This is a genomic window from Candidatus Woesearchaeota archaeon (assembly GCA_016214075.1).
Lineage (GTDB): Archaea > Nanobdellota > Nanobdellia > Woesearchaeales > DSVV01 > JACRPI01.
The window spans coordinates 1-49,067 of the sequence record JACRPI010000030.1 but is presented as its reverse complement, the minus strand read 5'-3'; the positions used below and the strand labels follow the sequence as shown (position 1 = coordinate 49,067).

Here is a 49,067-nt window from a genome sequence, read left to right as displayed (position 1 = left end):
GAACGTACACATAGTTGGTTCAACCGATTTAGAGGGTTATTGATTCGTTGGTCTAAAAGACCAGATGCTTACATAGGATTATTGCATCTCGCATGTGGAATAATTACATGGAGGTCAATCTAATGGGATAGGCTCTAAGACTTCATGAACCAATTTTCCCATGAATGTTTCTACTGTGTCAGGGACATCTACTTTGACTTTGTCAATGTATTGAAGCTTATACTTGTATTTGCATTGTTGGAATGTACCAAGTTTTGAGTGTGAGTAGGTTGTCATCTTCAATTAACTAACCTCTGCCAATTGTTAATAAGATAATTTTGAATGCAAATTCCTGGTTGGTAGTTTGGGTAAAGTTTGCGAAATGCAATAACCGCTTCTGGATAGGATGATTTAGTGAACAATTCTTTTTTTGCTAGAAAAACTAAAGCAATTGCAGGAGACCTTGATTGTCCTTGATTGCAATGGATTATTATTTTCTTATTAGCAATATTCTGCTCTATAAACGCTATTGCTTTCCCAAAGACAGGATCTGTATATTTGGGGAGAATTTTATCCATGTCGACAATGTTCAAGTATAGATTATTTTCTTCCTCAAAAATTAAGTAGTTTGGATGAGAAGGAGATAAGCTTCCAGTATAATTCAACCTTTTCTGGTGACAAGGTGATTTACAAGCATGAATGACAGCCCAACCTTCTTTTGGACTATGGAAACATGACGCTTCTGTTCCAACATACAAATTATTACAAACTTCTTTCATGTTACAACACCACTATTTTTCCATAGTCTGTTAATTGATATTCTCCTTTATTCTCTTCAATAATTTCCATATCTTTTAAATCTGAAATGTAACGATAAAGCATTGCTCGAGAAATCTTCATTCGCTTAAGCAAATCTACAATATTTGGTTTTGGATTATATGACAAGTATGCAACAACCCTTCTCTGTTTGTCTGGAAGATTGTAAGAAACTTTTGGAAGCTGTACTATCTTATTATCTTCTTTACGAACATAAAGGATTTTCTTAACTCTGGACGCTCGAGCATAGCATCCAAAAAGAACACCAAATGCTCGTGTTTTTCTTCCAGAAGTCACATCGACAAAGATATTATCACGTTCATTTATCATATCAATAATCTTGACAATTTCAGATGCAACAGAGACAACGTCATAGGTTTTCGTTTGCAGCACTTTAACATTCATAACTGAACCTAGACTCTTTTGAATGATGTTTAACGCTTCTCGTTGTGTATCATCAGAAGAATCACTTGGGAGCAATATTAACCTATCAGCACTTACTTTTGTTGCTGTTACAATAACTGGTTCGTGTCCGTACAATGTTGCAATCAAAACATTTGCCATAGTGGAAAGAAACACGTTGTTCCTTATAAAGATTATGCTTTTATGAGACTCGTCTCATTAAGACGAGAATATTCTCACAAAATTATGGTTTAACCCCAGTGCAATTTATCCTTTCCCACCAATACTCTTCCATTCCCTATATTCCTCTGTATCTTCTTTTGGTGTTGGCTTTCTTGTTTCTTTTTCTTCTCTCCGCTTGAGGATAGCCATATAGAGTCTTGGATTCAATTCCAACCAAATTGCTTTCCATTCGGCAGGATATGTTTCTTCAAGATGTTGACGAATATATCCTGTAGACCAACCTAAAGTACCTTCCATTACCAAGTATTCTATACGCATAAGGTTATCAATATAGTCTCTATTTTTCCATGATGTCTTCCTAACTTTCTCTTTAACATAATTTGATTCTATCTTTGTGTATAGCATCTGATTTTATAGTGGATGGAGATATATTAAATCATCTTTTCAGAAAATTCAGATAAGAATAAAATCAGTTTTATATACGCAAATACTTTCATTATGATTATATGGATAGGACACTTATTAACCTTGTCACAAAATTAGCCGATGAAGAACGAAAGATCAAGGAGTACAAAAGCAGAATCAGACTCAAAGGAACAATTAGTGCTAAAGGCGTCACGAAAAATGGTAATATACGATTAACTGTCAAGAAAGAAGATTATGAAATACGATTCATTGCTCTCAAAGCGCATAAAGAGATTTTTCATTTAGCAGAAAGACTTTCTATAGGACGAAGTGTTTCTGTTGTTGGCATCAGAAAACGATTGCGCATGATTATTTGCATGCAATTGAAAGTATTGGATAAAGGAATAGATCAAAGTAAGCAAATGACATTACTATGAACCAAACAACAATCGTCTTCCCCAACTCACCTCTTCTCAACTATCTTTAAATAACCATGAACTATTCTTTCTTATTGATGATGACACTCACAGATAAATTTCGACTATGGACACAAGAAGCAACGCACATTGACAGCTCTCAATTTGATCTAATCCGCCGTATTCAACATTGGGATGATTCACTTTGGCAAGCATATTCCAGAGGCGGTCACTATCAACCAACAGGATTAACAGCAGAAGTAAGTCATGGTTCATGCTCTGCATATTGGCTCAAATTAGAGCCAAACGAAGGGATTGAAGATGCGCAAGCGCCTGATGCAACTTCACCAATCTTTCTTTATGAAGGAAAAGCAGTCTTGTGTTGGAAAGATTCGAGAGATAATAAGCGATATTCTACGGTTATGAGACAAGGCGATAAACCATATGTTTTAACGCCTTCTGAAGAATATGCAATAATCAACCAAAGTGATGCTCGTGCGATTCTCCTCATCTTTGATACTCATTCTAAATAGGTATATAATCTTTATAGGAAGCCTTAAATTGCGTATTTCATTAGTCTTCTATTTGAGAGGGGTGGTGGACTGGCATCACAGATGTTCATTCGTATTTTTAGCCCAGAAAATGGAAAGCTTGTTCTTAAAGACGCAGTCATTAATGCCATAAACCAGTATCCTCAAAGTAGCGCGAAAAAGATATTTTATTGTATCAAACAGCAAGGTATATCCATTACATATCATGGCGTTTACAAAGCAATCAGAGAGTTAGTAAATGATCGTTTTCTTTTAGAAGCGAATAAAGAATATGCACTCAATACAGTGATGATTGAGCAGAGAATTGCACAGCAAAAACCATTGGTTCTTCAATCGCTCTCCAAAGAACGACCAATTTTAGAGACAAAAGATTATGTTTTGTTGGACATTATTCCTACGTATCTTTCAGAATTTCAGTATAGGCAATACGTTGAAGGAACAAAAAATCCATATGACATCCTAAAGCAATTTCCAATCTTTCTTTTGATAGGAGATTCAGGAAGTGGAAAAACAACACTTCTCAAACTTCTGGCAGCACAAGAAAAAGAACGCATTCCTCTTTTCCTACCTCTGCAACACTATCACAAAGATGATTTCTTCGTTTTCATAAAACAATGTCTTCGTACTCCGGTTTCCAAAGAAACTATAGAATACCATTTTGAACAAGGCTCATTTTTATTGCTCTTTGATGGCTTAGATGAAAATCCAGAATATGAAAAGACGCTTTCTGAACTGTATGCATTCACAAAACACTATCCAAAAAATAAGATGGTTATTACCACACGAACGTCGCACGATCCAAAAGAGATGTTGCCATTACCAACGTTTGCTCTTGCGCCAATGAATCAAAAACAAGTGCAAACATTTCTTCAAAGCAAAAATAAAGAAGAAGCGTGGAGTTCACTTCCACATGCTATTAAAGAGCTTTGTAAAACGCCATTGCATATTATGATGGCTCTTCATATCAAAAAAAAATTTCCAGAGAATGCAAAGAAGGTAGATGTATATGATGCGTTTATCACAGAATCTCTTGTATTGCACGAAAAGAAGAACAAGAACTATTATAGCGCAGATCTAAAAAAAGTATTGGCACAAATCGCTTTCAAAACAGAAATGACTTTCTCACATAGCTCTCTTTTGGAGCAAGTGAGCGCAATCGCAAAAGAAGAACAGTGGGAAAAGAAGTATGAACAAGAACTTATTGTCGCATTGTTGAAAATTGAAATTCTCCAAGAACTGGAAAATGGAGCATACACATTTTCTCATCAACGCATAAGAGATTACTTTATTGCTCTCTATATGAGCATACATCCGTTTGATACAACAATGCTTTTCAAAAGAAAATCTGTTCTTCCTTTTTATGCAGGATTAGTTGATAATCCAAAAGAACTTATCTACGCTATTTTTACAGAATATGTGCGAACAGTGAACCATGAATATTTATTTCTTGCAACAAAATGTTTGAAAGAAGTAAAGACACCCGAGTGGAATGATTATCAAGGCATCCTTCATGCACTCTTAAACATCTATAATTATACTGATGCACTTTTTTATCCGCATTGGTATTCATTACGAGAAATTTTCTATGAATGGAATGATCCATACGTAATTCAAACACTTCTCGACTTTTTTGGACAATGTGAAGAAGATATTACTCCGCGATTAGTGAACATTCTTTATCACACCACAATTGCATTAGATGATAAGAGAATGCAAACACTACGAAGCGCACTAATTGCAACATCAAATAAGCATTTGCAATATAGCATTATTGAAATTGTAGGATTGCAAAATGATATTTCAATGGTTTTAGAACTCAAAAAATTTCTTACCAATGACGATCCTATTCTTGTTTGTCAAACTGCACGAACACTAGAGCGATTACAGAGCATAAATCAAGAACAAGTAAAGCGCATACAACAAAAACAGCAGCAGAAACTACTTACGCTCATTGAACATGCACAACAAGATTTCATGAAAGGGCATGCGCTGATAGAACTTGCGCACATTGATACGAAACAAGCGTTTCCATATATTGAAATTGCATTGCAGGATAAGAAACCAATTATTCGCTATCATGCAAGTTATATTATTCCTCGTTTAACAGAAGAACAGGGAACAAAGCTCCTTCACAATTTGGTAGGAGCAGAAACGATATTGATGGAGGTAAAAGAAAATGACAACAGCATATCAGATGGATCACGTGGCTATCACTGTGAGTGATCTCGATAGATCAGTAGAATGGTATAGAGCAATGTTTGGATTTAGAGAAGAGGTTCGGTTTGACAGACCAGATTTACGAAAAAAAGGCGCAATGCTTCGGCTTGGAGAGCAAGGATTAGAATTATTTCAACCGTATGAAGCTCGTGTATTACCAGACTATGCACAAGATTTCCATGAAAATTTGGGTGTTATTGGAGTAAAACATTTTGCACTCCTTGTTCCTAATCTTGAAGAGGCACAGGAAGATTTACGAATAAAGGGTGGAGAACTGAGTGATATTGTTCGTGGAAAAACAGTTCGTTATTTTACAGTAAAAGACCCAGATGGAATCCCTGTTGAAGTAAAACAACCGTACAGGTAATTGCAATGACACTCCAAGAACAAATTGCAAAGCTTATGCCTAAAGGCAAAATAGTCACCATTCCAATGGACGATGGATTGTTAGATGGTCCAGTTGGCGGCTTAAAAGATATGCGAGCAAAAATCAAGGAAATTGTTGCTGCACAACCAGACGCAATGCTTGGCTTTCTTGGTCCATGGAAACAATGTAGAGAAAATATTGGAGAAACCGCATATGTCTTGAATCTTACTGCAAGTACAAAGTATAGCAGTAATCCGCAAGAGAAAATACAAATTTATTCTGTTGAGCAAGCTGTTGCACTTGGTGTCGCAGGAGTTGCAGTGCATTTGAACGTTGGTTCGTTGCACATTCATGAACAACTGGAGATTCTTGCGCGTGTTGCTGCGCAAGCGTACATTGCTGAATTGCCTGTGATGGCAATTGCATATCCACGTGGCGAACAAATGCGTGAAGATGGGTTAGTTGATGCAACGTGTTATGCTGTTCGTTTAGCAGCAGAAGCTGGCGCTGATATTGTCAAAACAAAATATGTCGGTGGCAAAGATGCGTTTGCTGAAGTGGTGCGTTCAACACCAATTCCTGTGATTATGGCAGGTGGCGCGAAAGTGGATACAAGAACAATATTGCAGAATGTGTATGATTGTATCGCTGTTGGTGGAAAAGGGGTAGCGATTGGAAGAAATGCTTTCCATCATGAGAACACCACTGCGTTTGTTAATGCGGTGAAGGGGATTGTGCATGAGGGTTTGACTGTTGAGAGAGTTGTGGTAGATTATAAATTGTCATAAAAAAGTCAAATATTTTTTACCAGACCTATATAAATTGTCTAAAACTGACCTCTTCTTTTTTCTTTTTTGAATAATTTTTCGTTATTTTCCTCATTTTTCTCAGAAAATGTCAAATCTGGTAAAAATATTTTTACCAAACATATTTACGATCTCAAAGCTACTATTTCTTAATCAATTTTGGAGGCGATACTATGGACGGAGCACTTGCATACAGGATAGACAACATTGTTGAAGCAATAGAATGGGAAAAAAGATATGTGAGCACATTAGTTCGTATTGCTGGACAATATATTGAAAGACAAGAGCTTGATCTTGCAAAACATCTCTTGGAAGAAGCAAAGCAATACGATACTGGAGCGTACAAAGAGAAAATAGAAGCTTTAGAATTGCATCTTGGAATTGAAGAGACTTTTATGACAGGAATACTTTCAAAATATTTGGAATAGGTGTTCACATTGTCAAAGCAAAAATTCATTCCCATTCTTTTTCTTTTTACTGCTGAACAGAAACAGATATTGAGAGCGAAAGCGAGTGCTGCAGGATTTAAGAGATTGAGCGACTATGTCCGCTTTGTTCTATTTATGCAATATGGGACTATAGAAAAGATAGACAAAATCTACAAAAAAATATGTGAAGAAGATGGATGAGATACAGCCAAACAGCAAAAGAAGAAACAGACAGCGAAGCATAGCTATTTCTGACAACTTATGGAATGAAATAAAGAGTGTCACAAACAGCTATATGTCTGTCTCTCAATTTATTCGCATGGCTATTCAAAAAGAACTGCAGAGGACAAGAAAAACAAGCATATTTTCTAAAGAGTAAATTTTTTCTAAAAAACGCATTTTGTCGCAAAAGAAGGGAAGATCTTAAATAGCAGTTTCGCCATATATAAATAAAATAGCGCATTCTAGTCGTAAAACACCTGAATGCGTCAGCGAAAGTGCATAATTGAACCAAAGAATCAGTGTTTTCCGTCAATAAGACAGAAACGCATTTGTTCGCCGTTACCAAATTATGCGATCTCGGCAATATTTCTGTCTTTTTTTAGAATGAACATATTAAATAATTCTTCGACGACTTTTCCGAAAATTTTCTAAGAAAAGGAAGTATTTTTTCGAATCATCCGAAAGATTTTCGCCAAAAAGAAGTTTTTCCGAAAACCTTACGAATATGGCGAAAGAAAAATTATATAGCAAAAGTGGTTAATTTTCGAACATTTGAAACCACTTTTGCTGAATATAGTGAACGCACCAAATTATTGTAATAAAGATAGTGCGTTCACTATTCCGCAGACGCAAACAAGTTACAATAATTTATTGCGTCTGCTATAGTTGAGGTGCCAATATTTCGAACATGTATGCACCTCAACTATAATTTCGCTTGCTTCCAAAGTTCTTCAAAATATTTTTTGTAGACTGCTACAGTTTCTTTGTTCTTATTGAGAATCACATGAAACCTTTTTTCTGTATACACAAAAGTTGCGATCATTGTATCTGAAAGCGAAATACATGCTGGTCCTTGGAGCTCTCTTGGCAAAAAATGGACAAAGAATTGTTTTTTCTCTTTTGTTCGTGGTCCAAAATATACTTTTGTTGCCTTCTCATCAAAACCAATAATTCGAGTAGTGATTTTTTTTCTCACTCTTTCTTCATGCCATTTGTTGCTGAATTCAACAGTATAGACATCCGAAAGCTGTTTGCTGTACCCAAATCCAACAAACTCTTTTGTGTCATAAAGCAATTCATTAAACGCGCGTTGAATTCCTTTAATCCCTGAATAAATCTTAACATCTCTGTTCCAGATAGTATTAAAGAACGCAATGGTATTGTCAGCAATTTCTTTGCTTTTGATAAGAATTGCGACAGGATATTCGCTCCACATCACGAGCAATGTTGCGTCACCAAAGGTAAAAGTAGCTGTTTCTGTTTTTTCTTCTTCTGAAAGAAGATCTGCCTCTGCGTATTCTAACACAACTTCCTCACTTGAAAGAATTTTCATGAAACTTTTTTGTTTCATACGACGTGCGTTCCAAATCGTGAAAAAAGTAGGCATGCATTCTTGAAATTTCTTTAAAGTTCCATGAAGATAAATCGCATATTTCTGTTTGAGCATAAGATTGAGCGCAGTTTGTACTCCCTTGCTACTTGAATAAAGCTCAACAATTGGTCCAGATTCTTTTTCTTGCTTGAGTTGTTCTAGTTGTGGTAAAATATTTTTGATTTGTTCTTCTCGTTCTTTGAGAATAGAAAGTAATTGAGAAGGCTGCGCAGGGAGGAAATACTTTTTATTGTCTTTGATGAAAGAACTGACAAGTCCAGTATCGCCAAGCTTCTTCAACCTATCATAGGTGAATGTTCTGTTTGCGCCTGTTTTTTTTGCGAGTTCGCTTGCGGTCATTTCTCCAAATTTCAGAAGAGTAATATACACTTGTACTTCTGCCACAGTAAGCCCAAAATTTTGCAGTACTTCTTCTTGGTTCATATTTTGTAGAAGAATACTCTTTCTTTATAAATATTGTCGTCTTATTTTAAGACAACATAGTTTAATATAATTGAGGAGTGTAACTATGTGTAAGGAGTAATAGTGATAACAAATGAACAAATTCAAAAAGATAGTTGCGTTGGATACAGTCATCTTTTATCCAGAGCATGAGGAAGTGCTGAAAGGGATGGTGGAAAAGCCAAAAGTAGAGCGTGTTCCTCTGCAGTATAATGATGAAACAAGACAGTGGGATGTTCCAGAAGGGTATACTCTTCCAGAAGACGCATCTATTATTATTTGGCCATCCAGTTTACCGGAAAGCTTTGCTGGAATCTCAACAGAAATTCATGAACGTCTTCGGACAGCACAGTGCTGGACAGAAGCAGGATTGCGGCAAGATCTCAATGCACAAAATCTCTATAACAGGGTGAAGGATGCAGATTGTATTCTCACTTGTTGGACAGAGATTCCGGATGCAACACTAGACAAACTCATTGAAGAAGGAAAAACAAAAGCAATTATCACATGGACGCATGAGTTTGAACATCGTTTGAATGTCCAGAAAGCAAGAGATGCAGGAATATATACGAATTGCGTTCCGGATTATGGGACTGATTCTGTCGGAGAACTTGTCTTTGATGGGCTTGTCAAACTTATTGAGAGAAATAAAAAAACAGATGAGCGTGCAACAAAAGATGATGATTATATTATAGATGTTTTAGGAAAATTATTTGCGTATTATAGGGAATCAGCGATGAATGAGAAAAATACCAGAAGAGGAAAATTCTCGCATCAGTTTCACAAATTAGGAAGAGCGCAGCAGCATTATGGAAGTTTTGGTAAAAAAACATTAGATGAAATTATTCCCGAACGAATGCTGCAAGGAAAAAATGTTGGTCTTGTTGTTGATAGTTTTTTTAGAAGAGATGCACCGATGGGTCTCTTATCTTATGTATTAGAAAATGGTTTTGGTATGAGAACAGAGTGTATTCAGGAAGATTCTAATGGGGAGTATATTGACTTTGATATAGTTCTCTCAAATCATGACTTTATGATCTACAATTCAAGAACTCTTTTGGATGAGCAATATGCACATCGAGCATCCTTAGAAGAAAGAAAAAAGATTGTTGCTGCTCTCAGAGCAAAAGGAGAAAAAGCAATAGACCTTGCAGAAACACCACATTATGAAGAAACACTTCGAGGAAAAACAATAGGAATTATTGGTCTTGGAAGAATTGGAAGAAAAGTTGCTTCTCTTGCTGCTAGTTTGGGAATGGATGTGCAATATGCAGGACAAAGGGAGTATGATTTTTCTGATATCAAACAAACAAGATTAGGATCCCCTCGCTACGTTCCACTTGACCAACTTCTTACAACAAGTGACGTAGTGACAGTTCACGTTCCTGCACATAAAGCAGAAGGATTACTTACTCCAGAAAGAATTGCAATGATGTGGGATGGAACATATTTCATAAACACAAGTGATGCGAATGCAGTAGATCAAATTGCATTAACAGAAAGAATGCTGAGAAATGAAATTTATGCAGCGTTAGATGTCTATCAAGGTTTGCCAACAGCGCAAACAATTGGTCTTGATCCTGCTCAAGGAACAAAGATTGGAAATCGTCTTGCAAATCATGTACTCACTTATAGAGCAGGATGGAAAACACAAGAATCTATTCGTTTGAAAACATATAAACTGTTAGGACACATGAAAGAAGCGTTAAGATTTCAAAAGATTGAACAATAAAACAACAGAAAACTCACCCATAGACAATCCTTTTAATTTCATACACCACACCAAATTGTTCAAAAACATGAAGCATATCTTTTTGTCGTTCTTTTGCAACCAGTAATGCCCCTCGTCCCAACTCAAAAATAGTGTTGTTATCAATAATTCCCGCATATTCTTTGACTATTTTTTCTCTTTTGCCATTTTTCCTTTTCTCATAATACCATGACTTTCTTCCATGAAGCACTTTTGAAAAATAACTTTTTTGTGTGCTTTTTTTGAGAGAATAAGAATACACAATGAACTGCCGCAAACCAAGCTGCAGATGATCAAAAACAACAGTTCCTTTTGCGTATAACACTTTGCCCTCTTCAATAACTTTGCGTAACAGAGAATGATCTTCTTCTGTGATGTTCTTTCCAATAAATTCTATCTGAATTTTAACGCCATTTTTGAGTCCGAGAGAGATAAGCGCATTTTTTATTTTTTCTTCAATCTTTTTGTTGCTAGTGCAAGAAAGAATCAGAAGCAAATCAAGATCAGAATGCCGCAAACTATAATCCCCACGAGAAACACTGCCATACAAATAAACTACTTCTATTTCTTTATGCGCAGCAAATTTTTCTTGCAACAAAGAAAGAGTATATTCAAACTTATTTTGCTTGGAAATCATAATTCCTCCACAACTAATTTTGCTAATTTCTTCACTGTTTCATACTTCTGTCCGTTCTCTCCAGCAAGTTGAGTGTCAAGTCTTTCTGCAATGGAAAGATGTTCTTTTGCAGCTTCCGTATGGATAAATATGTTCATAACAACATGTTGAACAGAAGAGCTATTTAAAGTTTTCTGTTCATTTCATTGTACAGTATAAAAGCAAACAAATCTACTTCAAAAACGTATCAACAAACGTTCGCTCGTTAATTTCGCCGGCAATATTCGTTAGCATTAATTCTTTCACTTTGTCATAACTTTTTGTCTGTCCAAGAACCCAGCATAATTTGATGTACGCGACATCAGGAAGCATGTCGTGGACATAAATCGCTCCTGCTTCGATAGAAACTTTGCGTAAGTTAGTATAAACAAAAGGATGAACTGCGCCGTAAATAGTTTGCGTGCTCATCACAACAGGAACTTTCATGTCTGTCGCTTTTTTGATAAATGGAATCATGCTTTTTTTCGTCCATGTGTTCACGTGTCCAAGCGCGGTTCCTGCAATGACTATTCCTTTGTATCCTTTAGAAAGGTAATAGTCAATGATCTCCGGATCAATGTTAGGATATACAGTAATGAGCGCGACTTTTTCTTCAAAATGAATTTCTGAACTAAACCTATTTGAACTCTTCTTTCGATATCCTGGATCAATAATTTCAAGCGGTTTGTCCACAAACACTTTCGCGAGAGGCAACGCGTTAATTGGCCTGAACGCGTCTCGTCGAGAAGTATGCATTTTTCGCACTTTTGTTCCGCGAATGAGAAGACAGTATTCATCGTTTGTTGTTCCGTGAAGGCAGGTCATCACTTCTGCGCCGTCAAATTGTGCAGCTGCCTTTACCGCGCAAATAAGATTCATGAATGCGTCTGTGCTCCCGCGGTCAATCGAGCGCTGTGATGCGGTGAAGACAACAGGTTTGTTGATTTTGCCAAGCAAAAAACTCATTGCCGCGACAGCAAAATGAAGAGTGTCTGTTCCCATAGTCACAACGACCCCCGCAACATTTGTTTGGAGTTCTTCGTAAATAACTTTTGCCAGGGTTTTCCAATCGTCAGGAAGCATGTCTTCGCTCATCACGCTCATTACTTTTCGTGTTTTGAGGTTTGCGAGAGACGAGAGTTCAGGACACATCTGCACAAAATCTTCTGCGGTGTAATCTGCGTATACACCACCAGTTCTGTAATCCACTTTAGAGGAGATTGTTCCTCCGGTAGATAAAATAGAAACAGTGGGGAGCTTTTCATTGAGAGGAATCGCTTTTTTATGCGCTTCAGGGGTTTTATGTTTTTCAATCACATGAACAGATTTTATTTTGCTTTTCTTGATACCAATATTATATCCTGTTTTGAGTTTTAATGAAACCATTTCTTCTGTTGTTTCGCAGAGTGAAGGCCGTGGCATAAGAATTCCAGTTTGCACAATACCATCGTCGAGTTGAATGCTGACCATATCGCCAGGATGCGGCTCGCTTGTGTGTTTTTCAGTCATGAGGTTATGATAAGAATGCTGACTTTTAAAGATATTGGTTTGAATGTGGAATTTTGTAAGGACATATCATTCACACTTACACAGTTCTATTAAACAAATAAAAAGAGAGACGCTCGACAAATGCTCGCGTCTCCAACGCACAAGGCTTCACAGGAATGTTCAGCCTTGTGCGTAGAGCAAAAACAACATGGCCAGACGGAGCGAACGAGGTTCCCATACGGAGTATGGGGTTCTCGTTTGCGGAGTAGGGCGTGCGTGAGCACGACCGTCTGTGCCAGTGTTGTTGTTTTTGCTAACGGTGACTATTTTTCTAATATTCACAATATTTCAACATAAATTCCAAAATTATATAAACCTCTTTTCTTCAAAAAATCTCATGGACTCACTCTACGATGATATGTACATGAAAAAGCATTTGGGAGAGTATGTTCTTTTTCAGTTAGAGCAAGGCTATGATCTTCCTGATATCAAAAGCGCGCTGCTCAGATTCGGCTACAAAAAACCATTAGTAAAAGAAATTCTCGACATGCTGCATGTCACTGTTCCAAAGAAAAAGCCTGCGATGTATAGCGCGCATGATCTGGATCAAGAACTCAAAGTGTACGTCCAGAGCCTGCTCATAGATTACATTGTCAAAGAACACAAAGTCGGCTATCCACTCGAAGCGATCAAGAAAGCGTTGATTAACTTTGGTCATGATCCTAGCGTCATTGATGAAGCGATTCTCATTATTGAAAGCGGAAAAGTGGTCGATTATCGTCTCGACGCAAGTCCAGTGAAATTCCCGCAGCAAATTGTCGCGTCACTTACTATCTTCCTGATTTTTGCGTTCCTTGTTTTTTTGAGCATCACGACAGACACGTCAATTGTTACAATTATTCCAAATTTCCTTCCATTATTCCTCACGTTCATCCTCGCGAACATCGCGTATTATTTTCTGCCAAAGAGCCAACTGCTCGCGGCAATTCCGCTTCTTGCTGTTTTACTAACAGTGGGAATATTTATTTTGGGAACGCAGTATGCGATTCTTGGAAAAGCGCCAGGCAGTGATATGATTTTAATTCTCAACGCGGCGGTTGCGTTTATCAGTACAGGAATAGTTTGCGCATTTTCAAAAAAAGGAAAAGAAGACATTGTCGTGCAGATTAAAGACAAGAAGATGCGAAAGCAGGCAGAGAAAGAGCATGATCTTGTGGAAGATAAAATTCACACGCCAAAATTCGGCGCAGACATGCCAAAAGAACCATATCATCCGAAAGGGCATGTGGTTATTCCTCACATGGGAGCAGGACAGGGGACGCATGCGCAGCATCCTCGTCATGTTCCTTCTGCGCAGCCATTGCAGCAGGATAGAGATCAAAAAAATAGCATGCTTGCGTTCTTGAAAGAAGGCATTGACAAGAAGCACGTTGTCGCGCAGAAGCATCCTCCTGTCTCGCGACCACCAGTTATAGTTCATGAAAATCAACAAAACCACGCGCAACACGCTCAATCCGCTGCGCAAAAACCAGCGCATGCAAAAGCGTCTGGAGCGCGCATCATGCCAAATTCTTTAGAAACATTACCAGATAGGAAAGAAAAAGAAAAAAAAATCCCGTTGAAACAGATGGAGTAAGGTATATTATTTGGTATTCTTATGCATTCGAATAATTTATACAGTAAATTCATATAATATCTAAACCAAATATCTTCTTGTAACTTAAGAAAACTTTATATACATATGTCTTTAACATATGGAGGTAGCGTATGTCCAGTGAACAGTACAAAGGACTTCGAATAGCAGTATCAAACGCTGCAATGCGAGAGCTCATGAAGTATGAAAAAACAGTGCTTGATGTTATTGAAGTGTTAGAATATGGTATTGATGCGCCAAGAAAAAGAAAAGAAGGCACTATTGAAAAATGGCTTAACAAAGGAGCCAAAACGTGGAATGCGGTGATTGTCAAAGACTATCATGAAATTCTTCGAGAAGAATGTTGGGTGCTCATCCATTTTGGGCAATTTACAAAAAGGTGAAAACATGAAATGTCATACATGTGGAAAAAAAATGCTCTTTCAGAAAGGATTGCAGTTTAATGAGTTTGATATAGATGGTTGGAAGTGTTCTTGTGGTGAAATTTATTATGATCCTGCCCAAGCAGAAAGAATATTATTGTTAAACAAATTACGGAAAGAGCAACTCCGCGCAAAGTTGGGAAAAATTAAGAGTAACTTGATCATTCGTGTTCCAAAAGAGTTGGAGTCTGCCTTGCGCTTGCAAAAAGGTAACGATGTTATAATTAAGATAGAAGGAAAGGGGTTTAGTGTGTTTCCCGCATGAAGTAACTCTCCCCCAAAAAGCAAACTTTATAATACTGGAAATCTCAAAAAATAATTATGGTCAGTATTTTGAGTTATGCAGATAATCTCGCGGGCGCGTGGCTTTTCGCGGGATTAATTTTCTTCATTCTGATGTATCTCATCAAGCCAAAACCAAATGAGCGCGTCATTCCCTCACTTATGTTTCTGCACAGAGAAATGCACACGCAGAAAAGCGCTTCTTTCTTTCAGCGATTTCTCAGAGATCTTCTGATTTTTTTCCATCTTTTCATCCTCTTACTCATGGCAGTTGCGGCGATGCATCCATATTATAACACAACAGCGGATGTTGCTGCGGAGTACACTGTCCTTGTGATTGATAATAGCGCGAGTATGGCAACAAGCGGCGGATTGACGAGCAGGCTCAGTAGCGCGATCAGCGAGGCAAAAGACCATTTGGAAGGAAAAGTGAGTATTATTCTCGCGCAAAACGCGCCGTATGTTGTTCTGCAGGAAGGAGACAGAGAAGACGCGCTGGACGTTGTCAATTATATTCCGCAGTCAAGCGCGCTTTCAGCAATTGGTTCAAGCATTCTTGCGGCGGATGACCTTCTGGGAGAGCATAAAGGAAAAGTTGTGGTCATCAGTGATTTTATCAATACAGATCCTCTTGATCCATACATTGCGAAAGAATCGTTAGAAGCAAAAGGACACAGAGTAGAATTTATATCGTTAAGAGAAGAAGCGGACAACGTGGGCATTGTGGATATGGAAAGCGTGGATGAAGAAACCATTGTGACGCTGCAGAATTATAATGATGATACCGCGTCAGTAACAGTGACGATAAACGGAAAAGAGTATGATCTTGACATTGCGGCGAACTGGCAGGAAAAACTGACCTTCGAGCACGTTTCTAGTCTTAACAACATCACGTTGGAAACAGGAGATGATTTTGATTTGGATAATCACGTGCTATTGAGTGTTCCGCAGAGAAAGGAAACAAGTATTCTCGTCATTACAAATAATGAACAGAGTTATGTCTATCCTGTTCTTGAAGCATACGCGGAAGTGTGGAATGATGAAGCGACAGTAGAAAAAGGAGAACCGCCGGTCATGCCCGTCGTGGATCACGATGTTATTGTCATAAGTGATGTCACCACAGATAGTCTTCCTAGCTCTGTCATCAGCAGAATTAAAGAAGCGGTCGCGGATGGGTCGACGTTGATTGTTACTGCGCAGGATGATTTGGAAGACTTGGATCTTGATGATATTCTTCCAGTTACATTTGCGGATGAGCCAGTCCGAAATCAAAGAGTAGATGTTGCGATGGCAAATGTTCTCACTGCAGTTACAGATGGCGTTTCAATTACAACACTGGACAAGTACATGGCAGCGACAGCAAAAGAAAACACAGTAACGCTTGCGGCAACGCCTGATGCTGTTCCTATTTTGGCAATCGGAAGTTATGGTGAAGGGACAGTGGTGTATTACGGCATTTTTGAAACAAACAGCACGTTCAAGTATGATGTTTCCTATCCACTCTTTTGGCTGCAGTTAGTGGATTACGTTATCGGAAAGGATACTATTGAAACATTAAATTACAGAATTGGCGAAAAAGTTGTCTTTGACAATGAAATACCAGTGCGGACGCCGTCAGGAAAGCAAGACGATATGGAAAGCATTGAGTTTGATGAAGTTGGAATATATCAATACAAAGATAAACAGGTTGCGGTCAATCTCCTCAATAAAGTGGAGTCCAATGTGGATTATGTCAACGAAGAGTTTGAAAGCGCGTTGATAGAAGCGGAAACAGAAAAAGTAACATCCAAGCAGCCGCTAACAAAAGCGTTGATTATTATCATGCTCATTGTTTTATTCCTCGAATTAATATATGTCAAAATGAGAGGTGACTTCTAATGGCGTTCACCTTATTTAATCTCGTGCAGTTTGAGTATCCGGAATATTTGTGGATCGCGGCGCCGCTGATTCTTCTCTCCATTATCCTCACATTTGTTCCGTTTATGAAGTTGCCCAAAGAAGAGCAGCGCATTAACTGGACAACCCGAGTATTCATGACGATCACAAGAACGCTTCTTATTGCGTTGTTGATTTTCTCGCTTGCGGGGCCGTTTTATTCAGTCGAAACAGTGTCGCGGGGAGATCCAACGATCATGCTCTTGTACGACAATTCAACGTCGATGGATCTTTTCAAGTATGATGTGAATGCGCTAAAAGTAGAATTAGAAGAAAAGGTGCCTGTTTCTATGATTCCGATTGCGTCAGGAACAAATTCAAGGCTTGGTGATGCGATATTTAGGCAGCTGCAGTACAAAAATCTCCTGCTTGTCACAGATGGGAATAACGCGCATGATTCCATGAATTTTATTGATTTGGGAGCGTACGCGGAAAAGTTTAACACCACGATTAATGCAATCGAGCTTAAGGAAGTGGAAGACGACGCAGCAGTGAAAATAAAAGGTCCGAAGACAGGAATCGTGGATACTGATTATTATTTTAGTGTCGCGCTGGATAACATGAAGAAAGATTCTCGAGTCAAAGTGACTGTGGATGGGTATCCAGTCTATGAAGGACAGATGAGCGCTTCCTCTCTCGATCTCAAAAATAACTTTGATGATGTGGGCTATCACAAAATTGTCGCGACGCTGGAAGCGGATGATTATTTCACAGGAAACAATGAGTGGTATAAAGTAGTGGAGATTGTGGAAAAGCCAAAAATCTTGTATGTCAATTATCGTCCATCAGACTTTGATGACATCCTTCCGGAAAGATACGATGTTACTTCTGTTCGTTCTGTTCCGTCAGATCTTTCTCCGTATTTCGCGGTTGCGATTAATGATGTGATGCATGAAGTAAGTGCAAGTGGCGCGGAAACATTGGAAGCGTATACAGATGATGGCAATGGTCTTATTGTCTGGGGTGGAATGAACTCCTTCGAAGGTCCAAGTGAGCTTGATCCAATCCTTCCTGTGAAAGCGGGAATTACAGAAGAGAAAGACAACAACTTCAATTTTATTATCCTTGTGGATATGTCAGGAATTGTCCAGCTGTCCATGACAGAAACAGAACAGGCAGCTGCGGCGTTGATTGACATTCTCAAACAGCGAAAAGAAAAGGTGAACATTGGAGTAGCGGACTTTTCCTACGCGGGTCATGTGATTTATCCGCTTGCTCCTGTGGCGGACGCGGAAGCGATGAAGCAGGCATTAAATGATTTTCAGGACGTCACGACAATTGATGGAACATTATGGCTCAGACCTGCTGCGCTTGATACTGGACTGAAAGTAGCGAAAGAAATGTTGACGGGCGTCAGCGGCAATAATAACATTATCTTGGTGAGTGATGGAAACATCCATGGAACAAAATATCTCCCAAAAGCAGTCAACGAAATTGCGGAACTGCGAAAAATGGGTATTCGTATGCACGTCTATGACTTCACGAGTGTTGATCTTGATGATTCTGTGCTTTGGCAAGTTCGTCGCTATCTCAGTTCGCTTGGTGGAGGTATGTTTATTGATTCCTATTTCAGTCTAAATTCGCTCTTCGAAAAAGCGTTGATCATCGCGAATTACAACCATTATATCACAAGTGACTTAGTCATTAATGCAGTGGTCACAGGAGAAAACAAAGTCACTGTTTCGCCAAGTGGTGTGCAGTTGATAACAACAGGAACAGGGTTGCCGATTGTCACCGTAAATAATTACAACAAAGTTGTTGCGATTACTACAGATGACGGTTATGAGTGGGCAGAAGACATTGTCGAAGAACAAAATAAGGATTTGATTTACAGAATTTTCGATTGGGCTATTGGTGATCCGAATAGAAAGAAAGCAAAGTATGTGGATGTCAGCGACGCGTATGTGGGTAAAGAAGCAAAAATTTCGTACAAAGGAGAATCTTATCCTTCGACAAGCAGATGCAGTTTCCTTCCTATTGAAGATCATTACGAGTGCAGTCTTATTCCGCAGGAAGCAGGATTTGACGAAATTATGAGTGTTCCGTTTGCGGTGAATTATGAAGAAGAGTACATGGATGTGGGCTTTAATGAAAATGGCCTCAAAAATTTAGCAGAGCGAACTAATGGTGTTCTCTTCTCGCCGGATAACATTGATGGAATTATCTCAAAAGTACAGAGTGACGCGAAAGTAAAAGTGTTGGAAAAGAAAGATATAGACTGGTATGTATTGGCAGCGGCAATGATGCTCTTCCTCTTTGAAATATTTGTACGAAGATTGCTACAGAATAGAAAAAATAGAGGATAGTAATTAGAGGAATATATTTGAATAGTGAATAGCAAAACCAACAACATGGCCAGACGGAGTAAAATTTGTTTCACAAATTTTACGGAGTAGGACAAGCTTTTTTGCGTTCGGAATTGAAAGAGAGCAAAAAAGTTGGCCGTCTGTGCCATTGTTGTTGTTGGTTTTGCATAAATAAAAATTGGTCTAATCCAAAACATTTAAATTACTGAAGAATAAAAAAGAGACGAGAAACGAAAAAATAGAACAAAAGCAGGTGATATCATGGGATTCATGCAGAGAGATATTGATTTTAAACTTATTTTATTAATTCTTGTGGTCATTATCGCGATTGTCGGTTTAACACTGTTCTATCAAAGCTCTGCGGGAAGTATTATCAGCAAATATAACAAAGTCAAAGATAAGCTTGAGCAGACAAATGAAAATTTAACAATAACTGTGGCAAAGCTTGATGCCTGCGCGGCAAAGACAGAAAACCTTACTGTCGAGTTGGACGCTGCATTAAATTACCAGTTAGAATCACAGGATGAATTCAATGATTTGTATACAGAAACACAATCAACATTGGAAGAAACAGAATCTTCGCTACAAAGCACGCAAGAAGACCTTGAAGATACAGAGGCAGATTTAGCGTCGACAGAAAGCAGTTTAACAACCTGTGAAGCGACAGTGGATACTAATAGAGAAGCCGCGGATAGCGCGAATGAATATGCGCAATCCGCGCAGAATAGGTTGGATGATTGCAATGGTTGTGCTGATGTAGATTCATGCCACACTTGTGTCAACAATGCGCTTGGGGATGTAAATCAAGTCGTTAATTATTTGGATGAAATCGAAGGATAGATTGCCTTAATTGAAGAGACATGTTAAAGAGAAATGTATAGTGATTGCTTATGGATGATTTCAAAAAAGCATTGCGAGAAATTTACACTGTTCGCGCAGTTGCACAACTATTCATGGTTGCAGTGGAAGGTGTTTTTGTCTTTTTGGTTATCTATCTTTTCCTCTCCATCATTAATTTGTATAGAGAAGTCGCGATTATTCCCACACTTTTTTTCGTTGCTTATCGGGCATATAAAGTGGTGACGAGAAGAGATTTGAAAGAAGTCGAGCGAGAGCATCCTGAACTGACAGAACGATTGCGAACAGCGGCGGATACGCTGCAGCATGACAATTTTATTGTCATGAAACTTCGTCTTTCTATTATTAAAACCCTTCGTTCTATGAAAGTTTCCTCATTTTTTAATTTCAAAGAACTGTTAAAAAAGCTCGGATATATTACAGTGGTTTCTTTTGTGATTATTATGGTTGGTGTTTACAACTTCATGATTGTGGATATGGAAGGAATTATCGAGAATGGGTTATGGAATAGTTTGCGTGATAAACTTTTGAAAGGGCACATCGCGGATTCATTGCTCGGCAGCAGTATTGACAGTATAAACGACGATTTTGCGCTGAATAACCTGAATAATGTCAATGTCTTGAGGTTGCAAATTCCGCAGGAGTCCATGGCAGAGGGTCTGCCTGAAGAGATATTTGGCGGAAAATCATTTGAGGAAACAATACCAAAAAAGAAAAGAATATATATTAGAAATTACTTTAGCAAAGTACGAGATTATTAAACAACATTGATCTCTTTCGTCGGAAAATGGCGTGAGAAGCTGGTCAAACAGAGATGACATAAAAAACAAAAGAGGAAGATGCGTATGACAAGCCTGCAAATAGAAAAATTAAAACAAACATTTGATACAATCCACGCGGAAATTGAGAAGTCCATTATTGGGCAGCGAAGAGTCGTGGAGCAGGTTTTGATCTGTATGCTGACTGGATCAAACGGACTTTTGGAGAGTTATCCCGGTCTTGGAAAAACTTCTTTGATCAAGGCAATTTCTGAAGTAATGGAGCTTGAATTTAGGCGAATCCAGTGTACGCCAGACCTGATGCCGTCAGATATTATTGGAACAGAAATTATTGATGAATCATCGGGGAAACGAGTCTTTAAATTCCAGAAAGGACCAGTCTTTACAAACATTTTGCTTGCGGACGAAATCAACAGAGCAACGCCAAAAACACAGGCCGCGCTATTAGAAGCGATGCAGGAGAAGCAGGTTACTGCAGGTGGAGTCACGCACAAATTAGATCCTCCGTTTTTTGTTTTAGCGACGCAGAACCCGATTGAGCAGGAAGGAACCTATCCATTGCCCGAAGCGCAGTCTGACCGATTCTTGCTGAAAATTTTGTTGGGATATCCTGATCAGGATGAAGAGTTTAGAATTGTCACGCAATACAGCAAAAATGAACAGGAACCATTGAGAAAAATACTAGGGAAAAATTCATTGCTTGCGTTGCAGCGGTTTACGAGACAAGTCCCTATTGCTAATGACTTGGTGAAATATTCTATCGCTATTGTGACCGCGACAAGAAATGAGAAAGAATTCATTGAGTTTGGCGCGTCTCCTCGAGCGTCTATTGGGATTGTTCTTGCAGCGAAAGCTCGCGCGTTAATGCAGGGGAGGGCGCATGTCAGTGAAGAAGATATAAAAGAGATGGCGTATCCAATTTTGCGGCATAGAATTATTCTGAACTTCGAAGCAGAACGAAAAGGCTTGACAACAGATAAAGTGGTGGAGCATTTGCTGAAGAAGGTTAGGGTTTAAAATCAATCTCTTCACTTCGTTCAGAAAGGTTTTATGATTATGAAAGCAGTAAATAAAAAAAATGATAACTCTGTCACGAGCAAAGCGAGTGGAACAGAGTTATATCACTGTATATTCTGTAAAATCGCGAAAGGAGAAATTCCGTGCAATAAAGTGTATGAAGATAAAGAGTATCTCGCGTTTCTTGATATTAAACCATTGAATAAGGGACATGTCTTAGTGATTCCCAAAAAGCATTTTCAGTGGGTGTATGATGTTGATGATCAGAGTGGATATTGGAAGGTCGCGCAAAAGATCGCGAAGAAACTTGTTTCAAATATGAATGCGAAGTATGTTCATTTTGTGACGTGGGGTTTGGAAGTCCCGCATGCGCATATTCATGTTGTTCCAAGATATGAGGATGATCATCATGAAGGCTTTTTGCAGTGGGAAAAATCGTTGAAGTTGTCGCAAGATGAGATGAAAGAGATTTCTGGGAAGTTGCAATAAAGAAAATAAGTTTAAGATAGACCCCATTCTTCTCCACAATCTAATATTTGACTTGAGTTATATACACAAATATTAATTCTTTCTTTTATTGTTTCATTACAATATTGACATTCTATACTCAAATTCAATTCCTGCTCCCCTAAAGTTATTGAAGAAGTATCACACTCTCCTTTTGCAGCACATATCTGAGAACGACAGTCGAATCTAACTCCCATAATTTGTGTGTCATTTAAAGATTCTATGAATCCACCTTTAGGAGGAATACAAATTATTTGTTCATTTTCTAAGCGGATTTGAACAGAACCTGCAGGAAACTGTCCATTATTGCTTATTAACATGTAGAAACCTGCTTCTGCTGTACCCAAATAATATCTTTGAAAGGCTAAATAAGTAGAAGGATTAGGAATATAAAAGTGAATTTCAGGATTTAAAGGAGCAATGGAATCTAGTTGTCTTTCAATTAATTTATTAGATAACTCAATGTTTCCACTTGTAATGGTAATAGTCCAGATTGTTACAACGACAAGAACTATACTTACAAAAATAGAAATAGCAGTTAAACTGTTTCGAGTTAGTTCTGGTTTTTGTAGATTAAATTTATACTCATTCATCGCATCTTTTTGTATTTTTTCTGATTCAACTTCGAATGTCTTTAACTGAGATAAAAACTGTTGTATCACTTTATTTTTTTCAATATCCTCTCTTAATTTAACAATATCCTCCGAAAGAATTCCTTTAACTTCGCGAAATTGTTCTAAAGAATAATTTTTTGTAATTATTACTGCATATGTTATACGAACAAGATCTTCAATTTGTTTTGGAGATATGTCTGCGTAAAATAATGTAAGAATACGTTCATGTCTTTCATTATTTACTATACTTTTTATCTCATCCCATATTATTTTTTTAAGTTCTTTTAGTTTCTCAAAATCAGCAATAAATTTCTGAGTTCTTTCCCATAACATTTTAGAGAACCAAAGATGTTTATTCTCTTTCTGAAGTCCCACCGTTGAGTAGTCTTCATCAGGATCTGCGTATCGAGAAGCCATTCTAATTAGATAAACTCTCATTTTAATTTCCTTAGACAGAAGGGGATAAATGTCTCTAGCATCATCTTCGTGTACTTTAAAAGAAAAGAGTTCTTTTAGTTTATGAACCATCTTTGAAAAAAAATTTGCCATAGAACACCGTAAAACTATAATCTCTATTAAAAGATATCCAATAAAAAACGGACCATGCGGGATTGAACCGAACGTAGTGAGCGTTCTGCCAAAAATCTGTGATTTTTGAGCACGTTCGAATCCCGCTATAGAAAATACGGGCCGTGCGGGATTCGAACCCGTGACCTAAGGATTTCTTCTTGAATAAAGGAGTCCTTCATTTTAAATAAGAGTCCTTCGCTCTACCAGGCTGAGCTAACGGCCCATGTCTCTTGTGAAAAAGAGGTTGTTTATATGTTTAATTCATGGAAAAGAAGATTGAAGAAAAAGTAGTCAGGCAAAAACAACATGGCCAGACGGAGCAAAATTTGCGATACAAATTTTGCGAAGTAGGACAAGCTTTTTGGCTTAATTGATTAGAGAAAGCCAAAAAGTTGGCCGTCTGTGCCATTGTTGTTGTTTTTGCTTGTATTTGAAGATAATGCGTTTGATAGATTTTAAGAACAAAAAGCTGGCGGTGATGGGCTTTGAACCCACGACATCCACGTTATGAGCGTGGCACTCTAACCAGGCTGAGTTACACCGCCAATTTCTATGCTCACGAAAATAAGAACCTTTTTTAAGCTTTTTCATTTATTTACACGAATGGACAACATTCAGGAAATCCAACAAACAATCCTCCAGTGGTACAAAAAAAATGGTCGTCAGCTTCCTTGGAGGCAAACAACAGATCCATACAGAATTCTTGTTTCAGAAATGATGCTGCAGCAAACACAAGTCGATCGTGTCATTCCAAAATATTACGCGTTTCTTGAACAATTTCCAACAGTCTCATCATTGGCAGACGCGCAAACAGCAGATGTTCTAAAAATGTGGTCAGGGCTTGGCTACAACAGAAGAGCGCTTTATTTGCAAAAATGCGCGCAAACAATCAAACAAAAATATAATGGAAAATTTCCAGAAACAACAGAAGAGTTGATTGCGCTTCCAGGGCTTGGAAAGTATACTGCTGCGGCTGTGCAGAGTTTTGCGAACAATAAAGATGTCGTGGTGATCGATGTCAACATTGAGAGAATTTTCAAGAGAATATTTTATGGAAAAATTGAAGCGGCGGAAGCGATTGCGTGGCATATCCTTCCAACAAATGAATCAAGAAACTGGCATAATGCGCTTATGGACATTGGCGCGTTATTTTGTTCAGCAAAAAATCCAAAATGCGATCTTTGTCCTCTTCAGAGACATTGTGCAGCAGCGAATAACAAAGAGCGAATAGAAGCGACGTGGAAGAAAAAGAAAGTCGTGCCATTCAAAGATTCAGATAGAATTGTCAGAGGAACGATTTTGAAACTCTTGACCACAAAGAATGGGCAGGAGCAGGATCAAATCTACAAACAACTTATCGAGCAGAATATTAAACGGGAAAAGGAAAAGTTTGAAGAGATTATTGTGCAATTAGAAAAGGATGGTTTGATTAAAAAGGAAAATAATATGCTTTCATTGCCATAACTCATTCATTTCTCATACACGCGCCAGAAAGCAGATAATCGCTTAGCAACGACCTACTACACAGTTTATCCTTTATTTATTAAATAAGAAGGTGAAAATAAAGACATGAGAATTCAAAAACAAATAAAGCGAGTTAAGAGAGTGATAAAGAAACAAGATTGCGAAACCTAACCAGCAATAACTTTTATAAACAATTCATTGTTCTAAAACAATAATCTTGCCAACGTGGGACAATCTGGTACTCCGCAAGACTGGAAATCTTGTTTCCGCAAGGATCTCCCGGTTCAAATCCGGGCGTTGGCGTCCTTCTCTTCCAAATCTTATTGTTTTTCGTAGCCGGATTTGAACACACACAAAAATTCTTGCGAATTTTTGGTGCCACGCTCACTTCGTTCGGTGGAATCCGGGCGTTGGCGTTTTTCTTAATCTATACTCCTACTGACGAAAGGTTTAATAAGAATGAAGCGTAAGGAAACACCATGAACATCACTTTCTTTGAACTCGAGCCTTGGGAAAAAGAGTATATGGAGCAAAAGCTCAAGCACCACAAACTCACTTTCATTCGTGGTCCATTGTCAAGAGAAAACGCGGAAACAGCGAAAGACGCGGCGTGCATTGGTGTTTTTGTGCATTCAGAGTGTTCAGCGGCAGTGCTCAAGAAACTGCCAAAGCTCAAATACATCGTGACGCTTTCTACAGGATATGATCACATTGATGGAGACTATTGCAAGAAGAAAGGTATTATTGCGATGAATGTTCCAAAATATGGAGAGAATACTGTTGCGGAGTTTGCGTTCGCTCTTATCCTAACACTCACAAGAAAAATGTATCCGTTAATAAAAAGAGTAAGGGAAGAAAATGAGTTCACTTGTAAAGGATTGCAGGGCACAGATCTTCGAGGAAAGACACTCGGTGTTTTAGGAACAGGAAACATTGGAGAACACGTCATCAGGATTGCGAATGGATTTGAAATGAAAATTCTTGCATACTGTCATAACCCCAAGAAAGAATTAACAAAACAATATGGAGTGCAGTATGTCTCGTTCAAAAAATTATTGAGTAATGCGGACATAGTCTCTCTTCATATTCCTTATACACGAGAGAATCATCATCTTATGAATAGAGAAACTATTGGCATGATGAAGAAAGGCGCGTTGCTTATCAATACAGCAAGAGGAGCGTTAATAGAAACAGACGCGTTGTATCGTGCGCTGAAAAATAAACATCTTGGTGGTGCTGGGTTGGATGTGCTCGAACAGGAATGCGAAGTGCAGGAAGAAAAACAACTTTTGACAAGCAAATTTCCTCCAAAATGTAATCTGAAAACAATATTGGAAGATCACTTGTTAATGAAGATGGACAATGTCATTATAACACCGCATAGTGCGTGGTATTCAAAAGAAGGGCTTACAAGAATTCTTGATACTTCTATTGAGAATATCGCTTCTGTAAAAAAGAGACCAAAAAATAGAGTGGCATAAGAGTACTGCCATAAATTATTAATAGGAAACCCTATTCTTTCTCTTTATCGCATTAGTAGTCCAGCGGTAGGATTCGAGCTTCCCAAGCTTGCGACCCGGGTTCAAATCCCGGCTAGTGCATTTTCTTACGAATTTATCCTTTCCATTCTTCAACCATACTTGCCATACTTTTCAAGCCAGGAACAAGACTTTTCTCATCTCCAATGCGGTTGTGAAGCCAAGGGTTCACAATCCACTTGATGTCTGTCAGAGATTTAGGATTGACGAAATAGAACATCACTCGTTGATGAGTCGCAAATTGTTGCCAATGATCGATAAGCACCTGTAAATTCGCAGTAGTATTATAACAAACAACGTTGACAGAATAGTTTGGGTCACTATCACTCTTTTTCGCGGCAGCAAGAATCTCATGCAAATCACCAAGTTTTTCATAACAAAAAGAATCCTGTTTTTTGTCTCCTTTGAAGGTGATATGCACAATGTGCCCTTTCTCTTCAATATGAAGAATCTGCTGTTTCATCATATCTTTGTTTTTCAGAAAAATAGTGATCCATTCAGGGAGTGACATAGAGAAAATTCTGTTTGTTTTACTTTAAATAGTTTGTTTTTTTCACACCAAACTCTTCCCACCCATTTCTTCAGGTTTTGGAACATCGAGTAATTTCAAAATAGTTGGCCCTATATCCTGCAACCCTCCATTTTCACGAAGTTCATGCGTTAAATGATTGCTAATCACAGAAAGCGGCACTTTGTTGGTCGTATGGCTAGGGCAAGGTTCTCCGTTAGGATAGAGCATCTGTTCTGCGTTGCCGTGATCGCCAGTCAGCAATACAACGCCATCCTTCTTCAAAACAGCAGAAACAATCTTCCCAACGCATTCGTCAACAACTTCACACGCACGGACAGTTGCCTGATAATTTCCGCTGTGTCCCACAAGATCAGGGTTTGCAAGATTGATCAAAACAAAATCATATTCTTTTTTCTCCATTGCCGCACATGCTTTCTCTGTAATTCCGTAAGCGCTCATTTCAGGCTGTGTTTCATACGATGGAACCTTTGGTGAAGGAACAAGAATTCTATCTTCTTTGGGAAATCCTTCCTCTACTTGGCTGTTAAAAAAGAAGGTGACATGGGCGTATTTCTCAGTTTCAGCGATGCGCAGTTGCCGTAGTCCTGCTTCACTTAAGCATCGTCCCAAATTGTGCGCGACTTTCTGTTGAGGAAAAGCAACAGGAAGGTGAAACTCCTTATCGTACTCGGAAAAACAAACAAAGAATGTCTGCGGTCTGCGCGCAGAAACCGATACAGCGCATTTTTTCCCAGAAAGCATGGAGGTCATTTGTCGTGTTCTGTCGCTTCTAAAATTATAAAAAATAACACTGTCTTTTTCTCCAACAAGTCCAACAGGTTTTCCATTTTCTGTGATGACTGTTGGCTGAACATAATAATCTGTTTTATCGCCACGTTCATACGCCGCAAGAATTCCTTCTTCAGCAGATGCAGAAGAAAAACCTTTTCCAGCAACAAGAAGTTCGTATGCTTTTGTTGTTCGATCCCAGTTTGTGTCGCGATCCATCGCGTAATAACGACCAACAAGCGACGCGATTTTACCAACACCTATCTTTCTGATGTGATGATTGAGTTCAACAAGATATTTGTGCGCGCTTCGCTCAGGAACATCTCGTCCATCTAAGAATAAATGAAGAAATACTTTTTCCTGTTTCTGTTTTTTCGCAAATTCAAGTAACGCGTAAAGATGGTCAACAGTTGCGTGAACACCTTGATCAGAAAAAAGACCCATAATATGAAATGCGCTTTTGTTCTTCCTGCAGTTTTCCGCTGCCTGAAGAAGCACAGCGTTTTCAAAGAAGCTTCCATTGTGTATCGTTCGATTAATAAGTTCGAGGGGTTGCCAGATAATACCGCCTGCGCCCATAGTCAGATGTCCAACCTCAGAACCACCTTGTGTTCCTGCGGGTAATCCAACAGCGTTGCCGCTTGCGTCAAGAAGTGTGGTGGGATATTTCTTCATATACAATGTATCGTTGGGCACTTTTGCGTGCGCGATCGCGTTTCCCTTTTTTTCAGGAGAGTAACCCCAGCCATCGCGGACAATAAGAACAACAGGTTTGAAAGTCATGAGTTCTTTTGTCATCTCATGCTATAAATAGTTTTCTTAAGAAGGGGTGATTTGGAAGATTTTTGTTTATTATTTGCTTAAGAAACTAAAAAAAAGAGACGCTCGACAAGTGCTCGCGTCTAAACACAGAGACTCTCACATGAAGCGTTCGAGTCTCTGTGTTTAGTAAAACCAACAACATGGCCAGACGGAGCGAACTGCGTTCCCATACGAAGTGGGGGGTTGCAGTTCGCGAAGTAGGACAAGCTTTTTTGCGTTAGAAATGAGAATGGAGCAAAAAAGTTGGCCGTCTGTGCCTGTGTTGTTGTTGGTTTTATTATAATCCATTACGATAATTTAAAGAAAAATAGAAGAACAAAAAACTAATTTCTCTTCTGATATCTCTCGCCACTTGTATAAAGCGCAACCTGTGTTCCAGAAGAATCATAAACAGCGTATCGTCTGGTGTCAAAAAGCTCTGGATGAAGAACACCTTTTCTATCGGGTGTAAGTTCTCCTGCTGCTCTTGATTTTGTTTCAGCTTCTAAAAGTGCGGTTTCAAGGTCTAAAACATAAGAAGCACCAACTTCTGGTGCAGTTACTTGCATAGGAATACAGATAACTCCATACTGTCCAGCAGGAATTCCAGTAATTTGTTGTCCAATTCTTTCTTGTAAAGAAAGTGGTTTTTGATACGGTGTTTCTTCGCCACCTTGATGTTCTTCAGTCATAGTTTCACCTATCAGAGAAAAATAGCCATTGTTTTATAAATATTTTGCAGAACTATTGCGTGTGGTACTTCCTTCGCCATTTCTCAAATCCTAATTCCAACGCAACAATATCATCCTCAGATAATCGCCAGCTCATTGCGCCAATATTCTCTTTTATGTGCTCAGTCTTTGTTGCCTTCACGAGAACAAGCATATTTTTAGAAATGATCCAATTCAACGCGATTTGTCCCTGCGTTTTGCCATATTTCTGAGCAAGTGCGTCAAGCACAGGAAACCCTTCTTTTGCGAGAAGACCATACGCAAGCGGTCGCCACGCAACCACTTTTATGCCATGCTGCTCGCAGCAAGGTATTATTTCAGATTCCATGCGTTTCATGTATTTGCCTACGTCGCGTGCAAGTAAGCTATATTCAATTTGATTTGCGACAATTTTATGTTTGGAATATTTCTGCGCTTCCTGAAGTTCAGCAACAGAAAAGTTACTGGCCCCAATCATGCGAACCATCTTATTCTCAACCAGTTCATTCATTGCGCGCATAGTTTCAGTAATGGGAATTTGTGAATTTGGAAAATGAACAAGATATAGATCAAGATAATCAGTATGTAGTCTCTCTAAACTTTTCTTGCATGCCGTAAGAACATCATCATAATGAAGATGCTGCTGCATAACCTTCGATGTAATAAACAAATCTTTTCGAGGCACTTTGCTTTGTTTGATTGCCTGCGCGACAAGTTCTTCTGTATGTCCTTCTCCATAGAGTTCTGCGGTATCAATATGCGTTAGCCCAAGTTGAATGCCTGTTTTGAGTGCTTCAATTTCTTCTTTGTCGTGGCTAGTGCTTCTCTCCAGTTTACCACCTATTTGCCACGTCCCAAGACCAAGAACAGGGAGGGGACTGCCTCCCAATGCGGTGTATTCAATATGCGAATTGTTCATTTTTGCATCGTCCTCTTCAAATCCCGCCGCTGGCGCCGACGCGACGGGGGATGGCCCCTTGGGGTGTCGCGTAGGACAAAATTCTATGAATTTTGTCCGTAGGCCGCCAGCTGCGGCGGGATTATATAATTATAATATCACTTCACCTCAAAATCAACCATCAATGGAAGATGATCAGAGAAATGAAAATTCAAGACCTGATAATTCTTTACTTTAATTTGTTTAGAAGTAAGGATATAATCAAGTCGTTTAGACGGATGAAATGTTGGTTCAGTGAGCGTCTGTGATGTTTTGTCCATCTCATATTGATGATGCAAATGTGTTTTCTCAAGAAGCGATTGAATTTCTTCTTCACCACGGAACGTGTTAAAATCACCCATGAGAATAACAGGGTTCTTAATCTTGTTGACCATTGTAATGAGTTCTTTAATCTGCTGCGCTCGTGTTTCTCCTCCAAGCGCGAGATGCGCAAGCAATAAAGTCACCTTTTTTGGAAGATGGATGGTTGCTTCAATCACAAGACGTTTTGTTCCCTCATGAAAAACATGGTATTTTACTTTGGATAATTTTTTCTTTGCGATGATCGCGTTTGCTTGTTTATCAAGAATAGGAACATGATGAAAAAGCTTCAGCCAGCCGTGGACAGGATATTTTACTTTCTCAACAAAACTTTTCATGCCAAGCTGCTTTTCAAAATACACCACTTCATCTTTTTTTGCGCGAAATGAACCAGTGTCCACTTCAACAAGCGCAAGGATATCAGGTTTCAACTTCTTGAGATGTTCAACAATCTGTTTGTCAAGTCCTGGGGGGGGAAAAAAGATGCGCCAGAAATAAAGATATTCCCACCATTGACCAGTCATTCCTTCGCAATATTCAATGTTGTAAACAATAAGTCGATTCATTGCAGCACCAAATTATTTAACACCATACTTCGCTTTTTTGCCGAGCGCTTCTTCAATGCGTAATAATTGGTTGTACTTCGCGACACGATCGCTTCGGCTAGGAGCGCCAAACTTTGCTTGCCCTGCGTTAATGCCGACAACAAGATCTGCGATGAATGGATCTTCAGTCTCTCCGCTGCGATGACTTACGACAACACGCCAGTCAGCGGATTGCGCGCGCTTTGCGGCGTCAAGCGCTTCTGTAACTGTGCCAATTTGATTCACTTTGAGTAAAAGCGCGTTGCATGCGCGTTTGGAAATTCCTGCTTCAATTCGTTTAGGATTAGTAACAAGAAGATCATCGCCAACAATTTGCAATTTTTTGCCCATCTCTTTAGTAAAGTTTACCCAGCTTCCCCAATCATCTTCTGCGAAGCCATCTTCAATGGAAGCGATAGGATACGCGCTGGAAAGTCCTTTATAATAATCCATGAGCGCGGCGCCAGAATATTTCTTTGTCCCAAGGCTGTACTCTTTGCCATCAAAAAATTCTGATGCGGCAGCGTCGAGCGCGAAAACAATATCTTTTTTCATGCGATAGCCTGCATTCTCCACAGCTTGTTCCACCAACGCAAGTCGCTCGCCAACAGTCTTTAATGGCGGCACAAATCCTCCTTCATCGCCAATAAGTGTTCCTTGCGCTTTAAACTTTTTGTGAAGCAATTCTTTGAGTGAGTGATAACATTCCGCGCCCATGCGCAATCCTTCTTTGAAAGAGCTTGCGCCAACAGGCATGATCATGTGTTCTTGAATATCATTTTTCTGTCCTGCGTGAACGCCACCATTGATGATGTTCATCTGCGGAACAGGCATAAGGTAAGGAGATTTTTTAGAAACGTCCGCGATAAAGGAAAAAAGATGTTGTTTGTGTTGTGCGGCGCCAGCTCGTGCGCAGGCAAGAGAGACTGCGAGCATCGCGTTTGCGCCAAGAATATGTTTGTTATACGTTTCATCAAGATGAATGAGCGCATCATCAATAATTCGCTGATCAGCGGCATCGCCTATTTTCATGCCATCTAATCGTCCAGAAATTTCCATGTTCACATTTTGAACAGCGGTGAGAACGCCTTTGCCATGATATCTTTTTTTATTTCCATCACGAAGTTCGACAGCTTCGTGTTTGCCAGTGCTTGCCCCTGATGGAACAATTGCTCGAAACCAGTGTCCTGCGACTTTGACTTGCGCTTCAACAGTTGGATTTCCACGGGAATCCAACACTTCTCGTCCTTTGATTGCTTGTATTTTTGCCATGGAATATTTTCTGAGAATATGAAATTATAAAGATTGTGTTTTTGAAGGAAAACTATTTAACGAACAAGCGTTTCATATCTTCCATGGATCGCGCAATAAAAGATAAGTCCCTTTTAGATAAATTTTGTATTGATTTTTGCAAAATAGTTGAACGACATACGCCGTACATTATTGTTTCAGGGTTTCTTGCGATTGCCTCAGGAAGAGTTCGTGGAACAGAAGACATTGACATGATTATTCCACATCTTTCACCAGCTGTATTTTCAAAACTTCATGATGACTTGTACAAGAATGGTTTTGTGTGTGTGCAATCTGCCGCGAGCCATGAAGTGTATGATTACCTAAAAGATAATGTCTCTGTTCGATATACATGGAAAGACAAGCCGGTTCCTGAGATGGAAATAAAATTTGCGAAGGATATGCTGGACAATATTCAGCTTCAGACAAAAGAAAAAATCCCTCTGACTGGTCTTGATGTCTGGTTTTCAAGTATTGCTATTAATATTGCGTTCAAAGAAGAATATCTCAAATCAGATAAAGACATGGAAGACGCGAAACATCTGCGAATGGTGTATAGTGAAAGAATAAACGAAAAAGAGATCAATGAAATAAAAAAATTAATAAGGAAAATACGATTGGGAGAATAATAGTTGGAAGAATGAGGGAATAGCATGCGAGAATCACACATGGATTTTATTGAGCGTTGGGCAGCTTTTATGAAAGAGCATCCAACCGAGTGGAAAAAAATTCACACAGAATTCATTAATGCGCAATTCATAAAGCATGAGCAATTTCTTGATAGATTATTGCAGCAGCCAAACGGAAAAAAGAAAGCACGAGGATTATACAATATTAAAAATTTGGAAGGATATCCGAGGTTTGTTTGATTCACTATTTCTGTACTCTAGATTCATACGACAATCGAACGCATTCTGCTAAACCCCAGCCATCAAACGGATATATACTGAAGTTATCTTTCTTACAAGAAAGATCAAACTCTCGAAGAATAGCTCCTGGTGAATTTGCTTGACAAAATGCAGCAATTTGTGGGTTACGTTCTCTGTCTGGAGCGAAAGAAGGGTTCCATACTCTTTCATCAGTTCGTGGTGTTTCATACCACGTACTAATGAAGGTTTCTAATATACGAACGCTGTCTTGAAATAATGATCCCTGTGAAAAAGCAGTAATTCCATATTTATCTCGCATTGCTGTAAATTGTTCATAAATCTGTACATCCACATGCTTACTAAGATATTCCAAATCATCGTCTGAAACTGACGGAGCCCATTGTTTACGTTGAGCATAAAGTGTTTCTTTATGCTTCTTAGCCACATCCACGGCATGCGTACACCTCTCCAAACATTTCAAATATTCGTCTGGAACTGACGAACCCTCTAGTTTAAATTGAGCATGAAGTGTTTCTTTATACTTAACCCTGTTCTCGGCATACCTACTCTTCTCCAAAGAACGATTGAAGGAATCTATAGCATCAGGATACTCTTGAAGAGCTTCCCAGAATTCTAGTGGCAATTCAGCAGCTTCCTCATGAAAAGAACCTAAATAACGTTCCACACATTCTTTATCCCATAACTGCCACAGTATCATTCCTGTAGTTTCTTTCTCATAACGAAGTACTTCTAATAAAACACCAAGAGGATTATTGAGAGAGAGCGTCCCATCACGAAGTAAGTCTTGAAGCTCTTTGTAATCCCAACAATCAAAGCTTCCACACCATTTTTGAAATGCGTCCAATGTTGTAATTCCTTCTTGCATAGAAGAAAGAGATACACAGCGGTTTATATATTTAATTCAAGGCAAACTATATAAACTAATTATAGTAATCAACAACTTCATGACCATCACAGTAACGCTTCCAGACAATTCAAAAAAAACATGCAAGAAAGGATCAACACCATTAGATGTCGCGCATTCTATCAGCGAAGGACTTATGCGCGCGACAGTCGGCGCAGTAATAAACAACGAAATAGTCGACGCGACAAAACATCTCAATCACGATTGCACACTCAAACTTATCACATTCAAAGATGAAGCAGGAGTCGAAATCTTCCGCCACAGTTCAGCGCACCTCCTCGCGCAGGCAGTAACAGAATTATTTCCCGAAGCAAAGCTCACTATTGGTCCGGTAGTCGAAGAAGGATTCTATTATGACATTGATCATCCCCCGTTCACGCAGGAAGATCTTGATAAAATCGAAGCAAGAATGACTGAAATTGTCAACAGAAAATTAGAAGTGAAACGATTAGAATTGAGCAAAGAAGAAGCGCTCAAAATGTTCAAGGACAACAAATACAAAGTCGAACTCATTACAGAAATTCCTGGAAAAACAGTCTCCGTGTATCAGCAGGGAGAATTCAAAGATCTTTGCACAGGTCCGCACGTGCCAAACACGTCGCACATCAAAGCGTTCAAGCTCACCAAAATGGCTGGCGCATATTGGCGTGGCGACGCGAAGAACAAGCAGCTCCAAAGAATTTACGGCATTAGTTTCCCTGATAAAAAACTCTTGAAAGAATATCTTGCGCAAATTGAAGAAGCGTTGAAAAGAGATCACAGAAAAGTAGGACGAGAGCTTGACCTTATCAGTTTCCAGGAAGAATCTCCTGGCGCGGCGTTTTTCCATCCAAAAGGAACAGTTATTTTCAACGAACTTCAAAAATTTATCAGAGAGCAATATTGGAAGCGCGGCTTTAAAGAAGTCGTCACACCATTGGTCTATGACAAATCGTTGTGGGAAACGTCTGGTCACTGGGCGCATTACAAAGATAACATGTTCACTTTCACTGTCGACAACAAAGAAGTATCTCTCAAGCCAATGAATTGTCCATCACATTGTTTGCTCTACAAAACAGATATGAAAAGTTATCGCGATCTTCCATTGAGAATAGCGGATTTCGCTCCGCTTCATCGAAATGAGCTCAGAGGAGTTCTTGGTGGTTTGACAAGAGTCAGAAAATTCCAGCAGGATGATGCGCACATTTTCTGTACGTTAGATCAACTTGATCATGAACTCGATGACGCGATTGATTTTGCGAATGTGGTCTACACAAAAGTATTCAACTTTGAATATAGAATTGAGCTCTCCACCCGCCCTGAAAATTCCATGGGAACAGCAGAGCAGTGGGAAAGAGCGGAAGCTGCGTTGAAAGCGGCGTTAGAAAAAAATAATATTCCCTACAAACTCAACCCAGGTGATGGCGCGTTTTATGGTCCAAAGATAGATCTCCACATCAAAGATTGTATAGGAAGAAGCTGGCAGCTCTCGACAATCCAAGTGGATTTCCAGCTTCCACAGCGATTTGGGTTAACCTATGAAGGCACGGATGGAAAAAAACACACGCCGGTCATGGTGCATCGAGCAGTGCTTGGTTCATTAGACAGATTTATTGGAATCCTCATCGAACAATACGCGGGAAAGTTCCCATTATGGTTAAATCCAGTGCAAGTGAAAGTCTTGCCACTTGCGGATCGTTTTAACGAGTACGCGGAAAAAGTGTGCAGTCAATTGCGAGAGCAGCTTATCCGTGCAGAAGTGGATGATCGTTCAGAGTCATTGAATAAGAAAGTCCGTGAAGCGCAATTAGCGCAAATAAATTACATTCTTGTTGTAGGAGAAAAAGAGCAGAAAGACCACACCGTCAACATTAGAACAAGAGACAATGTTGTCCATGGAGAGAAGAAAGTGGATGTGTTCTTGAATGAACTTCTCAAAGAAATTAAGGAGAGAAGATTGTGAAGGAGGAATTATGAAGAGAGTTTCTTTTTATGTAATCATGTTTCTTATTTTTTCAGTCTTTATACCTGTATCTTTTGCTTCTGATTCATTAAATAACACGAAAAAAACCTATGCTGTGATAGGAAGGTATGGATGTAGTGAAAATTTTATTATTTCTGATGAAGAGATATCATCTGTCAACAAGTCATTGTATAATCTGCCTCAAGTTTCATTCATAAAAGAATATCCTACTTCTGACGATCGTTTATTTAGTGCAGAAATTCATTTATCTGATGAGAGTAAGAGAGATGTAATATATGTTACCCTATTAAAAAATCATTGGCTTCTAAGTTACAACTTTTCAGATATGGGAGAACTAGAAAAAGGTAGTGGAGAAGAAGATGTAATTCAAGGGGTAATTACAACATATAAAAACTGCGAAAATTATAGTAATGTGATGGTACGTGTTTATATCATTAATCCTATTCCTGATTTAGGTTGTGATTTGTTTAGTTCAGATTTTGAATGCAGAAGTAATAATAATTTCTCTGAAATTGAAACGTCTTTATTTAATACTAAATTCAATGATATCTCTGTTCATTTTGGAGCCTCAGATTCTGTTTATATTATGTATGGTGCTGATTGGGATAATATTAACAAGATAACAAGTAGAGAGATTATTTTCTCAGAAACATCTCTTATTTCCAATGGCCATGAACAAGCCAGCATAAAAAAGCAGTCCGTATTTCTTTCTACAGTATTTTACCCTGCATATTATAAAGAACAGCAATTAGGACGTCTGAAAGAAGATATATTTGATTATGAAGAATCTTTAACCGGCAAATTCTGGTTTACAATACTCTTTTTTGAACATATTCCTACAAAGGTAAGTGATTATAGAATCCAATTAAAAGACTTTCAAGACTTTACATCTAATGCAAGAGAAGAGTTAAACAAAAATGGTTTTTATGAGGAGTATTATTCTTATTATTTATATCCTCTTTTAGATAGGATGGAACTTGAAAATCAGGATGCGAAAGAAAGATTGAATAGGATACTCAGCATAAGGGAAGAAGCAAAAACTTCATTTATTCTTTATCTAACAATATGCTCTATTATGATGTCTGTTTTTATTCCATGGCTAATTTATTATCTTGAAAAAAGAAATAATCAAGAGAGTGAAAAAAAAGCATATGGATTTTTAGATAATATTAAAGAGAGTATAACGAGAGAAGGTACAAATCTAAAAGCAAGCATTGATAATTTCAGGAAAGAAGCGATAAACAAAAAAGATGAACTAAAAGAAGCAGTAAAAAAGCTTGACACTTCTTTCTCACGAGTTTCTACTTCTGTGACACATTTGAGTAAGGATACAACCAAAGTATTAAATGAATCTAATGAAAGACAGGAGAAAGTGATTTCTATCTTAAAAGAAATAAAAGAAGAGTTAGAAGAGCCAAAATTATAATATTTCCTTTCGCCATATCTGTAAACTTTTCGGAAAAAATCATTCTATCCGAAAATCTTTCGAACAAACCGAAAAAATATGGTATTTTCTTGAAATTTTTTCGGAAAACTCGTCGATATTTGTATTAATAAGTTAGTCTAAGAAAAAGACAAGATGCTGGAGTCGTCTAATCAGGTAGGGCGGAGGTCTGATATGCCTCTAGGGAAGTCTAGAGGCTTCAGAAAGCCTCTCGGTTTTCACAGGCCGCTCTGGGTTCAAATCCCAGCTCCAGCGTCTTCATAATCACACTAATAATATAAATTTTTCCTACCCAAGCGCCCGCAATCGTTCTTTCAACAAAGAAATAGTTTTTTTCAACAACTCTTCATTTTTCTGTAAAAAATCCTGAATTTTTTGTGGAGGAATCCTATGCATCTTCAGTTTCAGAGAAAAAAGTTCTTCAATCAGGCCGTATTCTTTTTTAAAACCACGAAGATGGTGTTCAAAATAACCAACAAGACATTGAGGATTGCTGCAGGTATATCCGTTTTTGTATAAATTTGAATACAACAACTCTTTAACAATATCATAATACGCCTCAAGTTTGAGGACAATATATTTCTGATCAACATGATGTTGAAGAAAATCTTCGCGAAGAAGCGCCATGCGTTCCATCTGAATCGCCATGCTTCTGTTTGGTTTTGTTTTTGTAATGTATTTTTTTGCGATGCATGCTTTCCAGGATTCCATGGATCAACTTATTTTTCTGTGCTATATATATTTTTTCGTGCCATTCGATCCAGCAAGCGAAATTGTCGACTTTTCATAATAATAATAATAATAATAAAAAAATTATATAGGGATTTTCAAAGACTGTAAGGCGATTATTTACTCAACAACAAAAAAAACACACACCCACAAGGCCTTTTACTGTCAGGGGGACCCATGAGCCGAAGTAACGAATGAAAAAAAGAAATTTGAAAGAAAAATTCGGTGAATGGGGTTATTTGTTTTTTTTTAAAATGTCAGAAAAAATAATATATCCCTCGAAAGATAAGATGGCACATTTTTTCCCAACCTTTATATAGGAAAAACCACCAAAATATCTCATGGTCATCACAGAAGAGATTCTTGTCACAAAATCAGGAAAAATGGAAAAAGATTTTCTTCATATTGTCTCCCTTATTCAGAGTGCAAAAAAGAAAGCACTCGCAACGGTAAATACAAATCTCATTGATTTGTACTGGGCAATTGGAGCCTATATAAGTAAAAAGATAAAAACCGCCCAATGGGGTGAGTCAGTTGTAACAGAATTATCCTTTTTTATATCTAACAAGTATCCTCATTTACGCGGCTATTCAGATAAAAATCTTTGGAGGATGAAGCAGTTTTATGATCTATATAAACAGCAGTCAAAACTCTCGGCACTGCTGAGACAAATAAGCTGGACAAATAATCTCTTAATTTTATCCAAAGCAAAGACCATTCAAGAGAGAGAATTTTACATTAGACTTTCAATAAAAGAGAATTATAGCTCTCGAGAGCTTGAACGGCAGATTGATTCTGGCTATTTTGAAAGGAGTGTTATATCTCGGAAAAAAATCTCAGCAGTGATGAGACAAAAAAGACCGGAACTTTTAGAAGTATTCAAGGACACATATATCTTTGATTTTCTTGATTTACCAAAAGACCATTCTGAAAAAGATTTACAGATTGCGTTACTCAATAGTTTTAAAGATTTTGTTCTTGAGTTCGGAAGAGATTTTGCATTTGTTGGAGAAGAGTACAGAATACAGGTAGGGAATAATGATTATTTTATTGATCTACTTTTTTATCATAGGAGCTTGCAGTGCTTAGTTGCCTTTGAGCTCAAAATAGAAGACTTTAAACCTGAATTTCTTGGGAAGTTAAACTTTTATCTTGAAGCACTAGATCGAAATGTAAAGAAAAAACATGAAAATCCTTCTGTAGGCATCCTCCTTTGTAAAAGTAAGGATGATGAAGTCGTAGAGTACGCATTGAGCAGAAGCCTTTCACCCACTCTTATTTCAGAATATAAAACAAAGTTAATCAATAAACAAGTATTACAAAAGAAACTTCACGAATTATATTTACTGACAAAGAAGCAAGGTGATGAGTAAACAATGGTCACCACAGAAGAGATTCTTAGTCAGCCAGATCAGGAAAAAAGAGAAGAAAAGAAAGAGTTGGAAAAAAAAGCAAGTCTCTTCACTGTTATATCGTTAACCATCGCCTCAATGATTGGTTCTGGTTTATTTTTTGGCGCGGGAATCGCGGCAAGTTACGCGGGTCCTGCATCGTTAATTGCTTGGGTTTTATTAGGAATAGTAACAGTCTATGTTGGAATGTGTTTTGGTGAACTCGTCGCGATGTTTCCGAAGGCAGGGGGTGTCTACGAGTTTACTAAACAAAGTTATGGGCGATTTCCTTCATTTCTTATTGGATGGATTACATGGGTCACAGGAAATCTTGCGGGGGCGGTATTGCTGATCGCGGGACTTGATTATCTTGTTTTTGTTTTTCCTGATTTTTTTCCACCAGAACATGCGGCAGCAATAAAATTAGTTATTGGAATTGCGATTTTGTTATTTCTCAATTATATCACTATGCGCGGCGTCGAAGCAAGCGGTGCGATTCTTGGATTTTTCTCCGCGGCAGCTATTGCAATTGTATTAGCGATCATTTTCAGGGGTATTTTCGAAGTGAATATGAGTAATTTCACTCCATTCTTACCGTATTCTCCAATTTACATTTTTGTTGCGTTTTTCTTTATTGTGGAAACATTTTTTGGTTGGGACGGCGCGACGTATATTGCGGAAGAAACAGAAAATCCTGAGAAAGTTATTCCAAAAGTTCTTGTTTGGACATGTATTGGAGTTACTGTCGCGGGATTTGTCATGGCGTTTGTCATGTTAGGAGTAATTAATTGGGAGGAACTTATTCTATCAGAGATTCCTGCGGCAGATGTCGCGACTATTTTGTTTGGGAGCTGGGGAGCGCCGCTTGTAGGAATAGCTGTCTTTCTTTCATTAACAGGAGCAACAGCGAGTATTGTCGTGACATCGCCGCGTTTGCTTCTTGCGTTAGCGAGAGATAAACTCTTTGTCGACGCGATGGCAGATGTGCATCCACGATTTCAGACACCGCACAAAGCGATCATCTTCCAGACTATTGTTTCCATATTCATGCTTTTGATAGGGTTTGGGCAATATACCATGATGCTTTCATTAGAAGTTCCGCTTGCGTTGTTTCTCTACATCGCGGTTATCTGTTGTGTTCCTGTGTTGCGCTACAAAATGCCGGACTTTCCTCGTGCGTATAAAATAAAATTTGGGGTTGTTGGTCCAATTCTCGTCTCACTTCTTTACACAAGCGTTATTGTTGTCTGGATGTTTGAAGATCCGAGTGCGCTCTCGACATTTTTTATCGGACTTTCAATTATTGGGTTCGCGATTCCTATTTACATGCTCCTCACGCTCTATCACAATCCAGATGTGATCATTCCAGTAATCAACGATATTTCTGTTTTGACCTATTGGTTGGAAGATTTTCTTCTCCCGCGAGATATCAGAAAACAAGTGTTGACGTTGTTTGAAGGGTATGAAGGAAAAAATATTCTCGAGTTTGGTTCTGGCGTTGGAACAATGACCATGCATCTTGCGGAGTTAGTCAAACCAGGAGGCCATATTTACGCTGTTGATCTCAGCAAAGGCAACATCAAGATTATAGACAAGCGCGCGGCAAAAAAAGGACACACGCATGTTCATACGATTCATGACGAGCATCAAGTTAACCGTGTCCATCCCGATGTTCCGCGAGTAGACATGATTTTTTCGTTTGGAATGTTATCCTACATTCAGGATTTGAAAAAAGTGCTCAAAGAATTGCATATTCGCCTGCCAGAAGGAGGGCATGTTTGTTTTATTGAGTACGCGAATCTCTATAAAGTGTTGCCAAATGTAGGGTGGCTCGCGCATCCAGATAAAATTCGAGAAGTATTCATGGAGAATGGATTTTCAGTCACCGTGCAGGTTTACAAAGGTTTACTCTGGGATTATGTGGTGATTTATGGCATGAAAAGTCAGGAAGGCGTGCCGTACATTTGATGTATAGCTATTTCTAAAACAAAGAGTAATTTGTCTCCTACTTCACGCGCAAAACTTCCAGATTCCGCGGTGATGCTGTCTCAATCTTGAACTGTTTATGCACAGAAGAAGCAAGATCTAAGCATCTGCTGCTCTCTCCGTGATTCACGATAATTTTCTTCGGCTTTGGCATGCAGCGATAAATAAAATTCATGAGTTCTTTACGACTGCTGTGACCAGATAATCCTTCAATGGTATGGATTTCCATATTTATTTTGACGACTTCAGGTTTCTTGTTCGCGCCAGCGTCAAACGCGATTTCTCGTTCCCCTTGCTGGATTCTTCGTCCCAAACTTCCTTCTCCTTGGTAGGAAGTAAAGACAAGGCTGTTTCGATCAGACGCGGCGAAATGTTTCAAATACTGCACGCTCGGTCCACCGACAAGCATACCGGATGTTGCGAGAACAACGCATGGTCCAGTTTCTTCCATAATCTGTTGTCGTTCTTTTCCACCGCCCACTTCTTTAAAGATAGGAGAGAGGAATGGATTATGGTCTTTCTGAAAAATAAGTTTTCGCACGTTTGCGTTCAAAAATTCAGGGTATGCGGAGTGAATCGCGGTAACGTCCCAGACCATGCCGTCAATGTAGACTGGAATTGCTTCCAAACGTCCAGTTCTGACGAGTTCTTCAATAACAAGAAGTACTTCTTGCGCTCGCCCAACGCCAAGAACAGGCAGCAGCACGCGTCCACGTCGTTCAAGGGTTTTGGTGATGATCTCAATAAATTGCTGTTCGCATTCAAAGTGCGTCGGATAATTATTATCTTTTCCACCATAGGTGCTTTCAATAATCATGGATTCAAGACGAGGAAATTGCGTGACTGCGGGATCAAGCAATGTTGTTCGTCCATATTTCATGTCGCCAGTGTAAAGCATGTTGTGCAGTCCATTGCCAATGTGCAGGTGAACCATCGCGCTGCCAATAATGTGACCTGCGTTGTACAGCGTAATTCTCACATCAGGAGTAATGTCAGAGACTTCGTCAAAATCTAAACAAATCGTATGTTTGATTGCTTCTTTGACATCATCGCTCGTGTAAAGGGGTTCTTTTCCTTCAGCGCGCGCGATTTTAATCATGTCCAATTGCAGCAAAGACATAATATCTCTTGTTGGCGCGGTGCAATAGGTCGGTCCGCGAAAACCAAATTTGTAGAGATACGGCAAAAAGCCGCAGTGATCTAAGTGGCTGTGCGTGATGATAACTGCGTCAAGATCATTAATGTTGAATTCAGGCGCTTCAAAATAAGGATATTCAGATCCAACGAGTCCAGAGGGATTGATTCCACAATCTAACATAATCCGTGATTCAGGTGTTTGCAGCAAGAAACAGCTTCGTCCAACTTCTCGTCCAGCGCCAAGCATGCTGAGTCGCACCCATTCGTGTTTTTTCTCGCGCTGCCAGCCGTCATAAATTCTATGCCCAATTTTGTCAAGGAATTTTCGGCGATAATCGCTGTGCTGATAAAGAACAAGTCTGATGTTTTCCATGAGCTGTGATCGAATAGGTGGGCTTCTTCGCACAATAGGAACCCAGAATGTTTTTTTCTTGATTTCGTAGAGCGTCGCTCCTTGTTTGCCGATAGCAACGCCGGGTTTTTCTGCTTCAATAATGACGCGGGATCGCTGGGGATCAAAGATAACTTGTTGCAAGCCAGCTTCTTCAGGAATAAGCGCGCGGATTTCTTTTTCTGTTGCTTCAACATCCATCGTGAGCGCGGGATCTGGTCGAAGTTCAACGCGTTTTTTGATAAGATCGACTGCTTCGCGGATGCAGGTCCCTGGTTCAAGAACAAAATCTTTATTTTTAGAGTAGAGCACAATGTTTGCTCCTTCAAAACATGCTTCGCTGATTTTTGCTTCAGGAACAACCTTCATAATTTCTTTGATAATTTTGGTCATAACAACTACTCCTCATTTTCTTATATGCACAGAGCATATTTTTTATGTTATTCGCTCACTTGACAATCGCTCCGCAGAACACTAATGTCAGGGGGACCCGATTTTTCTGAAAGAAAAATTGGGGTTTTATACATACGATAAAATAAACATAACAACTAAGATATCCAAAATAAAAAAGATAACTAAAAAATACATACACCTCTTTTTTTTAGAATCTTTTATTTCAACTTCAAATGTCCATCAATGTCTTGGTCAAATACTTTTTCGACTCCTTTTTGCGTGATGGTGACGATCATCGCGCCGTTTCCAGATGCGATGTCGCGCTGCATTGCCGCGTTGACTCCTTTTACCGCAAGTTCAACTGCTTCAGCAGTGGTAATATTCTTGTGATAGAGTGTTTCAAGGACACCAAATGCCATGACACTGCCGCTTCCTGAAGAGATGTAATCATCAATCAGGGAAAGCGAACCATCTGGATAAATATCATACACATAGAATCCTGTTTCATCCGCGCCGCCAACAATAAAATGCGCGATGCCTGGGATCATGGACATGCGGCGAATGTTGCCGTACACCATGTTTGCGAGAAGGTTTGCCGCTTCTTTGACAGTGTTTTCTCGTCCACTACGAATCTTTTTGAGTTGTAATTCTGCTTTAATTAATTTCGTGAGAAGTTGTGCGTCGCTGACAGTTCCTGCCATCGTGATGACCATTTTGTCCGCGATTTGCTGGATTTTCTCTGTGCGCTTGTTCGCGATCATGTAGCCAGCGGTTGCTCGTTTGTCTGCTGCGAGAACTAAGCCATCTTTACAGACGATTGCAAGGGTTGTTGTTCCTGTGCTGAGTGTTGCGTCTTCTACTTTCTTTGCTACTGCTTCGGTTGCGTTCATAAAAATCCCTCGTTTTGTTTTAAGTATTATAAGAATCCTCTTAATCTCTGATAATAGACTGAAGGAGATCAGGAATATATAAATCTTTTGAAAAATATGCTGTTTTGCACCCTCTCTTCTGCCACCATAATGGAGTGATTAATGCGGGAAAATTTAAAAGGAAATAGGTCTTTTCTGTATTTCTGCGCAAGTTTAGGACTATGCGTAAGGAAGTCAGAGATTGAAAGAGTATGACCACAACAAATGAAGAGAAAAAGGCGATAACAGAGCAGCAGTACATAGGTTTCCGTAAGAAACCCGCAAATCTTGAAACAACGCTTGCAAAACAAGAGTGTGTTCCTCTTACACACAAAAAGAATGCAGGAAGAGAACCAGGAAGTAGATATAGGTTAGTTGACCCAAAAACATTTGGTATTGTGTATGTTCTGTACCAGGAAGGAGCAAGTATCAATCCAGATTATTCACCTTCAAGAGAGGAAGGAAACATCGCTGCGGTTCTTCAAATAAACATAACGACCGGAATCATTCCGGGTTTAAGCGATCAGCCTCTTGTTGATATGCGTGATACACTTGTTGCGTATGTCTTGGATATGTACAGAGCTTCCGCAGGAGCGTTTGTGTATTTCCCACAGCCAGCAGCAAAACAGGAAACTGCGTAACTCTTACCAAACTCCTCGTCTTCTTCTCGGAGCGACTTCTTCTTCATCCTGCACATGTAACGCTCGTTCAACAGCGACAAGCCGATGATTAATGCTTTCTAAAGAAACGCGAATCGTGTCTAATTTTGCTGCGACTAATTCTAATTGCTGTGAAACATTTTGCGCGGGCGCAGCTTGTGGCGCGACTTCGTACACTTGTCTTGGCTGTTCGTAGGAAGGCATTTGCTTATCGCCTGGATGTTCCATGCCAAATCCAGAGAATCCTTCTGTACTTTGTCCCCCTTGTTTTCCAAAATCAAGTCCTGTGTCTGATGATCGAAGAAGATCCTCATCAGAAGAGGGCGTGAATCCTTGCTCGTGGGAGAGTGGTCCATAGCCTTGTGATTCTGGAGTCCCGGGTGTTTGCGGCATTGTTCCGAGTTGCTTATCAAGGTCAGCAAACGCGTCATCGCCTTTTTTCCAGAATTTGAGTTTGTCAAGGAATGCCATGACTGCATTTCGTATTGTTTTATTATAAAAATGTTTGGAAAAAACGTTTAATCTTTCTGCTGCTGAGCGGGAGTATCTGATGTGCGCTGGGGAAGGAAACTTCTTATCAAATAATGGATATGTGCTTGGTTCGTTTCATAATTTGACAATGGGAAAAAGTTTCTTTGCTAACTGTCCAACAATATGCCCTTGCTCAATAACATACTCTGTTGCCATGTCTTTCTCTGGAAGTTTATCCAAGTCATGAAACATCATCCAGAGATACTTTGGACAAGATAATCCTGCCATATATTTTGATTTTGTTAATAAAGTCATATTATCCCTTTCAATTACTTTTGGTTTTCTCCGTTTAATAATTCTTGAAAAAATTTGTATATGTCAATTATTGGTTCAGTCTGCTCTACAAAATACGTTATTTGGTCATCTATTGTTTTTTCGTCTTCTATACCCTTTCTTTTGACGAGGCAAGAAATTCTGAAACGATAGTATCTATTTTGTTGTTTGAGATCAATGTTATAGAGCGTACTGAGGATACTACCTAAATATTCTTTTCTTGCGTCTATTGTATCTTGATGCTTTTTAAGGTATTCTTTATCATCTTTTTTATCATTAAGTTCAAATTCAAAAGTGCAAATAGGTTCTTCATTCCCATCACCTTGACGATATTTCCTAACACCTTGAAATATAATTTTGAATTCACATTTTTGGTTGCTTCCTTTGATAGGTAAAGTAATTCTTTCTATCTTATTCCAAAATTTTAAAGCAGGTTCTTTTTTCCAGAAGTTTGCATCTTTTGCCCCTAATAACATCGCTAGTTTCTTTGGCATTTTTCTTTCTTCTGTTGTGAACATTAAATCAATCCCATTGCTTGCTAAATGACTTGTAATGTGAAATTCGTCAAAAGTATTTTTACTCTCTTTGTTTATAGTTATCCACAAATTCTTGTTAGATTTTTTTGAACTCTTAAGATATTTTATGGTTGGATCTTTAGTTATCTCTTTAACAAAACGATCAATAAAATTATCAAACTTATCAGTTAGTTCTTTTTCAGGTGTTCCTTTTTCCAGTTCAAGATCGGCTACTTCACTAAAATCATATTTTGTAAATCGTTCTGTCATGTGCATCAACCTCAAATATTCAGTAAACTGTTTGTTAAGAAGGTTATTTTTATCTTTAGACGATTGTAAACCTTCTCTTTCAAAGAAATCATGTACCTGCTCCCAAGAAAAAGGATACAATGTTGTTTTATGGGTATCAAATAGCTCTTTAGCTTCCTTTATTTTAGAAGCAGGTGCCAATACAATCAAAATGGGGTTATCATCAAAGCTTTGTAGATGTTCCCACTGCCCCTTTAGTTGTTCACTTATTATAGGTGCTTTGTATTTAGATTCTATTCCTATTATTTTTCTTTCAAATGTAAAGACGGCATCAGGGATACGATTTTGAGCTTCTGGGGCACTGCAATACTTTTGTAATTCTACTCTTTTAAGGTTACCAAGCTCATCTTTCTTTGTCTTGAGTATATCTATAAAAAACTTCTTTGCTAGAACATCATCAGATTTATCATGAAAATTCTCCTCTAAATTCTCAGGATCTAACACATTAACTAATGCTTTGGTTATATTATTCTCTAATTGGCGAGTGATCGCATCATCATTTCCTTCTTGCTTAGAAGTGGGACCACGATAAAAGTAAAAAATATTTTTATGCTTATCAATTCCAACCATTATATCACATCTCTGAAGTCCCATACAATTTCATTTTATTCCCCTATCAAACCCAATATACGAAGTATCAATAAAGCTGCTGATGTAATTACAAATCCCCAACCAATCTTTTCAATTAATATCATCTTCCGTTGCTTTCTTTCTCCTGTTTTTCCTTTTTTCATCTGTTCTTATCCTCTAATTGCGTAATTTTCCTGCTACCAATCAATGATTTCATTTGTAATATTGCAGTTTGTATTTGCACTGTTGGAATGTGCCGAGTTTTGAGTGTGAGTAGGTTGTCATATGATCTCATCTCATTTTATTCCGTATCTTGATTTTGTTAATAAAGTCATTTTATCTCCCAATGCCCGCCTTTGTCAGGGCCTACTCTCTTAATCAATCCTTTCTCCTTGAGCTTAGCCAGATTCTTCTTGATTGCCCTGTCTGTAAGCGATAATTTGCCTGCCATCTCCTCAATAGTAACAGCTGGATTTTGTTCAATTAAAACAAGTATTTTCTGGGAACTTTTCTGGGAACTTTTCTGGGAACTTTTCTGGGAACTTCCTTCTTCAGTGGCCTTTAAACCCAACCTTTTTTGATAGCTGTTAGCTTGCAAATCAGGACGATTAAATGTTACAATAAACCAAACGCCTGTATATTCAAATTTTGGGGTATCCAGCTTATAAGCCTCCATTTCAGATTTCATTCTGCCAATGCCAGAACCTACCTCTTCAGCCAAATCAGCCCTTTGCATCATAGAAAACAAGAATCTATTTTTGGGGTGGCTTCCGCTTAATAAGTCAGCAATAGTTATTTTTGATGGAAATGATGCGGGGTTTATTATTTCCACTTTATCATTGAAGATATTGATTTGGATATGTGAAGGAGAAAAATAATCTCTGTGCGCAAGCGCGTTAAGTATAGCTTCTCTTAATGCATTTTCAGGCAGCTCGAGGAACTCTTCCCTATATTTCTTAATATAGAATTCAGTATTCAATTTTGATTTCATATACTCTATCGCTTTATCATAATTGGCAATCAAATCAAAATTAAACTCTTGTTTATCAAGAATGATAGACTTATTTGTGCCTTGGAACAAAACACAGGTTATGTGAGAATTCAAAAAAAACTTGGAAACATCTTTGCAAAAGAACAACACTCCTGCATTAGTCATCCTGTTATTTTTAATAAAGCCGATATTAGCCAGCAATTTTGCAGCAGATAGGTCTGCACTTATCTTGCTTCTCTTGAGAAAATTTACATATGCTGTTTTATTAAAGTTCTTACCTATGTCAAATTCCTTATTTAATTTCTCGTCAAATGGTATCAAACCCTCATCTTGAAAAAACCCTTTGATTTCATCCCTGTTCAATTGCTGTGAATTAGTGCCAATTCTTAGGAAAAAGTGGCCATTTATTGAATAGGGCTTACTGGTCTCAATTGGTATATCAATTACAGCCAAATTGTCTATTTGCTCTATATCTACACTAAATGGGGGATTCATATTCCTCGCGATATCCTGTATTCTGGATTTATCAGAATTACTTAGAGCCTATCCCGAAAGGAATAAATAGTAGCTTTCTCATTGAATAGATATTAGGGAATGGGTCACGTGAGAATGAGAAGAGGTGACCCGATGGGATTAGTTGTTAGAGATGATGGTTGGAGAATTCCGGATGAACTT

50 protein-coding genes and 5 tRNA genes are annotated in these 49,067 nt (G+C 38.6%); 30 read left to right on the top strand and 25 right to left on the bottom strand.

Translation table 11 applies throughout. The features are described 5' to 3' along the window. Positions 1 to 114 precede the first annotated feature (114 nt). The 4 genes from HZC31_06275 to HZC31_06260 all read right to left on the bottom strand — a co-directional run bounded on the left by HZC31_06275 (position 115) and on the right by HZC31_06260 (position 1,698). The gene (locus HZC31_06275; GenBank protein ID MBI5002967.1) at positions 115 to 276 is read right to left on the bottom strand and encodes a PD-(D/E)XK nuclease family protein; all 162 of its coding nucleotides are present in this window, start codon (positions 274 to 276) and stop codon (positions 115 to 117) included. A 2-nt stretch (positions 277 to 278) separates the two neighbouring features. After that, positions 279 to 758, bottom strand: a complete 480-nt coding sequence (locus HZC31_06270) for a dual specificity protein phosphatase family protein (protein MBI5002966.1) — start codon at positions 756 to 758, stop codon at positions 279 to 281. Position 759: 1 nt separating this feature from the next. Continuing rightward, positions 760 to 1,359 carry a CRISPR locus-related DNA-binding protein gene (locus HZC31_06265; GenBank protein ID MBI5002965.1) on the bottom strand — a complete coding sequence of 200 codons (600 nt, stop codon included), beginning with the start codon at positions 1,357 to 1,359 and terminating at the stop codon, positions 760 to 762. A gap of 105 nt (positions 1,360 to 1,464) precedes the next feature. Beyond that, positions 1,465 to 1,698, bottom strand: a complete 234-nt coding sequence (locus HZC31_06260) for a hypothetical protein (protein MBI5002964.1) — start codon at positions 1,696 to 1,698, stop codon at positions 1,465 to 1,467. A 188-nt stretch (positions 1,699 to 1,886) separates the two neighbouring features. On the opposite strand from HZC31_06260, the gene HZC31_06255 reads away from it, so the two are divergent. The 8 genes from HZC31_06255 (at position 1,887) to HZC31_06220 (ending at position 6,949) form a co-directional block, all read left to right on the top strand. Beyond that, on the top strand, positions 1,887 to 2,222 hold the full coding sequence (locus tag HZC31_06255) for a hypothetical protein (protein MBI5002963.1): 336 nt from the start codon (positions 1,887 to 1,889) through the stop codon (positions 2,220 to 2,222). Between the two features lie 77 nt (positions 2,223 to 2,299). Beyond that, positions 2,300 to 2,734 (top strand): hypothetical protein, encoded by a 435-nt coding sequence (locus HZC31_06250; protein MBI5002962.1) that lies wholly within the window; start codon positions 2,300 to 2,302, stop codon positions 2,732 to 2,734. Positions 2,735 to 2,815: 81 nt separating this feature from the next. Beyond that, positions 2,816 to 4,975, top strand: a complete 2,160-nt coding sequence (locus HZC31_06245) for an NACHT domain-containing protein (protein MBI5002961.1) — start codon at positions 2,816 to 2,818, stop codon at positions 4,973 to 4,975. After that, positions 4,929 to 5,336, top strand: a complete 408-nt coding sequence (locus HZC31_06240) for a VOC family protein (GenBank protein ID MBI5002960.1) — start codon at positions 4,929 to 4,931, stop codon at positions 5,334 to 5,336. Before HZC31_06245 ends, HZC31_06240 begins: the two co-directional genes overlap by 47 nt. Before the next feature lie 5 nt (positions 5,337 to 5,341). Next, entirely contained in the window at positions 5,342 to 6,124 is a 783-nt protein-coding gene (locus HZC31_06235; GenBank protein MBI5002959.1) for a fructose-bisphosphate aldolase, read from the top strand. A gap of 191 nt (positions 6,125 to 6,315) precedes the next feature. Continuing rightward, on the top strand, positions 6,316 to 6,570 hold the full coding sequence (locus HZC31_06230; protein MBI5002958.1) for a hypothetical protein: 255 nt from the start codon (positions 6,316 to 6,318) through the stop codon (positions 6,568 to 6,570). 9 nt (positions 6,571 to 6,579) lie between these two features. After that, positions 6,580 to 6,771: a hypothetical protein gene (locus HZC31_06225; protein MBI5002957.1), complete on the top strand. Its 192-nt coding sequence runs from the start codon at positions 6,580 to 6,582 to the stop codon at positions 6,769 to 6,771. Next, complete coding sequence (locus HZC31_06220; GenBank protein ID MBI5002956.1) at positions 6,764 to 6,949, top strand: hypothetical protein; 186 nt, start codon at positions 6,764 to 6,766, stop codon at positions 6,947 to 6,949. Before HZC31_06225 ends, HZC31_06220 begins: the two co-directional genes overlap by 8 nt. 546 nt (positions 6,950 to 7,495) lie before the next feature. Here HZC31_06220 and HZC31_06215 read toward each other — a convergent pair. Then, positions 7,496 to 8,608 (bottom strand): hypothetical protein, encoded by a 1,113-nt coding sequence (locus HZC31_06215; protein ID MBI5002955.1) that lies wholly within the window; start codon positions 8,606 to 8,608, stop codon positions 7,496 to 7,498. 112 nt (positions 8,609 to 8,720) lie between these two features. Here HZC31_06215 and HZC31_06210 point away from each other — a divergent pair, with 112 nt between their 5' ends. Then, a complete protein-coding gene (locus HZC31_06210) occupies positions 8,721 to 10,358 on the top strand; it encodes a hypothetical protein (GenBank protein ID MBI5002954.1) in 1,638 nt (545 codons plus the stop codon). Positions 10,359 to 10,371: 13 nt separating this feature from the next. On the opposite strand, the gene HZC31_06205 is transcribed toward HZC31_06210, so the two are convergent. The 3 genes from HZC31_06205 to gatD form a co-directional block, all read right to left on the bottom strand. Next, complete coding sequence (locus tag HZC31_06205; GenBank protein ID MBI5002953.1) at positions 10,372 to 11,013, bottom strand: nucleotidyltransferase domain-containing protein; 642 nt, start codon at positions 11,011 to 11,013, stop codon at positions 10,372 to 10,374. Continuing rightward, positions 11,010 to 11,150 carry a hypothetical protein gene (locus HZC31_06200; GenBank protein MBI5002952.1) on the bottom strand — a complete coding sequence of 47 codons (141 nt, stop codon included), beginning with the start codon at positions 11,148 to 11,150 and terminating at the stop codon, positions 11,010 to 11,012. The genes HZC31_06205 and HZC31_06200 overlap by 4 nt, the downstream gene beginning before the upstream one ends. A 73-nt stretch (positions 11,151 to 11,223) precedes the next feature. Beyond that, the gene (gatD, locus tag HZC31_06195) at positions 11,224 to 12,540 is read right to left on the bottom strand and encodes a Glu-tRNA(Gln) amidotransferase subunit GatD (GenBank protein MBI5002951.1); all 1,317 of its coding nucleotides are present in this window, start codon (positions 12,538 to 12,540) and stop codon (positions 11,224 to 11,226) included. Between the two features lie 376 nt (positions 12,541 to 12,916). Between gatD and HZC31_06190 the strand changes: the two genes are divergently transcribed. From HZC31_06190 to HZC31_06150, 9 genes are all read left to right on the top strand, one after another. Then, a complete protein-coding gene (locus HZC31_06190; GenBank protein MBI5002950.1) occupies positions 12,917 to 14,155 on the top strand; it encodes a hypothetical protein in 1,239 nt (412 codons plus the stop codon). A 131-nt stretch (positions 14,156 to 14,286) separates the two neighbouring features. Next, on the top strand, positions 14,287 to 14,556 hold the full coding sequence (locus tag HZC31_06185) for a hypothetical protein (GenBank protein MBI5002949.1): 270 nt from the start codon (positions 14,287 to 14,289) through the stop codon (positions 14,554 to 14,556). 4 nt (positions 14,557 to 14,560) lie between these two features. After that, entirely contained in the window at positions 14,561 to 14,860 is a 300-nt protein-coding gene (locus HZC31_06180) for an AbrB/MazE/SpoVT family DNA-binding domain-containing protein (protein MBI5002948.1), read from the top strand. 56 nt (positions 14,861 to 14,916) lie between these two features. Then, positions 14,917 to 16,755: a BatA domain-containing protein gene (locus tag HZC31_06175; protein MBI5002947.1), complete on the top strand. Its 1,839-nt coding sequence runs from the start codon at positions 14,917 to 14,919 to the stop codon at positions 16,753 to 16,755. Continuing rightward, positions 16,755 to 19,118, top strand: coding sequence for a VWA domain-containing protein (locus HZC31_06170; GenBank protein ID MBI5002946.1), 2,364 nt, complete (start codon positions 16,755 to 16,757; stop codon positions 19,116 to 19,118). Before HZC31_06175 ends, HZC31_06170 begins: the two co-directional genes overlap by 1 nt. Before the next feature lie 261 nt (positions 19,119 to 19,379). After that, the gene (locus HZC31_06165; GenBank protein ID MBI5002945.1) at positions 19,380 to 19,958 is read left to right on the top strand and encodes a hypothetical protein; all 579 of its coding nucleotides are present in this window, start codon (positions 19,380 to 19,382) and stop codon (positions 19,956 to 19,958) included. A 50-nt stretch (positions 19,959 to 20,008) separates the two neighbouring features. Beyond that, entirely contained in the window at positions 20,009 to 20,737 is a 729-nt protein-coding gene (locus tag HZC31_06160; protein MBI5002944.1) for a hypothetical protein, read from the top strand. Between the two features lie 78 nt (positions 20,738 to 20,815). Beyond that, positions 20,816 to 21,772 carry a MoxR family ATPase gene (locus HZC31_06155; GenBank protein MBI5002943.1) on the top strand — a complete coding sequence of 319 codons (957 nt, stop codon included), beginning with the start codon at positions 20,816 to 20,818 and terminating at the stop codon, positions 21,770 to 21,772. 39 nt (positions 21,773 to 21,811) lie between these two features. Continuing rightward, on the top strand, positions 21,812 to 22,261 hold the full coding sequence (locus tag HZC31_06150) for an HIT domain-containing protein (protein ID MBI5002942.1): 450 nt from the start codon (positions 21,812 to 21,814) through the stop codon (positions 22,259 to 22,261). Positions 22,262 to 22,272: 11 nt separating this feature from the next. Here the strand turns inward: HZC31_06150 and HZC31_06145 are convergent, their stop codons facing one another. The 3 genes from HZC31_06145 to HZC31_06135 form a co-directional block, all read right to left on the bottom strand. Continuing rightward, entirely contained in the window at positions 22,273 to 23,442 is a 1,170-nt protein-coding gene (locus HZC31_06145; GenBank protein ID MBI5002941.1) for a hypothetical protein, read from the bottom strand. A gap of 137 nt (positions 23,443 to 23,579) precedes the next feature. Then, positions 23,580 to 23,686 (bottom strand) — tRNA-Lys (locus HZC31_06140). A gap of 247 nt (positions 23,687 to 23,933) precedes the next feature. After that, positions 23,934 to 24,008, bottom strand: a tRNA-Met gene (locus HZC31_06135). Positions 24,009 to 24,066: 58 nt separating this feature from the next. Here HZC31_06135 and HZC31_06130 point away from each other — a divergent pair. From HZC31_06130 to HZC31_06115, 4 genes are all read left to right on the top strand, one after another. Then, complete coding sequence (locus HZC31_06130) at positions 24,067 to 24,927, top strand: A/G-specific adenine glycosylase (protein MBI5002940.1); 861 nt, start codon at positions 24,067 to 24,069, stop codon at positions 24,925 to 24,927. A gap of 219 nt (positions 24,928 to 25,146) precedes the next feature. Continuing rightward, positions 25,147 to 25,230, top strand: a tRNA-Ser gene (locus HZC31_06125). A 176-nt stretch (positions 25,231 to 25,406) separates the two neighbouring features. After that, entirely contained in the window at positions 25,407 to 26,408 is a 1,002-nt protein-coding gene (locus tag HZC31_06120; GenBank protein ID MBI5002939.1) for a hydroxyacid dehydrogenase, read from the top strand. A 49-nt stretch (positions 26,409 to 26,457) separates the two neighbouring features. Further along, a tRNA-Gly gene (locus HZC31_06115) sits at positions 26,458 to 26,528 on the top strand. Positions 26,529 to 26,541: 13 nt separating this feature from the next. On the opposite strand, the gene HZC31_06110 is transcribed toward HZC31_06115, so the two are convergent. The 6 genes from HZC31_06110 to eno all read right to left on the bottom strand — a co-directional run bounded on the left by HZC31_06110 (position 26,542) and on the right by eno (position 32,390). Further along, entirely contained in the window at positions 26,542 to 26,976 is a 435-nt protein-coding gene (locus HZC31_06110; protein ID MBI5002938.1) for a hypothetical protein, read from the bottom strand. A 42-nt stretch (positions 26,977 to 27,018) separates the two neighbouring features. After that, the gene (locus tag HZC31_06105; protein ID MBI5002937.1) at positions 27,019 to 28,548 is read right to left on the bottom strand and encodes a 2,3-bisphosphoglycerate-independent phosphoglycerate mutase; all 1,530 of its coding nucleotides are present in this window, start codon (positions 28,546 to 28,548) and stop codon (positions 27,019 to 27,021) included. A 362-nt stretch (positions 28,549 to 28,910) separates the two neighbouring features. Continuing rightward, positions 28,911 to 29,258: a hypothetical protein gene (locus HZC31_06100; GenBank protein ID MBI5002936.1), complete on the bottom strand. Its 348-nt coding sequence runs from the start codon at positions 29,256 to 29,258 to the stop codon at positions 28,911 to 28,913. Between the two features lie 52 nt (positions 29,259 to 29,310). After that, complete coding sequence (locus HZC31_06095) at positions 29,311 to 30,195, bottom strand: aldo/keto reductase (GenBank protein ID MBI5002935.1); 885 nt, start codon at positions 30,193 to 30,195, stop codon at positions 29,311 to 29,313. 137 nt (positions 30,196 to 30,332) lie between these two features. Beyond that, positions 30,333 to 31,100, bottom strand: a complete 768-nt coding sequence (locus tag HZC31_06090; protein MBI5002934.1) for an endonuclease/exonuclease/phosphatase family protein — start codon at positions 31,098 to 31,100, stop codon at positions 30,333 to 30,335. Positions 31,101 to 31,112: 12 nt separating this feature from the next. Further along, positions 31,113 to 32,390 (bottom strand): phosphopyruvate hydratase, encoded by a 1,278-nt coding sequence (eno, locus tag HZC31_06085; GenBank protein ID MBI5002933.1) that lies wholly within the window; start codon positions 32,388 to 32,390, stop codon positions 31,113 to 31,115. Positions 32,391 to 32,473: 83 nt separating this feature from the next. On the opposite strand from eno, the gene HZC31_06080 reads away from it, so the two are divergent. Beyond that, positions 32,474 to 33,037, top strand: a complete 564-nt coding sequence (locus HZC31_06080; protein ID MBI5002932.1) for a hypothetical protein — start codon at positions 32,474 to 32,476, stop codon at positions 33,035 to 33,037. Between the two features lie 24 nt (positions 33,038 to 33,061). Continuing rightward, the gene (locus tag HZC31_06075) at positions 33,062 to 33,277 is read left to right on the top strand and encodes a hypothetical protein (protein ID MBI5002931.1); all 216 of its coding nucleotides are present in this window, start codon (positions 33,062 to 33,064) and stop codon (positions 33,275 to 33,277) included. A 4-nt stretch (positions 33,278 to 33,281) separates the two neighbouring features. On the opposite strand, the gene HZC31_06070 is transcribed toward HZC31_06075, so the two are convergent. Next, positions 33,282 to 34,163, bottom strand: a complete 882-nt coding sequence (locus tag HZC31_06070) for a hypothetical protein (protein MBI5002930.1) — start codon at positions 34,161 to 34,163, stop codon at positions 33,282 to 33,284. A 79-nt stretch (positions 34,164 to 34,242) separates the two neighbouring features. Between HZC31_06070 and thrS the strand changes: the two genes are divergently transcribed. The 3 genes from thrS (at position 34,243) to HZC31_06055 (ending at position 37,864) form a co-directional block, all read left to right on the top strand. Beyond that, positions 34,243 to 36,144 carry a threonine--tRNA ligase gene (gene thrS / locus HZC31_06065; GenBank protein ID MBI5002929.1) on the top strand — a complete coding sequence of 634 codons (1,902 nt, stop codon included), beginning with the start codon at positions 34,243 to 34,245 and terminating at the stop codon, positions 36,142 to 36,144. After that, positions 36,107 to 37,591 carry a hypothetical protein gene (locus HZC31_06060; GenBank protein ID MBI5002928.1) on the top strand — a complete coding sequence of 495 codons (1,485 nt, stop codon included), beginning with the start codon at positions 36,107 to 36,109 and terminating at the stop codon, positions 37,589 to 37,591. Before thrS ends, HZC31_06060 begins: the two co-directional genes overlap by 38 nt. A gap of 155 nt (positions 37,592 to 37,746) precedes the next feature. After that, positions 37,747 to 37,864, top strand: a tRNA-Ile gene (locus HZC31_06055). A 33-nt stretch (positions 37,865 to 37,897) separates the two neighbouring features. On the opposite strand, the gene HZC31_06050 is transcribed toward HZC31_06055, so the two are convergent. Then, positions 37,898 to 38,320, bottom strand: a complete 423-nt coding sequence (locus HZC31_06050; protein ID MBI5002927.1) for a hypothetical protein — start codon at positions 38,318 to 38,320, stop codon at positions 37,898 to 37,900. A 401-nt stretch (positions 38,321 to 38,721) separates the two neighbouring features. Between HZC31_06050 and HZC31_06045 the strand changes: the two genes are divergently transcribed. Together HZC31_06045 and HZC31_06040 are read left to right on the top strand one after the other, a co-directional pair. Next, a complete protein-coding gene (locus tag HZC31_06045) occupies positions 38,722 to 39,711 on the top strand; it encodes a DUF1016 domain-containing protein (protein MBI5002926.1) in 990 nt (329 codons plus the stop codon). 3 nt (positions 39,712 to 39,714) lie between these two features. Next, complete coding sequence (locus HZC31_06040; protein ID MBI5002925.1) at positions 39,715 to 41,697, top strand: amino acid permease; 1,983 nt, start codon at positions 39,715 to 39,717, stop codon at positions 41,695 to 41,697. 37 nt (positions 41,698 to 41,734) lie between these two features. On the opposite strand, the gene HZC31_06035 is transcribed toward HZC31_06040, so the two are convergent. Together HZC31_06035 and HZC31_06030 are read right to left on the bottom strand one after the other, a co-directional pair. After that, complete coding sequence (locus HZC31_06035) at positions 41,735 to 43,636, bottom strand: beta-CASP ribonuclease aCPSF1 (GenBank protein MBI5002924.1); 1,902 nt, start codon at positions 43,634 to 43,636, stop codon at positions 41,735 to 41,737. A 218-nt stretch (positions 43,637 to 43,854) separates the two neighbouring features. Next, the gene (locus tag HZC31_06030) at positions 43,855 to 44,526 is read right to left on the bottom strand and encodes a proteasome subunit beta (GenBank protein ID MBI5002923.1); all 672 of its coding nucleotides are present in this window, start codon (positions 44,524 to 44,526) and stop codon (positions 43,855 to 43,857) included. A 230-nt stretch (positions 44,527 to 44,756) separates the two neighbouring features. On the opposite strand from HZC31_06030, the gene HZC31_06025 reads away from it, so the two are divergent. Then, entirely contained in the window at positions 44,757 to 45,185 is a 429-nt protein-coding gene (locus tag HZC31_06025; protein ID MBI5002922.1) for a hypothetical protein, read from the top strand. Positions 45,186 to 45,188: 3 nt separating this feature from the next. Here HZC31_06025 and HZC31_06020 read toward each other — a convergent pair whose 3' ends face one another. The 4 genes from HZC31_06020 to HZC31_06005 all read right to left on the bottom strand — a co-directional run bounded on the left by HZC31_06020 (position 45,189) and on the right by HZC31_06005 (position 48,887). Next, positions 45,189 to 45,674 (bottom strand): hypothetical protein, encoded by a 486-nt coding sequence (locus HZC31_06020; GenBank protein MBI5002921.1) that lies wholly within the window; start codon positions 45,672 to 45,674, stop codon positions 45,189 to 45,191. Between the two features lie 135 nt (positions 45,675 to 45,809). After that, positions 45,810 to 45,989: a hypothetical protein gene (locus tag HZC31_06015; GenBank protein MBI5002920.1), complete on the bottom strand. Its 180-nt coding sequence runs from the start codon at positions 45,987 to 45,989 to the stop codon at positions 45,810 to 45,812. Positions 45,990 to 46,003: 14 nt separating this feature from the next. Then, positions 46,004 to 47,401: a hypothetical protein gene (locus HZC31_06010; GenBank protein MBI5002919.1), complete on the bottom strand. Its 1,398-nt coding sequence runs from the start codon at positions 47,399 to 47,401 to the stop codon at positions 46,004 to 46,006. Positions 47,402 to 47,732: 331 nt separating this feature from the next. Next, on the bottom strand, positions 47,733 to 48,887 hold the full coding sequence (locus HZC31_06005) for an HTH domain-containing protein (protein ID MBI5002918.1): 1,155 nt from the start codon (positions 48,885 to 48,887) through the stop codon (positions 47,733 to 47,735). Positions 48,888 to 49,067: the final 180 nt, after the last annotated feature.

Coding starts and splice junctions, on each gene's coding strand:
- HZC31_06005 (MBI5002918.1), bottom strand. CDS start 48,887: ATGAATCCCCCATTTAGTGTAGATATAGAGCAAATAGACAATTTGGCT.
- HZC31_06070 (MBI5002930.1), bottom strand. CDS start 34,163: ATGCAAGAAGGAATTACAACATTGGACGCATTTCAAAAATGGTGTGGA.
- HZC31_06060 (MBI5002928.1), top strand. CDS start 36,107: ATGAACTTCTCAAAGAAATTAAGGAGAGAAGATTGTGAAGGAGGAATT.
- HZC31_06040 (MBI5002925.1), top strand. CDS start 39,715: ATGGTCACCACAGAAGAGATTCTTAGTCAGCCAGATCAGGAAAAAAGA.
- HZC31_06255 (MBI5002963.1), top strand. CDS start 1,887: ATGGATAGGACACTTATTAACCTTGTCACAAAATTAGCCGATGAAGAA.
- HZC31_06010 (MBI5002919.1), bottom strand. CDS start 47,401: ATGGTTGGAATTGATAAGCATAAAAATATTTTTTACTTTTATCGTGGT.
- HZC31_06270 (MBI5002966.1), bottom strand. CDS start 758: ATGAAAGAAGTTTGTAATAATTTGTATGTTGGAACAGAAGCGTCATGT.
- gatD (MBI5002951.1), bottom strand. CDS start 12,540: ATGACTGAAAAACACACAAGCGAGCCGCATCCTGGCGATATGGTCAGC.
- HZC31_06250 (MBI5002962.1), top strand. CDS start 2,300: ATGATGACACTCACAGATAAATTTCGACTATGGACACAAGAAGCAACG.
- HZC31_06120 (MBI5002939.1), top strand. CDS start 25,407: ATGAACATCACTTTCTTTGAACTCGAGCCTTGGGAAAAAGAGTATATG.
- HZC31_06080 (MBI5002932.1), top strand. CDS start 32,474: ATGGATCGCGCAATAAAAGATAAGTCCCTTTTAGATAAATTTTGTATT.
- HZC31_06015 (MBI5002920.1), bottom strand. CDS start 45,989: ATGACTTTATTAACAAAATCAAAATATATGGCAGGATTATCTTGTCCA.
- HZC31_06045 (MBI5002926.1), top strand. CDS start 38,722: ATGGAAAAAGATTTTCTTCATATTGTCTCCCTTATTCAGAGTGCAAAA.
- HZC31_06205 (MBI5002953.1), bottom strand. CDS start 11,013: ATGATTTCCAAGCAAAATAAGTTTGAATATACTCTTTCTTTGTTGCAA.
- HZC31_06100 (MBI5002936.1), bottom strand. CDS start 29,258: ATGACTGAAGAACATCAAGGTGGCGAAGAAACACCGTATCAAAAACCA.
- HZC31_06235 (MBI5002959.1), top strand. CDS start 5,342: ATGACACTCCAAGAACAAATTGCAAAGCTTATGCCTAAAGGCAAAATA.
- HZC31_06190 (MBI5002950.1), top strand. CDS start 12,917: ATGGACTCACTCTACGATGATATGTACATGAAAAAGCATTTGGGAGAG.
- HZC31_06050 (MBI5002927.1), bottom strand. CDS start 38,320: ATGGAATCCTGGAAAGCATGCATCGCAAAAAAATACATTACAAAAACA.
- HZC31_06210 (MBI5002954.1), top strand. CDS start 8,721: ATGAACAAATTCAAAAAGATAGTTGCGTTGGATACAGTCATCTTTTAT.
- HZC31_06215 (MBI5002955.1), bottom strand. CDS start 8,608: ATGAACCAAGAAGAAGTACTGCAAAATTTTGGGCTTACTGTGGCAGAA.
- HZC31_06110 (MBI5002938.1), bottom strand. CDS start 26,976: ATGTCACTCCCTGAATGGATCACTATTTTTCTGAAAAACAAAGATATG.
- HZC31_06165 (MBI5002945.1), top strand. CDS start 19,380: ATGGGATTCATGCAGAGAGATATTGATTTTAAACTTATTTTATTAATT.
- HZC31_06220 (MBI5002956.1), top strand. CDS start 6,764: ATGGATGAGATACAGCCAAACAGCAAAAGAAGAAACAGACAGCGAAGC.
- HZC31_06245 (MBI5002961.1), top strand. CDS start 2,816: ATGTTCATTCGTATTTTTAGCCCAGAAAATGGAAAGCTTGTTCTTAAA.
- HZC31_06105 (MBI5002937.1), bottom strand. CDS start 28,548: ATGACTTTCAAACCTGTTGTTCTTATTGTCCGCGATGGCTGGGGTTAC.
- HZC31_06170 (MBI5002946.1), top strand. CDS start 16,755: ATGGCGTTCACCTTATTTAATCTCGTGCAGTTTGAGTATCCGGAATAT.
- HZC31_06150 (MBI5002942.1), top strand. CDS start 21,812: ATGAAAGCAGTAAATAAAAAAAATGATAACTCTGTCACGAGCAAAGCG.
- HZC31_06155 (MBI5002943.1), top strand. CDS start 20,816: ATGCGTATGACAAGCCTGCAAATAGAAAAATTAAAACAAACATTTGAT.
- HZC31_06175 (MBI5002947.1), top strand. CDS start 14,917: ATGGTCAGTATTTTGAGTTATGCAGATAATCTCGCGGGCGCGTGGCTT.
- HZC31_06020 (MBI5002921.1), bottom strand. CDS start 45,674: ATGGCATTCCTTGACAAACTCAAATTCTGGAAAAAAGGCGATGACGCG.
- HZC31_06180 (MBI5002948.1), top strand. CDS start 14,561: ATGAAATGTCATACATGTGGAAAAAAAATGCTCTTTCAGAAAGGATTG.
- HZC31_06260 (MBI5002964.1), bottom strand. CDS start 1,698: ATGCGTATAGAATACTTGGTAATGGAAGGTACTTTAGGTTGGTCTACA.
- HZC31_06145 (MBI5002941.1), bottom strand. CDS start 23,442: ATGGCAAATTTTTTTTCAAAGATGGTTCATAAACTAAAAGAACTCTTT.
- HZC31_06030 (MBI5002923.1), bottom strand. CDS start 44,526: ATGAACGCAACCGAAGCAGTAGCAAAGAAAGTAGAAGACGCAACACTC.
- HZC31_06035 (MBI5002924.1), bottom strand. CDS start 43,636: ATGACCAAAATTATCAAAGAAATTATGAAGGTTGTTCCTGAAGCAAAA.
- HZC31_06090 (MBI5002934.1), bottom strand. CDS start 31,100: ATGAATCGACTTATTGTTTACAACATTGAATATTGCGAAGGAATGACT.
- eno (MBI5002933.1), bottom strand. CDS start 32,390: ATGGCAAAAATACAAGCAATCAAAGGACGAGAAGTGTTGGATTCCCGT.
- HZC31_06160 (MBI5002944.1), top strand. CDS start 20,009: ATGGATGATTTCAAAAAAGCATTGCGAGAAATTTACACTGTTCGCGCA.
- HZC31_06130 (MBI5002940.1), top strand. CDS start 24,067: ATGGACAACATTCAGGAAATCCAACAAACAATCCTCCAGTGGTACAAA.
- HZC31_06240 (MBI5002960.1), top strand. CDS start 4,929: ATGACAACAGCATATCAGATGGATCACGTGGCTATCACTGTGAGTGAT.
- HZC31_06095 (MBI5002935.1), bottom strand. CDS start 30,195: ATGAACAATTCGCATATTGAATACACCGCATTGGGAGGCAGTCCCCTC.
- HZC31_06265 (MBI5002965.1), bottom strand. CDS start 1,359: ATGGCAAATGTTTTGATTGCAACATTGTACGGACACGAACCAGTTATT.
- HZC31_06075 (MBI5002931.1), top strand. CDS start 33,062: ATGCGAGAATCACACATGGATTTTATTGAGCGTTGGGCAGCTTTTATG.
- thrS (MBI5002929.1), top strand. CDS start 34,243: ATGACCATCACAGTAACGCTTCCAGACAATTCAAAAAAAACATGCAAG.
- HZC31_06185 (MBI5002949.1), top strand. CDS start 14,287: ATGTCCAGTGAACAGTACAAAGGACTTCGAATAGCAGTATCAAACGCT.
- HZC31_06275 (MBI5002967.1), bottom strand. CDS start 276: ATGACAACCTACTCACACTCAAAACTTGGTACATTCCAACAATGCAAA.
- HZC31_06200 (MBI5002952.1), bottom strand. CDS start 11,150: ATGAACATATTTATCCATACGGAAGCTGCAAAAGAACATCTTTCCATT.
- HZC31_06025 (MBI5002922.1), top strand. CDS start 44,757: ATGACCACAACAAATGAAGAGAAAAAGGCGATAACAGAGCAGCAGTAC.
- HZC31_06230 (MBI5002958.1), top strand. CDS start 6,316: ATGGACGGAGCACTTGCATACAGGATAGACAACATTGTTGAAGCAATA.